Origin of the sequence: Nostoc sp., assembly GCF_036917375.1 — a bacterium.
In the GTDB taxonomy this organism is placed as follows: domain Bacteria; phylum Cyanobacteriota; class Cyanobacteriia; order Cyanobacteriales; family Nostocaceae; genus Nostoc.
This window is the reverse complement of the sequence record NZ_JBALDN010000079.1, coordinates 1-57,671: the sequence shown is the minus strand read 5'-3', so window position 1 is coordinate 57,671 and position 57,671 is coordinate 1. Positions and strand designations below refer to the sequence as shown.

Below are 57,671 nucleotides of genomic sequence, written 5' to 3'. Positions count from 1 at the left end.
AATATCTGCACCAGCATTAACAAGTCACGACGACTCCAGCGATCGGACAATACGCCCGAAAAGGGAATCACTAATAACGTCGGTAAAAATTGCACAAACCCTGCAATTCCCAACAACCAAGCCGATTGAGTTAATTCGTATACCAGCCAAGGAATAGTTAACTGCTGGGTCATAAATGTCCCAGACATTGATAGTAACTGTCCCCCAAAAAACAGCCGAAAGTTACGCCAGCGAAAGGCAGGTAAATACTGGTAAATGACATTACTTACGCGATCGCCTAGTTGTCTATTCCAAATTTTCATCAGGAAAGTTCTATTGTGTTTTGCTAAGTATTAGATAGCCTAATACTTAGTTTGCCTAATAATTATAGGATAATTGCGTAGTTTACCGCCGCAGGCATTGCGTCTGTTTTTGTAGCAAGCTTGCTGATTCAAAGGTTAAGCCTTATTCCTAACGGCATCTGGTGTAATCGCTGCATACTGCTGGGCAGTTAAGGTTGCTCCTTTAACATCAACTTGTTTTGGTACAACTTTCAGTTCATACAGAAGATCCGCAACCTTTTGTTGAGCGCTAATTACTTCCTCAGTAATTGGTCTCATGTCATATTTTCTTCTCGTCAGCGCCAACTCCATAGTATCGACATCAGTTTTGACCTTCGGTGCGAGGATTTCGGCAGCAGCCCGCCTGTTTTTATTTGCCCACTGCCCAACTTGGTAGTACTCTGACAAAATTGCTTTCAAGAGTTCAGCATTATTAATCGCAAAATCTCGTGAAGCCAGGTAATAACCTCCTGGCGTCTTAATTCCTTGGGCGTCTCGTAAGACCCGAATAGTGCCTTCCCGTTGCAGCTCGATCAGACTAGGATCGCCTTCTACAAAGGCATCAACCGTCTTGTTCAAAAACGCTGCTCTTCCATCTGCAATGGGTAGATTCACTGATTCAATATCACTGATTTTTAACCCTATCTCTTCAAACGCTTTCACTACAAAAAAGGTCTGAGCCGTCCCTCTAGAATAAGCAACTTTTTTACCTTTAAGACCTGCCAATGTTTGGATTGGGGAATCCTTTAGCACAACAATTGCGGAACCTTCTCCAGTATCTGGGTGAGTGCGAACTAAAGGATGGGTAGCAACTCGTTCACCGGGTTCAACGGAACGACCGGCTGCATAGCTAGGTTCAGGATACTCATCCCGATACTTGCCATAGAAATTAAAATGGCGTAACTGCAAGCCAGCAATCTGTTTTTTAGTAGCATCATCTAGTTCTTCGTAAGCCTGAATCAAATTCACCCAATAGGTATCAGGGCCATTCTCAGGCAGTTCTACCCCATATAAAAATGAACCGCTAGATGGTGTAGGCAACCAGTCATGATCGATATGGGGTAAAAGTTTACGATAGTTAGGTGCAACATTGACGGAACTTTCTTCAGAGGCAGCATTTGCAAGGGTAAGAACAAGAGGCGGCAGGTACGGCTCGGTTTCTCCTTTACGGATATAGGCAGGCTGTTGGAGAATGTCGCCAAAGTAATTCGCAAACGCTAATAATTGGTCGTCAGTCAATTGTTGATTTTTGAAGATGAGGATGTGATGATCGCGCCACGCCTGCTTAAGTTGCAAGATTACTTCTGGTTCTGCTGCAATACTGGCGTCAACACCAGTAACAACTGCTCCTAAAGCTGCTCCACTAGGCGTAATCTCAATTCGTGTTGCAGTAAATGTCATAAAAATTTCTCCTTATACTTTGTAGTTGGTAAGGAAGCGATGGTAGTTTTCAACAAAATACACTAAATCGATAGATTTACAGTAGTATGCAGTGATTATATTTTTAGATTGCTGGAATCAAAGCAGAAATACTCGGTAAAATCAATATTTTTGGTTAAGGGGGAAAGGGAAAGGGTTTTAATTTACCTTTTCCCACAATGTTAAGAAGTCTAATATTTATTGAAGAGATATACGAACTACGCCAATGGTTAATGCTTGACCATTTTGACTGGTAAAAAGTAAACCAATGTTTACAGCAATATGCGGCTGGAGTATTTCTGTACCTCACAACTTTGAAATCTGCTATATATCCCCAACTATGAAGAACGTTGGCGAAATGGTGAAGCTATTGCAACTGAGTTTGTGGAATCAACGGTTAGCAGTTTGTCAAAAAACAGCTGAGGTAGATCGTGTTTGCGATCGCGTTCCGTCTACTATAGGCGATCGCACATTGCAGAACCTGAGTAATTTTCCTTTCCTGACTCAAAGAAGTCCTGCTGATTCATATAATCTTTTGAGCATTGCTGAAATCTTCGTACCATAATCCAAATCTGCTGACCACCGCCCTGATAGCTGATCGATTAATGGCGCAATCCCGCGTGTGACAAAGCGAAATCTGGGATCTACTACTTCTTGTACCAAAGGTTCTAAACTGGCGTAAGCTTTCAAATGTTGGATGTGCGCCCTAACTCCAATTCTGGCACTTGGAAAAGACGCAGCTTCCGAACCGCCACCAATCGCACCTAAGCCTGCAAAGTTATTTTGCTCAGGTCTAATATCGCCACCAAACCGTAAAAATCCGGTTTCTACACACATTTGGCAAAAGGCAATATCATAGTTCACTCCCTCTATACCTGCTTCTTCCCGATACAGTTTTGGGATGTCAGGAAACTTTCCCAAAGCATTTTCATTATTGTTTCTCAGAAATAATTGTAACTGGACTTCGGAAGTATTACCGTTCGACATTAACCGCGAAAATTGACCAGGGCAAACCACCAAATTCGAGCGCAAGCTAACAGTACGCGTCGCAGCATCCCAATTAACTGCAACATTAAAATCTCGCAGTTCAATTGCTTTGACATAAACTACTTTGTGATAGGTAATTCGATTGACATTAGCTGCTTTTGAAAGGTCAATTCGGAGAAGGTCTACTAAATCAATGGGGATGTAAGCATTCCCATTAACTAGTACTCCTTGTTCCGAGTAACTTTGCCCATTAATATTGATATTAATTGGCGGATAATTTGCTTCTGTGGGAGTTCCCGGAGTAGGATCAATTACACGACTCCAAGTCACTAATCCATCGGCAATTCCCAAAGCAAAATCGCGGCGACGAGTTTGCAGCAAAGCCCGATCCTCTGGATTGCTGAGAAACCCCACTTGCATTACCAAAGCTGGCAGCGTTGTCTGACGACAGAATGCTAAACTACCCAATCCACTATCTGTATCTGGTTTGACTCCCCGATTCGGTAATTGGGGTACGCGGCGCAACAATCCCACTAGTAACTGTTCGGCATTGCTCTTGCGATCGCTATTATTAGCAATGTAGAAAACGCTAGCCCCACGCACAGAAGGGCTGTTAGCCGCATTAGCTGCAATTTCTAGAGCGACATCACCCCGGCGGCCGCGGGAATTGATCCAGGAGATAGTTTGGGCGGCGCTCAAGTCATCAGGAACCGCTAAAATTTCCCAACTCCGCGCCCTTAGTTCCGTGACAATCAAATCCCGCAGCAAAATCATTTCTTTTGCTTCACTTGTACCACCTGCGATCGCACCTTGATCTATTCCTCCCGCTTCTTTGCCTCCATGAGCTGCTGATATAAAAATACGCCCCATTTTCAGTATTTCCTCTGATAAAATTAAGTCTAAGCAATTGTATACATCATTCTTGGTCTGGCAACAAGAATATAATAGCTATCAGAAGTCTAAAGTCATTTGTCCTTTGGTATTTCTCCAAAGTTTATGACCAATGACCAATGACCAATACTTCCGCTTCTCTTCTCCTTCGGAGACGCTAACGCGAACGAGATGCTACGCGTAGCTTGCTTCCCCGGAGGGGTACACTCAGTACAAGTGACTAATGACAAAACCATGCAAATCCCCCGCTTGCACCCAGACACAATTGAGGAAGTTAAACTACGGGCTGATATTGTAGATGTCGTCTCGGAATACGTAGTTTTACGCAAACGCGGGAAAGATTTCGTCGGTTTGTGTCCCTTCCATGATGAGAAATCTCCCAGTTTCACTGTCAGCCAAACCAAGCAAATGTACTATTGCTTTGGCTGTCAAGCTGGAGGAAATGCCATTAAGTTTGTTATGGAGTTGGGAAAGCGTTCTTTTGCTGATGTGGTACTGGATTTAGCACGGCGTTACCAAGTACCCGTGCAAACTCTCGAACCCGAACAACGCCAAGAATTACAGCGTCAGCTATCTTTGCGCGAGCAGTTATATGAAGTTCTGGCTTCTTCAGCACAGTTTTATCAACACGCCTTGAGACAATCTCAAGGGCAAAAAGCACTTCAATATTTGCAATCTAACCGCCAACTTAAAGAAGAAACTATACAGCAATTTGGTTTAGGTTATGCTCCCGCAGGTTGGGAAACTCTCTATCGTTATTTAGTGGACGATAAACATTACCCAGTGCAAATACTGGAAAAAGCGGGATTGATTAAGCCACGCCGGGAAGGGGGCGGGTATTATGATGTATTTCGCGATCGCTTGATGATTCCCATCCGCGATGTGCAAGGGCGCGTTATTGCCTTTGGTGGGAGAACTCTGACTGATGAACAGCCTAAATATCTGAATTCACCCGAAACCGAACTTTTTAGTAAAGGTAAAACATTATTCGCCCTCGATCAAGCCAAAGGTGGGATTTCCCAACTCGATCGAGCCGTGGTGGTAGAGGGATATTTTGATGCGATCGCTCTCCACGCTGCTGGTATTAATAACGCCGTCGCCTCACTCGGTACAGCTTTAAGCTTAGAACAAGTCCGGTTAATATTACGCTACACCGAATCGAAACAATTAGTACTCAACTTTGATGCTGATAAAGCTGGAACCAATGCCACCGAACGGGCGATTGGTGAAATTGCCGAATTAGCATACAAGGGCGAAGTTCAGCTAAAAATTCTCAATTTACCCGATGGCAAAGATGCTGATGAATATTTGCATAGTCACACTCCAGAAGATTATGGAGAACTGCTAAAAAATGCGCCACTTTGGCTAGACTGGCAGATTCAGCAAATTATTCAAGACCGAGATTTGAAACAGGCTACCGATTTTCAGCAAGTCTCCCAACAGGTAGTAAAGTTACTGAAAAATATTAATAATATTGATACACGCGACTATTACATTGACCAGTGTGCTGAAATACTCAGTTTTGGAGATGATAGACTTAAACCCCTACGAGTAGAAAATCTTTTAACTCAGATTGCGCCAGTTGCCACTTACCGTAAGTCAATGTCTTTGCGCAAGCAGCAACCTATAAACGTCAATCAAAGAAATGCTCCTGCTGAAGGCAGTCTTTTAGAACTGGCAGAGGCTTTATTGCTGCGGATTTACCTACATTGTGCCGAACAGCGTCAAGCGATTATTGACAAACTAGAAGAGCGAAATTTAGAATTTAGCCTTTCTCATCACCGATTTTTATGGCAACAGATTTTAGAGTTCAAGGTGGAGCAGATAAATTTAATATCGAGTCTGCAAGACAGATATCTAGAATTAGTAGAGGAATTGGAATTAGTTTCCCATTTGTTTCATCTAAATGAGAAAAGCAAGAAAGAAATACTGCGTACCTCCCACGTAGTTCAAGCTGCGATCGCTTGTATGGAACTGGTGATGAGTGAAAAGCGCTACCGTCACTTTGAGGAACAATGGAAACAAACTGATGAGAAAGCTGAACCGGAGCGATATGAATACTATGGTAAGGCTTTTCCAGCCGAAAAACGGCGGTATCTGGAGTTAAACGGACAGCGGAATTTTTCCATAGACGAAGTACTAAGATTTAGTGATTAAGGTTGTTCTGCATCTTAGTTATCTCAGCCAAATCATTTGCTAGTTGCGTACTTTCCATGTAGTTCAAGCTGCGATCGCTTGTATGGATTTAGTGATGCTTGAAAAACGCTATCATCACTTTTTAGAACTATGGCAACAAACCGATCCAGAAGCTGAACCAGAGCGGTATCAATATTATTATCAGGCTTTCTACACTGAAAAAATCAAGCTTCAACAAATAGACCGACAACGCTTATTTTCCATCACAGAGCTGTTGTAGGCTTGGCAACTGGCGCGGCACTGAGAAAAGAAAGAAATGCTTAACTGAACTGTATTGGGACATAACATTAGACTTCTTGCATAAGTCGGGAAAAGGGGAAAGGGGAAAGGGAAAAGGTTCTGCAAAAGTCCCTTTCCCCTTTAACCTTTACCCTTTTCCCCTCTTGCAAAAAGCACAAATGCCAAGAGGTCTAATGATTAGCTCGATTTTTCGACTCGCAAACCAAAGTATGTCAAAACAAGTTCGGTTGAGCCACTATTGACAACTTCGTGTACTTCTCCCGGTTCGATGGCTACGCAGTTTCCCGGAAGCAAGGGGTATTCTGTACCATCAATGTGAATTACTCCTGAACCGGCTTCCACAAAGAATACCTCGCACATATCTTGATGCGCGTGTGCTGGTGCGGTTTGTCCAGGAGCAAAACGTGCTTGAGAAAAGTTAGTTAGGTGAGGTAAATCACCGAAGCGTAACATCACCTTTTTCTTGATTTCGGCATTGTGAGAAACAGACTCTTCAGGCAAGTCTTTCAGGGAAGTAGTAATCATTCGGGTCTTAAATCGTTAGATAATTCCACAATACCCCTAGACCCATCAATCCTGACTCGTTGACCATCTTGCAAAAGCCATGTAGCACCGCGAACATCCATCACTGCGGGAATTCCATACTCACGAGCAACGATCGCACCGTGAGAAAGTCTTCCTCCAGCTTCGGCAATTAATCCTCCAGCCCTTAATAACAATGGGGCCCAGCCGGAATCTGTATAAGGCACTACCAGAATCGTATCTCGATCGATGTCTGGAATGTCTTGTAAATTTCGCAACACTTTTACCCTACCTTCGGCTTGCCCATGACTGGCTCCAATACCTTGTAAAATTTGGTCAGAGTAGAGTTCAGAGGGAGCTAAGGGGTGAGGAGGTGTATTGCCGTAGACTAAAAGAGGTATTTGAATAATCTCGCTATCTTGCAGGAATTGCGATCGCCTAAATTCTACTAACTTATCTAACTGCTCTATTAAGCTAGAATCTTCATCTCCAATTAGACGCCGCACTTCATCAAAGTTGAGAAAAAAGATATCGCCTGTTTGCCTGAGTAAACCAGACTTTAACCAAATTTTCTCTAAAGCTACAAAACTCCAACGCAATTCAGCCAAAAGTCGGGAATAAACTTCGGTAACTCGTCCTTTGATATCTACACGCCGTTGCACAAAAGAGCGTTTGCGCTTACTGGCAAAGATACTATTAATTGCGTCTTTAGCACCTGCTTGTGGTTCGTTCCCTTGCATTAACTGCACAAACATCTGCTGAATCATCTGGGGATTTTCCCGCCAAGTGGGAACGGAGATGTCGGTTCCTACTTCACTTAAGTAGCCGTAATCTTGCAGCAATTCGTTAAATGCTTGGAGGATTTTCTCTCCTTCGGGGGTTTGTTTTAATTGTTCAAATACTTGCTGTGGCTCAAACTCAACCAATACCTGCTTGGCATCTGTAGCGATCGCACTGAGCGATCGCAATGCCGCTACCTCTGGGGTGACGCTATGATCGATTTGCCCATCTTTTACCCGAAAAATCGCCTGTCTCAGAGCAGCACTCAAGGGAGCTAAAATGCTGTAATACGTTCCATGACGCAGCAACTCCAGAATAAAATCAATTCTTGCCAACAACGCGGGTGGTTCCAAATTATCTATATCTTCCTGCGCCAACTGCGACAACCCAGGAATGAATCGGTTGTGATAATCTTCCTTAAAGTCCTTTTCTAAACTTAATTCCCGCTTCAGTAACTTTCCCAGTCCTGGCAAGTTTTCCCAAGTTGACTGCAAGGAAGGTTTACTTAATTTAGCTCCTCTGGTTAAAAATTCTAGACTTTCCGGCGGCAGTCCCATGCGGAGAAAAATATCTCCTAAGAGGGACGCATTAAAGTAAGCTCTGGAATAGTGTAGAGTTGCTGTTTTGGCAAAATCTAACCCCAAAGCGCGATCGCCTAAAACTAAAGTAAAAAAGTCTCCCCAAACTCCACAAGTTAAGGGACGATTAATTGACCATGTTAAGGGGTGAATTACTCCGGGAATCACTTCAGCAGCGATTTTGCGTGTCCAGATGGGCAACAGAGTGGTGATTGGTCGAGATTGCAACACCCAAAGCGTTTGCCCATCATAACTCCACTCGATATCTTGAGGAGTGCCATGATAGCGTTTTTCGAGTCGGTAAGTAAGGTAAGCAACTTGTTTGATTAATGATTGCGGGACTCGTCCTTGACCCTCTAATTGTACAGAGTAGGAATTTTCTGTTTCAACGACAAAAGCGCGATATTGTTCTGGTGTAACTTTTCCCGAAACGACTTGCGTCGCGCTGCCTGGAAGGGCTTCAATAATGATCGCATCGCCTTGCTGAGTAATGGGATCGCGGCTGAAAGCAACACCAGAATATACACTCTGGACTTGTTGCTGAATCAACACAGCCATTGCTGTATCATTTAAGCCGCGATCGCGCCGATATTGGACAGCTGAGGGATGATTGTAGGAAGCTTGAACTTGAGCGATCGCTTCTTTTAATGCCTCTTGGCTGGTAACATTTACAACTGTTTCATACTGTCCAGCAGCAGAAGCGTGTTCTGAGTCTTCTCCAATAGCGGAGGAACGCACCACCAAGGGGGATAATTCTGATGGTTGGAGAAATTCTGTTAACCCTTCTGGATTGTCGATGGGTGCTAGTACCCATCCCTTCGGCACTGGATAGCCCCAGCGCTTAATTTGAGATAATGTTGCCGCCTTTTCTCCGACTATGGCAGCATTCAACTCTTCATCTAAAGAAACCATTGTGCGTTGGCGTAGCCCGTCGTAGACATCGCCGCGTAAAAACTCCAACATCGCTTGCGATTCTGTTTGTGCCTCTTGGGCTGGCAGGTTCATATCATCAGGAATTTTGGTGTAAATCCAGCCCATTAAACCAGCTAAGGCCACAGCAGCAAATATTCTGGGAATATCGCTAAAGTGCAGAAGTGCCACAAACAATGGAAAAAGTAGCAAAACCCCAAATTTGACTAACTTTTTTGATTGCAGAATTGTAAAAGCAATACCTGCAAAGAAAGATACAAATATCGCAACCAGTGGATCGTGTACGACAAATCCCCAGACAACATTTGTCGTACCTGCTCCTCTGCCTATCCAATATCTACCGATTACCAGAGCGATTAGGGCAAGCAATTCCCAAGACGAGCCATCTGGGAAGAAAATGCGGCTGAGTAAGACTGCCGCAATTCCTTTAAAAGCTTCTGACAAGACTGCCAGAATTCCGACAATTTTACCGCCATGATAAAAGGCAGCTGATACACTAATATTTCCTGTACCAACTTGTGATAACTGCTTCCGCTTCAGGGCGTAAGTTATCCATGCAATCAGGGGTAATCCGCCCAAAAGGGGGCAGACAATTAAAATAACTAAGATACCCCAAGGTTCAAACATTCTGGATTTTGGATTTTAGATTTAAATTTTCCATCTAAAACCTCAAATCTAAAATCTAAAATTTTACTGAAATTTTTGATGGTTATTAGGGGAGTTTTATTTATTAGTTGCTAAATGGACACTTGGCTAAGACGGAAACCGTTTAAGACAAGTGTCCTTCTAGACTACTAATGGTTTTAGTTTAGCGCATAGGCAGCTTGCAGCGCCCAGATTACGAGAGCAGCGATCGATCCCAGAAGCAACACGGTAGAGATAGTGACTACTTTTGGGGAATCTGCTCCCTTAAATTTCATAATTCCGCGATTTAAGTCGGACACAGCTTTGTAATCCTCTGTTGTTGAAGCATGAAACATTTGTCCGTTTTGATTGTAGTCCTTCTATTTGCGGATGACGTTAAATTCACTTTAAAAATTTAGGACTGGGGGACAAGGAGACAAGCGGATAAAAAAACTCCTAACTCAGCACTCAGCACTCCTAACTCAGCACTCCTAACGCCCAATCCCCTACTATCATTGAAAAGCAACTCAGTATAAGAGGGTGTGAGTAGGTGAAAATAGCACTGAGCGTAATTTTGGCGGTGGTTGTGGGATTGTTTCTGGTAATCGAGGTTGGATTGCGATCGCTGTTTGGTTTTGGTAATCCTCTGATTTATATTGGCGATGAGCAAATTGGTTATTTGTTGGCTCCTAACCAACGTACCCGTCGTTTTGGGAATCGCATTGAAATTAATGAATATTCTATGCGAGGTAGTCCGATAAAAAAGATACCTGCACCTTCTGGGCTGCGAATTCTCCTCTTAGGTGATTCTATTGCTAATGGTGGCTGGTGGACAGATCAGACTAATACAATATCTAGTTTGATGATGCGTTCTCTAGCATCATCCACTAATAGTAATTATCAGGAAGTAGAAGTGCTAAATGCTTCAGCAAACTCTTGGGGGCCAAGAAATGAATTAGCTTATTTAGAGAAGTTTGGCAATTTTAACGCGCAAGCAGTGGTGTTATTAATTAATACCGATGATTTGTTTGCTACTCCTCCTACTTCATTACCAGTAGGACGCGATCGCAATTATCCCGATCGTAAACCTCCCTTGGCATTAGTGGAAGTGTGGCAACGTTATATCGTCAAGCAAAAGCCAATACCAGAACTGCAAGCGGTGCAAAATGAATCAGGCGATCGCGTGGGGATTAATCTGGAGGCGATCGCTAAAATTCAAGCCTTGACTCGCCAATCCAACAGCAAATTTCTGCTGGTGATGACTCCCTTACTACGAGAAATTGGTGAACCAGGCCCCCGCGATTACGAAATTAAAGCACGTCAGCGCTTGAGCGATTTTACTAAAGCACAGCAAATTCACTATATAGACTTTTTACCGAATTTCAATTCAACTACCAAGCCGCAAAGTTTGTTTCACGACCACATTCACCTCAACTTGCAAGGTAATAAATTTGTCAGTGAAGTTATGGAGCGATCGCTTTTGGAAATACTGGGGCAGGCATCACTTCGTCACTAATATTCGTGTTTTAGCTAGATTTCTGAGTATCTCTAACCAAATTATTTAACTCTTCCTGCATTTGACTTTGAACTATTTCATAACAAGCATTCACATAGTTACGATCTCTAGCTGCATCTCGACCATATCTTTCAAAAGTAATTGGATGACAGACACGAGTGTGAATCTGCACAGGTAGAGGAATATTTGACAGAGGGCCAATAGACACGCCCCAAGGCAAACCTAAGTAAATTGGGAAAACTCCAGGGTCAATTTGATATAACCACGGCAATCCCCACTGATGCAATTGTTTGACGAAATCATAGCAATCGCATAAAACTATCAAGCTATCATGAGCGCCTATCGAGATTACAGGAATAATCGGAACTTCTTGTTTTAAAGCCAGCTTGACAAACCCCTGATGACCGGCAAAATGAATTTTATAACGTTGGCTATGAGGACGAAACATATCATATTGTCCTCCAGGATATACCAGAACGCTAGCACCTCGATCGAAAGCCGCACTAGCCATTTTGGGATGTGCAATAATTGCTCCGAATTTCTGGGCTAATCCTGCTATTTCTGGACTCACTTTCCAAGCGGAAGGGTGCATTAGACCATACACCAAACGCTCAGTTCCAAATCTCGAAAACCAATCGTACATCATCATTATTAAATCTGGAGAAGCCATTCCCCCATTGTGAGAGCCAACCAGTAGTACTTTCCCTGTTGTTGGTATATGGTGCCATCCACCAGTTTTTACTTGAAAGTAATAACGGTAAAACCATTCCCATATAGGCATCAATGATTCAATAAACTGAGCATCTCGCTGTGTTAATGAGTGATGAATATTTTTCGAGAATTCTGATGTTAAAGTATTATCAGCGCTGACAGAAATTTTCTCTACCTGTTTTGGAAATTCCATAATTAATCGCCCATCTACCCTCACTCTTGCAAGTATCTCTGCAAATGCTCTAAATTTCAATACGCCAAAGATTTTTTCACTTTTTCAACAAGATTGATATAAGTCTTGGTGGTTTATTTTGATCTTTTTCATGCCACCACTCTTTGAAGTCTTCAAGCAGAAAGCCATGAACTTTCGCTGTGTTCAAAAAATCTGATAAATGATGCACAAATGCCGGAATTTCAACGTTCTCTTGCTGTCTTTGAAAATTAGCTTTTATTCCTTGATATTGCTTGAATGGATGAAGCTCACAGATAAAAAAGTATCCTCCTTTGACTAATACACGAAATGCTTCTGAAAATATCAAGCTGAGGTCTTCAATGTGTTCTAAAACCAGATTACAAGTGACTAAATCGGCAGACTCATTATGACAAGTCCATTGCTTAGTAATGTCTTCTGTAATAAACACTACATTAGCAGACCTCACTTTCTCCTTCGCCTTTTCAATCATCTGTGCTGAAAAATCGATCGCACAAACTTTCAGAGCAATTTGTGAAAGCAAAAGCGTATTTTTACCTGTACCACAGCCAATTTCAACGACTGATTTACACCTCAAACCCATCAAAGTTTCTCTGGTGACGATTCGATCGAGATCGCGCGTCAGATTTTCGTCAGCATCGTATGTGGCTGACCAATTATCGTATGCTGCTTGAATACTCATATAGCTTCATTTTACCGAGATACGTATTCATCATTCCTATTTCACCGTGCGATCGCACAGTCCGAGTATAAGTGCTGCCGCCAGTGCTGCTATTGTCCGAACGTGGTTCCAGAACGTCCAGTTGGTAAGATATCTAGCCCATAGATTCGCACCTTCAGTGCTATCCGGTTTGGCGATCGCTAAGGCATCATTTAGTGGCACATTGAAGGCGATCGTCACTAAAACGGTGCCAATGAGATAGAGTAAGCTACCGATAAGCAAATAGGCAGCACCAGGTTGATGCCACTTTAACACCGAGGAAATCGCTAGAAAGATGCAAGCCATAGCAGTTCCGAAGAGTGCCAACATGAATAACGGATTGATCGCGGTGATATTGATGGATTGCATAGCGATAATGCCCTCCTTTGGCTGGAGTCGTGCAAGGGCATTCATCACAAAAGTTGAGAAAGCAAAAAAGACGCCAGCCACCAGCCCGCAACCGAGTGCTGTGAAAAGCGTCAAAGGGAAGCGTAAATTGTCAACAATTACCATAAAGCCTCCTGTTAATTACTGCCCAACGCCTTATTCGCAGATAGCATTATGTCACAATCCGCTTGGGTTAAGGGTTATTGGTGTAAATGATTGGTCTTTCAAGACGCGATTTATCGCGTCTCTACAATCTGGGTTTTAGACTGATTCGATCAGACATCATATTATTTTATTTGCTGTTGCTCCCACAACTACTCTTGTTACTTTGTGGCGACGGAAGCAGTTTGTTTTACGAGCGATCGCACTGCTTGCGACAATGTATTTACGATCTTTTGAAACCTACGATCCACAGACTATATTACTGTGAATCTGAAACAAATATCTTAGCTGTATAGCTTGGTAAGTCAGTAACTAAACCATCCTCACCAGATTTCACTTCTTGATTGCTAACCCAATCTCGCCAATACTCAGCAGTTGGGAAGTCTGAAATTTTATATTGATTTAGATTTTGATCGGAGAAATTTACTACGACGACAACATGAGAATTCTGCTCATGCCAACGGGTATAAGCCAGCACTTTCTCATATGTATTTTCGTAGAAAAACTTAATATTGTCACTTTGCAAAGCTGGATTTTGCTGGCGTAGAGCAATCAACTTTTGATAGTACTCAAATAAATCATGATTCTGCTCGCTTGACAATAAAGACCAATTAATCTTGCGCGGCTTAGTCACATCTTCGCTTTTTTGCTGATATTCGCCAAACTCTTCTCCCATCCACAGCATCGGTATACCCATCGCTGTCATTAACACAGCAGCAGCTAACTTAGCTCGTTCAAATGCGGCTGCCTCAAAGATGCCGCAATTGCCTAATTCTCGTAATACACGTTCGCGATCGTGGGTTGCCAAATAATTAATTACATTGGTTGCGATCGCATAACCCTGCTGTTTGGGATCTAAAATCTGCTTGAGTTGTTCTAATTCAAATGATTTCCCACAAATATATGGAACTAGAAAGTACCGAAAACTCTCATGCCAACAAGCATCTAATGGCCCATCTGGCTTGACTACAGTATTTGTATCGGGAATGTGTTCAGCAATGTTGTAAAACTGTTTGGGCGCAGCATGGTTTTTCGCTTCCTTAGTCAGCCAGTTGAAAAATTCAAAGTTAGCCAATTGCCGCACTGCATCAAAGCGAATTCCATCAATGTGATACTCCTTAATCCAAAATTTTACCACATCACCGATGTATTCCCATGCAGGCTTAATATTTAAGTTTTTGTCGTAAAAATCATAATTAAACTCTGGCCCCCAGTAATTATCTGGGTCTTTAGGATAATGTTTATGTTCGTAGTACCAGTAATTTCGGTCAATTAGTATTAAAGGGCATTCTTCATCTGTGTGATTATAAATTCCATCCATAAAGACGCGAATGCCTCTACCATGACACTCATCAATCAACCGCTTTAAATCTTCTGTTGAACCGTAACTAGATTCTGTAGCAAAGAAATGGCGAATTTTATAGCCCCAGTTATAATCACCAGGGTACTCATTAACTGGCATTAATTCAATTGCATTAATTCCCAATTCGCAAAGATAATCTAACTTTGCAATTATCCCTAAATATTTGCCTCGCTCGTGAGAGTCAACTTCATCACCAGTAAAATCGGAAACGTGCATTTCATATATAACTAATTCCCGGTTATCAGGCAACGGTATCTCATCGTTTTGCCAAAGGTAATTATCAACAATGCGTTGGCCATCTTGAATGCGTACTACGCCGTATTTTTCTGTTTCGTTAACATCTGTCGCTTTGGGATCAATGATATCTATCCATTCATCAAGTGCAAAATTTGGGCTTTTGGTTTGAATGCGAAATTTATATTGATAAACGCCGTCTTCCAGTTTGATTTTAGTGCGAAAATAACCATCTTTACCTTTTGACATTGGAATTTCTTTACAATCTGAAAAAGACCCAATTAAAGATGCTCCTTTGTTACGAGGAGCAAATAATGTAAATTCAGTTAGATTTTCCATTTTCACACTTTTAAATTTTAGCTAGTTACAGTCACTAAAATTATTGTGTTATATAAAATAATTTGTAGCTTCTTTCTTAAGTATTATCAATATTTTTCTAGTTTCCTGGACTTCAGACGGATATTGCGATCGCTATGATTATAGGGGTGCAATGACTATCTAAATCATAACTAATTATGCGGACATGATATGATAGCTTTGCTCAATTGTCTCTAGGGTTTGTTTCTCAAATCTCATTCCATACCTTCTGGGATTAAATGTCTATTTAAAGACAGTAAGTGCGATGGCTTTTCCTAGCATCACATTACTTTATCCACTGGCCGATTTTAAAATACCTATCCTTTAAAGATGGCGAGTATGGGAAATAAGGGGACAAGCCTCTCCCTTGTCTCCCCCTTCTATCTTGTCTCTTCTCCATGCCCAATCCCCAATGCCCAACCAATGACTATTTACCAATATCTTCATTCCAAAGTTCGGGGTTAGTTTCAATAAACTCACTCATCATTTGTTCGCATTGGTCAAGATTAAGATCGATAACGTCCACACCGTGAGATACCATAAATTCTTTAGCACCAGGAAAAGTTCTAGATTCTCCAGCGATGACTTTTTTAATGCCAAATTGTACCACTGCCCCAGCGCAAAGGTAACACGGCATTAAAGTTGAATAGAGTGTTGTACCTCTATAACTACCAACTCTCCCAGCATTGCGAAGACAATCGATTTCGGCGTGGGTAACAGGATCGCCGTCTTGCACGCGTTTATTGTGTCCTCTGCCAAGAATTTTGCCATCCTTGACAAGAACCGAACCAATGGGAATTCCACCTTCTTGTCTGCCTTGTTTTGCTTCTTGAATTGCAGCTTCCATAAACTCATCCATATAATTCTCCTTTTATGACAAAACAACTAGTATTAATGGATCACGATGGCGGTGTAGATGATTATCTGGCAACTATGCTGCTATTGACGATGGATCGTATTGAACTCCTTGGTGTTGTCGTCACTCCAGCAGATTGCTACGTTCAACCGGCTGTTAGCGCCACACGTAAAATTATAGATTTGATGGGATTTTCTCATATCCCGGTAGCAGAAAGCACTGTGCGCGGTATCAATCCATTTCCTACTCTCTATCGCCGTGATTCGTTTATTGTTGACCATCTCCCTATTCTCAATCAAAGGGAAACCATCACTACGCCATTGGTTGCTGAAACAGGTCAAGATTTCATGATACAGGTGTTACGCGACGCATCAAGCCCCGTAACGTTGATGGTAACTGGCCCTTTGACGACGGTAGCCGCAGCTTTAGACAAAGCACCAGAAATTGAAGCCAAGATTCACCAAATTGTGTGGATGGGGGGAGCGTTAAATGTTGGTGGCAATGTAGAAAAAAGTCTAGAAGCGGGACAAGATGGTTCCGCCGAATGGAATGTATATTGGGACGCAATTTCAGCCGCGCGGGTATGGCAAACCCAAATTGAAATTATTATGTGTCCTTTGGATTTAACTAACAATGTCCCAGTTACATCGGAGTTAGTATACAAAATGGCACGACAACGACACTATCCTATCTCTGATTTAGCTGGACAATGTTATGCACTAGTTATTCCCCAAGATTATTATTTTTGGGATGTGTTGGCAACAGCTTATTTGGGACATCCAGAATTTTATCAATTGCGCGAATGGGAAACAGAAATTATCACCACTGGTCTGAGTCAGGGACGTACTAAAGTAGTTCCTGGTGGTCGGAAGATTTATGCGATGGATAAGGTAGATAAAGAGGCTTTTTATGATTATATTTTGCAGCAATGGGCAAGATAAAAAACTAAAAAATTAGCTGACGTGCATACTCAAACTCGCTACCGAAAACTAATGACAAAGCTCACCGATTGCAGACAACTTCTGCAACTCAACCGACCATATTCGAGCATTCTGGTGCAAAGATTTTTTGAGTAAGATACCATTTAAGACTGAAAATTAATCATAGCGTGCCTTTTTAGATTTAATCACCTCAATTACATCATCGTGTTTTTGCCCCTCGATAATATCCTTGAGATGAATTTGCCCATTAATGTATTGAACATGGATGCGCCAACCTGAGACTTTATCGATATCAGCACGATAAACTGCCTGCTTCACACCTTTTACTTTGTGCAGCCTCGTTTTTGGAAATTTTCTTGTTCTGTGACACTCATTATCTTCAAGTTCTGCCAAAGCTTCAAGAAAAGCAATCTTTAGCTCGTCATCTGGCAAAATTTTCATAGCTTGATAAATAATGCCGTATTCATCACACAGAATAAGGGTTTGTGCCATAAACCAACTTACGAGAACCGGGCAGTTTCTCGATTGTGATGGAGTAATCCTTGATACAAAGACTCTGCCACACTTTTATACGCTTTATCAAGATCATCGTGTTTAACTACTCGAAAAAGAGTAAAAATAACTTGCCCAAAAATTGGATCTTCGTCTACTGTCAAAATCACCCTTAGTTTCTGCGAAACCCTTAGGGTGTAGAGCGAAGATTCATAGCCATTAATATCTAACGGTAGTGCAAGACGATGCAACTTATGATAAATTTCAGCTTTTTTAGTTGGAAAGAGACTGGCGCAATCATTAATTTTTTTTATCGCTACGGCTTTCTCATCTTCACTCAGCCTGCCAAGATCCTTTTCAAAGCTCTTTGTTGACTCAATTAGAACATCCACGTTACGAACTGCCAATCTGAATTTAGCTATTTGCCCTCTGTCCTTAGCATAATAACAGTTATGTACAGAAAAATTCTGTATATCCTTCTTATAAGGACGTTATATGGAAACTTAATATTATTTTCTGCCAAAACTTTAACAATTTTCTGTAAAAGCTCTAGTATACAATTCGTCTAAAGCATTAATTTTTACAAAACATAAAAGAGATACAACGATGATTAATATTTAATAAAATTTAAACCTAAGAAGAGAGCCGCAATAGTTCCTGCCACAGAAACTTCGCCTTGGGCAATTTTATCTAAAACTGATTCTACAGGAATTAATACCACTTCAATCTCTTCAGTAATATCTAGTTGCTGCTCTCCAACTTTACTCACATTCTCTGCTAAAAATAAATGTATTTTATTAGTATCTTTACTCGGCTTATCGTATAAAGTTCCAATTGTTTTAAATTCTTGGGGAATATAACCAGTCTCTTCTCTCAATTCTCTAATTGCTGCTACTTCTGCACTCTCTTTTGTGGGGTCAAAATTTCCTGCCGGCAGTTCTAAGAAAAATTCACCTACGGCGTGTCTATATTGCCGGACAAAAATAATTTCTCTATTACTGGTGATAGGTAAAACCATCGCAACGTCAGGCTTAATACTGACAAAATAATCATCTATAATTTTACCATTTGGTAATTCTATTTCATCTTGCCTCACCTGACACCAAGGATTATCTAAAACCATTTTTGATTTTAAAATCTTCCATTTTTTTAAGTTGTTCATAAACTAAGTAAAAATAAAATGTATGTATAAAATCTTTGTAATGAATGTAAAAAAGTATAACAGATGCATTCGATAATCTAAACTTTGAACTTACACTGACTTTGGCAGTATCATAATATGTATAAAAAGTATGCAAATAAATGTAAATTTATTTACAGTAAACAAGAGATTTCCGTTGACTATTAGTCGAGGTACAACGGCACAGACAACGAATATATGGGTGAGAATTTCACACGATCGCATCGAAGGCTGGGGGGAAGCATCGCCATTTGGTGTGGGTAATCATCGGCAATCAACTGATGCAATCAAAGATGCCCTACAGCAAGTTGTGCCTCTGTTACAAACATTCAGCCCTTTACAACGTCAGGAAATTGAGCAAGTTTTAACCCAAAACCAGGTTCCTTCTGCTGCAAGGGCTGCCCTAGATATGGCAATGCACGACTGGTTGGGTAAGCACGTAGGTTTACCCTTGTGGCAACTTTGGGGACTCGATCGCAATCAAATAGTCCCGACTTCTGTCACAATTGGGATTAATTCACCTGAAGGCGCTAGGGCAAGAGCGCAAGACTGGTTAAAGTTTACAGATGTCCGTCTTTTTAAGGTGAAGCTAGGTAGCCCAGATGGCATAGATGCAGATCAAAAAATGCTCTTAGCGGTGCGAGAAGAAGCGCCCGAACTAGAATTTTTTGTGGATGCCAACGGCGGTTGGAGTTTAGAAGATGCGATCGCCATGTGCAATTGGCTAGTAGATTTGGGTATAAAGTATGTAGAACAGCCATTACCACGGGGAGAAGAACCAAGTTTAGTAAAACTCAAAGAACACTCTCCCCTCCCCATCTTTGTCGATGAAAGTTGTTTCACCAGCGCCGATATTCCCGATTTGGCAAACTGCGTAGATGGTATTAATATCAAACTGATGAAATCAGGGGGACTAACAGAGGCAATGCGAATGGTACATACAGCACGAGCATATCGGTTGCAAGTAATGTTCGGTTGCTATTCTGACAGTTCGCTAGCTAATACAGCCGCATTACAGCTAGCACCACTAGCTGATTATTTAGATTTAGATAGTCACCTGAATTTAATTGATGACCCTTTTGCGGGTGCATTGCTAAAAGAAGGAAGAGTTTTGCCAAACGATTTACCAGGCTTGGGAGTACAACACAGTGCGTCTATCACTTAATCAACGAGTAGCTATCTTGCTTCATGAAGGGACTATTGGGACTCATGGCAAAACAGGGCTAGCAATTTTACGTTACAGTGAAGCCCCAATTGTAGCCGTAATCGATCGCGAGTGTGCTGGTAAATCCCTACCAGAATTAACAGGTATCAAACGTGATGTGCCGATTGTGGCATCGGTAGCCGCAGCCCTAGAGTACAAGCCGGAAGTTTTAGTAATTGGTATTGCTCCAGGAGGTGGTGCTGTACCAGATGATTACTGGCTGGAAATCAAAGACGCTTTAGAAGCGGGAATGTCTTTGGTGAATGGTTTACATACACCAATGGCAAGTATCCCAGAATTAAATGCACTGCTCAAACCAGGGCAACTAATTTGGGATGTCCGAAAAGAACCATCTAATATCAGTGTTGCTAGTGGAATGGCACGTACCCTTCCCTGTCGACGGGTGTTGACAGTGGGAACTGACATGGCGATCGGTAAAATGTCAACTAGTCTAGAGTTACATTGGGCGTCAAAACTGCGGGGCTGGCGTTCTAAATTCCTCGCCACGGGGCAAACTGGGGTGATGTTAGAAGGAGACGGCGTGGCTTTAGATGCCGTGCGCGTAGATTTTGCCGCCGGTGCTGTGGAACAGATTGTTATGCGCTATGGCAAAAACTACGACATCTTGCATATTGAAGGACAAGGTTCGCTGCTACACCCTGGTTCAACGGCAACTCTACCCCTCATCCGTGGTTCGCAACCAACCCAACTGGTGTTAGTACATCGGGCAGGACAAGTTCATGTACGCAATCATCCCCATGTCATCATTCCACCTTTACCAGAGGTGATTCGGCTATATGAAGCTGTTGCTAATGCCGGTGGTGCTTTTGCAAGTGTTTCTGTAGCCGGTATAGCGCTAAACACAGCCCATTTAGATGAGTCTGCGGCTCAGGAAAGCATCGCTCAAACAATAGCTGAAACGGGGCTACCTTGCACTGATGTAGTCCGCTTTGATGCCAATGTGCTTTTGGATGCGGTGATGAATAATTAGGTGCTGTGGAATGCTTTAACCCTGACCAGTTTTGAATTTTAAATTTCCTGAACGCGAACAGCGTCTCTAAGAGTTGGGCTGACTGCTACGCTAAACTTATAGCAATAAGTGTCTTATTGCTATGTCTGTCGCCCAAGATTTAGAATCCCCAGAAAATGTTATATTTCCCCCAGGGGATTTATATAGTGACGAACCGCCTTTGGAAACTGACTTGCATCGGTTGCAAATGACACTGCTCATCCAATGTTTGGAGTGGCTGTGGCAAAATCGCAAAGATTTTTATGCATCGGGTAATCTCACCATCTACTACAGTCCACGCCAGCGCAAATCAGAAAATTTTCGGGGGCCAGATTTTTTTGTCGTATTGGGGACTGAACGCAAACCCCGTAAAAGTTGGGTTGTCTGGGAAGAAGATGGTAAATATCCCAATGTAATTATAGAAATTATCTCGGATAGCACAGGCGACACTGATAAAGGTTTAAAAAAACAAATTTACCAAGATATATTTCGCACACCAGATTACTTCTGGTTTGACCCAGAAACCTTAGAATTTTCAGGGTTCCATTTGCTGGATGGTAAATATCAGCCGCTAGAACAAAATCCCCAAGGCTGGTTATGGAGTCAACAGCTAGGTTTATATTTAGGGGTTGTTCAAGAAAAATTACGCTTTTACACTCGTGAAGGAGAACTGATTCCCACACCGGAAGAAGTGGCACAACACCAGAAACAACGTAGCGATCGCTTGGCAGCAAAACTGCGAGAATTAAATATAGATCCAGATAACATTTAACTTCCACGCTGTCTTGCTTGTGCCTGTTAGCTCAAATGCTATGGATCTTCAGGAAAAACCCATTTTGGCGGTTCTGCCATTTTTTTCCGCAGACGTTCTTGTGCCAACTCCAGCATTTTCTCTAAGGGAGTCTCCTCAATAAATTTTGCGGCTGACTCTCTAAACTCGATATTGGGGCATTTATCCCCTAAAACACACCCGTTAACACAGGCTACAGCGCAGTTAATCTTTTGCTCCACAGTACATTCCTCTCTCTAAAAGTTATGAGTTATAAGTTGTGAGTCATGATTTTCATCTTTAACTCTTCACTTTTAACTCTTTACTATCAGGCATGACCTACAGATAAATTTTACCTTGCCAGTTGGTATCTCATTAGTCTAAATACTCACCATTTAGAAACTTATGAGTTATGAGTTATGATTTTTACTCCTCACTCTTAATAAAGGGCGCTCATGTCAGAACTGTTTGCTACTACTGGAACTATAGCCGCGATCGCCACTGCTGTTGTCCCCCAACAGGGTAGTGTTGGGATTGTGCGGGTGTCTGGTTCTCAAGCAATGGCAATCGCCCAAAGTCTCTTTCATGCACCAGGGCGACAAGTTTGGGAAAGTCACCGGATTCTCTACGGTTACATTCGCCATCCCCAGACGCAACAAATAGTAGATGAAGCCTTGTTGCTGATTATGAAAGCACCCCGTTCTTACACCCGTGAAGATGTAGTGGAATTCCATTGCCACGGGGGAATTATGGCAGTGCAGCAGGTGTTGCAACTGTGTTTGGAAAATGGAAGCAGACTAGCGCAACCGGGAGAATTTACTCTCCGCGCCTTTTTGAATGGACGGTTGGATTTAACTCAAGCCGAAGGTATTGCTGATTTAGTGGGAGCCAAATCGCCTCAAGCGGCTCAAAGTGCTTTAGCTGGTTTACAAGGAAAATTAGCTCATCCGATTCGGCAGTTACGCGCTAACTGTTTGGATATCTTGGCAGAAATTGAAGCCCGAATTGATTTTGAGGAAGACCTTCCACCGTTGGATGATAAAGCCATTGTATCAGAAATCGATAAAATTGCCGCAGAAATAACTAGGTTATTGGAAACTAAAGATAAAGGTGAGTTGCTACGTACTGGTTTAAAAGTGGCAATTGTCGGGCGTCCGAATGTGGGTAAGTCGAGTTTATTGAACGCTTGGAGCCGGAGCGATCGCGCCATTGTGACTGATTTACCTGGTACAACCCGCGATGTTGTCGAATCTCAGTTAGTTGTCGGGGGAATTCCCGTACAAGTGCTAGATACAGCAGGGATTCGGGAAACAACAGACCAAGTGGAAAAAATTGGCGTCGAGCGATCGCATCTTGCTGCCAATGCAGCTGATTTAGTTTTGCTTACCATCGATGCTTCCGCAGGTTGGACAGAAGGTGATGAAGAAATTTATGAAAAAGTACAACACCGTCCGTTGATTCTAGTGATTAACAAAATCGATTTATTAGAAGAAAGCAAAAGAACAACTCTTCAATCCCAAATTCCAAATTCCAAATCTAAAATTTTCACAGCCGCAGCCCAAAATCAAGGTATCGACGCTTTAGAAACAGCAATTTTAGAAATAGTTCAATCGGGGAAAGTCCAAGCGGCTGATATGGATTTAGCCATTAACCAAAGGCAGGCAGCAGCCTTAACTCAAGCTAAAATATCTTTGGAACAAGTACAAGCAACAATTACCGAGCAGTTACCGCTTGATTTTTGGACAATTGACTTACGGGGTGCAATTCAAGCTTTAGGAGAAATTACTGGAGAAGAAGTCACTGAATCAGTTTTGGAGAGGATTTTTAGCAGGTTTTGTATTGGCAAATGACTTTATATAGAACCCAAAGTTTTCCTTTGTTAATTTCATACAAAAGCAGATAAATATTATGCCACTTTTTAGAAAAGATGTTGATTTCTTCTTTGAAGAATTTATCAAAGTTAGTATTGGAGGAGGTGGGGATGCTAGTGTCTGGGCAGTCGGCAGTTATCAGGGAGAATTCATTTTAACTGTCATTGAGAAAAAAATAGATTCTTTAACTATAAATGACATAGTTGATAAACCAGCTTTTTTTCTGTTACAAGACCTCATGAAATTTTCTCCTTGTTGGGAATACGATGCGGCAGCACTTGCCATAGCAAATAAATTAGCAGTAGGAGTTAAAAGTTATGAGTGATGAGTTATGAATTTTTAACTCATCACTTATAACTCATTACTCATAACTCATTTTCTGTAGCGATCGCTCTTGGCATATTACCAGCAGTTGCCAGTTGCACTGTAAAAGTAGAACCTTCAGATAATTTACTTTTTACAGAAATAGATCCACCACAGCGCAGCAGCAATTGCTGTATTATCGTTAACCCTAACCCAGCACCACCATAATCTTCGGTTGCTGCTGTACGCACCCGATAAAAGCGATCGAAGATTTTGGGAATTTCGTTTTCGGCGATACCGATACCTGTGTCGCGGAATTCTAATTGGACATAATCGCCTTGATTACGGGCACGCACCCATACTTGACCTCCATTAGGGGTAAACTTAAGACTGTTGTGCAACAGATTAATTACAATTTGTCTGAGTTTACCAGTCACGCACCAAACAGATGGGAGTTCAGTCGGTACAGTGTAGGCTAGCATAATTCCTTTTTCTTGGGCTACAGGTTGGTAAGTACTGACTACTCCAGGTACTATTTCTGAGAGACGCACCAACTCCAAAGTCGTCCCGTCCAAATTCTGTTCTAGCTGCACCAGTTCCAAGAAACCAGTAATCAGGGAGTTTTGCTGATCGCACTGGGTATTTAACATCTGTAAATAACGTTGTCGTTGCGGGGGTTTAAGATTAGGAGAATTTAATAATGAAAGTGCTGTTTTCATGTGCGTCAAAGGTATACGCAGTTCCTGACAGACATTTTTCAGGTATTCATCTTTGAGTTGCTCTTTGTTGTGCAGTTCTTGATTTTGTTGCTCCAACTTATTAGTGCGTACTGTGATGATTTGACGATTAATTTCATCTTGTCGGAGGAGTTGTTTTGCCAACAGTTGATTCATAAGTGCGGCTTGAGGCACGGCTGGACAAATAAAACTAGCAGGTAAAATTGAGGATGATTCTGGTGCAATCGCTTCTTGAATACTATTTAATACTTGCTGAATTACTCTCCCCTCAACAGTAGTTATAATCAGCAACGGCTGGTTTTTATTAGTATTTACCTTCCCCAATGTCTGATTTTTACGTTTTTTAAGTGGTCGATGAGCCAAAATTAAACTGCAAAACTGAGGCGATAACACCATCAGAAAGTTTTCCCGTCGCATTTGGCTATCTGGTGGTAGATGAACGGGAACATAATTAGATGATGGGGATGAGGGAGATGAGGAGATATTTAATCTTTCCTCTTCCTTGTCTTCCCCTGCTTCCCCTTTCCTACTCTCGTCAATCTGGCAACTATAAATGAGACTAGACGCACCTACCGAGGATTGATAACGCGCTAATTCTGATTGCCAAATTTTATCTGGTGGTAGCTTCACCCAGAGAGTGGCTGCAATTTGCTGCTCAATGAGTAAGTCAATTTGCGCTCTCACCAGTGATAGCAGAGTAGCAGGACTGAGGGACAATGGTTTCGGAGGCGCTTGCACTCCCATAACCAGTTGATAAACAGACAGATCCTTAGCCAGAGAAACATTCATGAGTCAAGCACAACTTGGATGAAGCAAGAAATAATTCTGTCTTCGATTTTCACCTTTATGTGTGCATTTTTTACAAAATCACCACGGAAAGAAATATTAACTATACAAAAATCTACCGATAAGGGGATTGGGAATGAAGAAGGGAATAGGTTACAGGTTACAGGGTACAGATTATTCCCTGTCACCTGTCACCTCTCCCCTAATTCCAATGCCCAATGCGCAAATTAAGCTTGTACGTTAAGTCTTTGCTGTAAAGCGTCACGGGCGTGTTCTCGGTCGTCAAAATGGATTTTTTCAGTACCGAGAATTTGGTAGTCTTCGTGACCTTTACCAGCAAGCAATACTCCATCACCGGGTTGTGCTTGTAAAATAGCGGTACGAATTGCGATCGCCCGATCGCAAATTACTGTTGGCTGCACTGTATCAGCAATTCCCGCCAAAATATCTTGCAAAATCCTTTCTGGGTCTTCAGTTCGAGGATTATCTGATGTCACCACTGCCACATCAGCTAACTCAGCGGCGATTTTACCCATTTTTGGGCGCTTGGTGCGATCGCGATCGCCTCCACAACCAAATACACAAATCACTTTCCCAGGTATAAACGGACGCGCAGCTTTTAATAAATTTTCCAAGCTATCGGGCGTGTGGGCATAATCCACAATCACACTAATATCTTGCTCACTATTAATTTGTACGCGTTCCATCCGTCCGGGAACTCCGGGAAACTCAGGTATCACAGCTGCCACTAACTGCAAATCTAGCCCTAAGTGCAAAACTGCTCCTACGGCTGCTAAAAGATTTTCTAAATTATATTGTCCGACTAGGGGCGATCGAAAAGCCACGTCACCTTTTGGTGTATGTAATGTCCCACTAACACCATTTGGCTGGTAACTTAAATCGCTCATCCATAAATCAGCGCTGTTGTCGTTGACGCTGTAACTCCAAACCCGTTCGGAATCCAATGACGCAATTAACCGCTTCCCGTAAGAATCATCAGCATTAATTATTGCCCGTCCCTTGAGATAATTAGGGCTAAATAACAACGCTTTGGCGGCAAAGTAATCTTCCATGTCGCTGTGATAGTCGAGATGGTCTTGAGTAAGATTACTAAATACCGCCGCCTCAAATTCACAACCCAACACTCTACCTTGAGCCAAAGCGTGAGAACTTACTTCCATCACCCCGAACTCACTCCCAGCCTTTACCGCCTCTGCTAGCTGCTGTTGCAGTTCCACTGCAAAAGGGGTAGTGTGGGCAGCAGTTTGCTCAAAACCTGCCCAACGAGTGTAGAGAGTTCCCATCAAAGCTGTAGCTAAATTAGCTTTGTTGAGGATAAATTCAATTAGATGAGTAGTTGTAGTTTTGCCATTTGTACCAGTTACGCCTACCAACTTGAGTTTTCGCCCTGGATAACCGTAAAAAGCACTAGCTATCTGCGCACAAGCTTGAGTGATGTTACTGGCACTAATGACCACAGCCTGATTTGTGGGAGGATTTTTTTGGGCAGCTTCGGGAGAAACGATCGCAGCTACAGCCCCCGATGCGATCGCACTTTGCCAAAATTCCCCACCATCAACTCGCGTTCCTGGCATCCCAATAAACAAATCACCCACACGACAAGCATGAGAATTCGTCTTTAAACCCCTAACTTCCACATCCTCCAAAGTTGGATAACTAGGCAATTGCTCAACACTGTCTACCGCTGTTAGTAATTCCCGCAATTTCATTTTGTGAACCTCGTCACATTCTTGATCTTGCGCTTATTCTGCATTATTTTTTTCTAATTGGCTAAATATTTACGCAACATTTGCTCCAACTGCTGCACGCTAGCACGAGGAGAAGGACGCGGCAATGGTTTCTCACTTCCCTCCTCATCCTCTGCGCCTCTGTGGTTCGATAAATAAAGCACCGGCACTTCATACTCATACGCAGCAAACCAATCTTCACGAGTCGTAATATCCCTAACTTCCAACTCGAAACTGAGATTTTGGATTTGTTCTAGCTTCTCTTGCAAGCCTTCGCATAAATGACAGCCGGGTTTACTGTATAAAATTAATCGCATTCTTGATATGAGTTGGCGCAAGAAGTTATACCATTTTGGATTTTAGATTTTAGACTTTCCTGCGGAACGCTACGCGTAGCTTGCTTCCCTGGAAGGGTACGGCTGCACTCAGTCGAACGATTTTGGATTGTGAAACATCCATTGGATAAATGTTTCAGTTTTCCATCTGTCGCAATCATTTTTCAAATTGGTATTATTAAGTTTAGAATAACCTACACGCTTTGGGTTGTCGCAGGCTACCGCAGAGGGCACGGAGGAGAAGGGTAGTCAATTATCAAAGTCCCTCTCCCAAGCTTGGGAGAGGGATTTAGGGTGAAAGCTCTTTGATTCATGAAAGAAGTCTAATGACCAAATTCTGTGACAATGATTAACAACCAACCAGAATACTGTATTTAAGCTACTCATGAGCCAAAGTTCTCAAAACAGCCCTTTACCAGGCAAACCAGTTCTATCATATTTCCAGTGGTTATACGCCTTCTGGAAATTCTCTCGCCCTCACACAATTATTGGTACAAGTCTGAGTGTTTTGGGTTTATATTTAATTGCCATTGCTATAAGTAGAGACGCGATTAATCATATCTCTACAGACGCGATGAATCGCGTCTCTACAAATGCTATTCATGGCGTCTCTACGTATTCCCTACTTCCTGTTTTTGGTGCATGGATTGGTTGTCTGTGCGGCAATGTTTATATTGTGGGGCTGAATCAATTAGAAGATGTAGAAATTGACAAGATTAATAAGCCTCATTTACCCTTAGCGTCTGGTGAGTTTTCCCAGCAAACTGGGCAATTAATTGTCGCTTCTACTGGGATTTTGGCGCTGGTTGTGGCGTGGCTAACTGGCCCGTTTTTATTGGGCATGGTAGCAATTAGTTTGGCTATTGGTACTGCTTATTCTTTACCGCCAATTCGCTTGAAACAGTTTCCCATTTGGGCGGCGCTGTGTATTTTTTCGGTGCGCGGTACGATTGTGAACTTAGGGCTATATCTGCATTACAGTTGGGCGTTGCAACAAAGCCAAACAATTCCCCCTGTAGTGTGGGTGCTGACGTTATTTATTTTGGTGTTTACCTTTGCGATCGCTATCTTTAAAGATATCCCCGATATGGAAGGCGATCGCCTCTACAATATTACTACTTTCACCATCAAACTTGGGCCCCAAGCTGTGTTCAATCTGTCTCTTTGGGTAATAACTGCCTGTTATCTGGGAATAATTCTGGTTGGAGTGCTAAACGTCGCCTCAGTTAACGCTATATTCCTGGTAGTTACTCATTTGGGGCTGTTGGCTTGGCTGTGGTTGCGGAGTTTGACGGTAGACTTACAAGAGAAAAGTGCGATCGCTCAATTCTACCAATTTATCTGGAAACTCTTTTTTATGGAATATCTGATTTTTCCTATCGCCTGTCTTTTGGCTTAGACAATGCTAGAAACCTTTCCCACTAGTTCGATTATCGCTGCTGTTGTAGTTGTTCTGAGTCTTTCAATCCTTGGCTATTTCGCTTGGAAAACTTTGATAACTTCAGACTTGTTTCAAAAAGGTATTAATCTTGCCCAAGCAAAAGATTACCAAGGTGCAGAAGCGGCCTTTCGCAAAGTGATTTCCATCAACTCGACTAATGATGTTGTGCGCTTGTTTTTGGGAGATGTTTTAAACCAGCAAGGACAAGTAGAAGAAGCAACAGAATTATTTCGGGAAGTAATTCGCCGCAGTCCGAAAAATCCTGATGCTTACTTGCGTCTGGCGAATATCCTCATGCAGCAAGAGCGAGAAGAAGAAGCTAAAACTAACCTCCTACAAGCTAAAGATTTATTACAAAAACAGCGCCAACCTGAAAAAGCTAAAAAAATCACTCAACTGTTAGATAAAATGAGTGCTAAGTCAAGCGAATCTTAACTTTAATCAGAATTGCAGAGATTAAAATTTCCTGTTGTGTCTCCTAATTTTTGACCATTCTCATCATCATGGTGAGAATGGTTTTTATTTGGTAATTTACTGTTGTATACCATAATTATGTCCGCAATTTCCGCAAGTTTGACCGCTCTTTTCATAGCCCTTACAATTGCAATCGGATGCGCTTCAAGGTCCATAGCCATAATTAATTCATTTAGGCTTTAGAAGAGAAAATATTAGGAATTTTAAATGATTTATTTTTACAAAACAGTCATGATACTAACAGTCTTTTTGTTTTGTAAAAAAATATTATAGTTTCCTTAAGCAGTACAGAGATTAGACACACTGTATCAGCAATATTTTAGTACTAGAATATTATTAAGCAAGGGTAGAAATTTAGTAGTAGATTTTATAGATTGAACAATCCAGTCTTTATGTCAAATATTATATCAGAATTGTGGACTAACTTTTTTACATCAGAATCATTTATTCCACATGGACACTGCTATCTATGGCAAACGAATTTAGTTTGGTTACACATATTATCTGACGCATTCATTGCACTAGCTTATTACTCAATTCCAGCTACACTCTTCTACTTTGTCCGCAAGCGACAAGATTTGCCCTTTGATTGGATTTTTTTGCTGTTTAGTGGATTTATCGTAGCTTGCGGCACTACTCATTTAATGGAGATTTGGACACTTTGGCATCCAACCTATTGGGTGTCGGGGTTTCTCAAAGCAGTAACTGCAACAATATCTGTAATTACAGCCTTAGAGCTTGTGCCTTTAGTTCCACAAGCACTGGCACTTCCTAGCCCTACTCAATTAGAACAAGCAAATCAAGAACTTCAAACCCAAATAGCCGAACGCTTATTGGTAGAGGAGGAATTGCGAAAATACCAAAATCATCTTGAAGAAATGGTTGCTGTTCGCACCAATGAAATTACTCAGACTAACGAGCAATTACAACAAGAAATACTTGAACGCCAACGAATCTTAGAAATTCTCCGACAAAGCGAAGAACGCTACCGTTACTTGGCTGAGGCAATTCCTCAACTTGTATGGACAACTAAACCTAACGGTGAATGCGATTATTTTAATCAAAATTGGTGCGAATACACTGGGCTAACATTGGAGCAATCTTTGGGTTCTGGTTGGTTGGCTGCATTGCATCCAGATGATGTTCAAAGAGCTGATAAAGTGTGGTCTGATGCTGTCAAAAATAGCACTATGTATAACAATGAATATCGCTTTAAACGAGCTGCTGATGGCTCATATCGTTGGCAGCTAGCGCGAGGTTTACCACTCAAAGATGAGCAAGGTTTTGTAGTCAAGTGGTTTGGAACCTGTACAGATATTCACGAACAAAAACAAATACTTGAAGAACGAGCGCACCTGCTGGAATTAGAACAAGTAGCACGAGCGAAAGCAGAAACAGCCAATAGAATTAAAGATGAATTTTTAGCCGTCCTCTCTCACGAACTACGCACTCCACTCAACGCAATTCTCGGCTGGTCAAAGTTGTTGCAAACCCGCAGGTTAGATCAAAAAAAGACATCTGAAGCACTAGCCACAATCGAGCGAAATGCTACCTTACAAGTTCAACTGATTGAGGACTTGCTGGATATTTCCAGAATTTTACAAGGCAAACTGACGCTGAATATCACGAAGATTAATCTCAAGTCTACGGTATTGTCGGCACTGGAGACAATGCAGTTAGCAGCAGAAACAAAGTTGATTGAGGTGAATACAGTATTTGAACCGGGTTTGGGACAAATTATGGGCGACTCGACTCGTTTGCAGCAAGTCGTCTGGAATCTCCTTTCTAACGCAATCAAATTTACACCCAGAGGAGGAAAGGTAGAAGTGCGACTCCAGGAAACTGATGGCTATGCTCAAATAATCGTTAGCGATACGGGTAAGGGAATTAGCGCTGACTTTTTGCCATTCGTGTTTGATTATTTCCGCCAAGCAGATAGCACCTCTACGAGAAATTTTGGTGGATTAGGACTGGGATTAGCAATTGTACGTAATATCATCGAAATGCATGGCGGCATTGTCAAAGCAGATAGCCACGGTGAGGGTCAAGGGGCAATATTTACTGTTAGCTTACCGCTTTTACCAGATGAAAGTCCAAAGCTGACGGAGGGACAAAATTACCCTGCATTCTTAGCTACTAACTCCTTACCTCTGAATGGCATCAGAGTTTTAGTTGTCGATGATGATACTGATTCGCGAGATTTTGTTGCTTTTGTATTAGAGCAAGATGGGGCTTTTGTGATGGCAGTATCTTCTGCTGAAGAAGCATTACAAGCCTTAGCAGAGGTCAAGCTAGATGTGTTGGTAAGCGATATTAGTATGCCCGATATGGATGGCTATATGTTAATACATGAAGTGAGAACTCGGGCACCAGAACAAGGTGGACAAATTCCAGCAATTGCCTTAACTGCCTTTGCGAGAAACAATGACCATGAAAAAGCCCTAAAGGCTGGGTTTCAGATGCATTTATCCAAACCTCTTAATCCAGAAAAATTAATTGCAGCGATTGTTAAATTGATGGAAACAAAAGTTTCAGTCATTACCTAAAAATGACTTTTTACTTTTAATAAATTATCATCTATTAACCCAAGTTGCGGGTTATCGACTGATATGAACTTGTGATCGCTCAATTGATGCGATGCCTGCGGCGGGCTACGCCTACGCGTATAAGAAAGTGGGGTTGGTGGGTAGCGCCAACCTGCCATGCCGTTGTAGCCAGCATTCAGATACTGAAATAATTTTAAGTTATATAAATTACTTATTTAATAAAAGCTTGTTGAAGAGTAAAAGAAAAAATGAATGCTTGTAGCTTAAGTAAAAACCCTTCATAAGTGACTGCATGTATTGATTTTGGGAAAACACAAGTGATACTACTAAATACAGTTTCGATATAATGCCGAGTATGTTGTTTAATATATTGATTCCAAGGCTGATCCTGAGGCTGGGAGTTCTTTTTTCGCATGACTTGTAAAAAAATTTGACTTGTTTGTTCCAAGTCATCTTCAATGGTGTAATCCGTGTAAGCTGAGTCACCATAAAGTTTACTACCAGCTGGGAGATTTAAAGGTAAGGCATTTAAAGCACGTATATCGTTAGCACTACCAGGCATAAACACAAATTCTACGGGAATACCATTTTTGGTTGTTAATAACTGAACTCGAACGCCCTAAAAATATCGTTTTTTGGATGCGATGTAACCCGGAGGCGGAGCATCTCCGACTCCGCTCTATACTGCTCAGACTGGATTATTCTTACATTAAAGATCCGGATGTTGTCACAGATGGGCACTGGAAAAGAGTCTAAAAGATATTCAGTGGAATCACTAATTTCTTTCAGTATCATTCCCACTTGATGAAACAAGTCGTTGATTAACATTGAGACACTGTGTAATCTCCGATTAAATCGTGACTTTTCTAACATATTAGATATCAAATTATGGTCTAACATAATAGCTACAAGCCTTGCTATGATTACCATTAAAGAACATCGCCGCGCAGATGGCAGTTGTAATGATTTCTGCGTCATTTATCTCTCGGCGACAGTCTTCACTATGCCTAATCGCCTTTAACAAATCATCGATCATAGCATAGACAGTAATTATTTCGTTTAACATATTCCCCTCCGTTTTTCATCTCTGGAGGGGATTTTATTGCACAAAGCGATCGCCTGAATCAATAACTAGCAACTTGGGTTATTAGGGATTGAAACCCACAATCTTGTTTTGGTGGAATATCTCCTTGTGATTGCAATTTATCAAAATCCCTATTAGGGATTGAAACGGCTCTAGTAGGGCAATGTCCGCGTTGAGAGCGAGATTGCAATTTATCAAAATCCCTATTAGGGATTGAAACATGGCTATTCAGCGTAACGTAGAAAAATATATACATTGCAATTTATCAAAATCCCTATTAGGGATTAAACATTTACTTATAAGTGTTCGTTATTTACTGAACACCTGAAGAATTTAGTTAAGCTTCAGCAATATCTTTGTTAAGCCATCGCCTAACCGCTCAATAGATTCTTGCTGTTTCGGATCTTTTAACGTGCCATCAGCATTAAAGGCTTCATAAGCTTTGGGTACTGCTACTTGGTCGGGAAGTACCAAAACTTTGATGTTCCCCAAAATAGACCGCAGGTGAACTAACCCCCGCAAACCACCAAGAGCGCCTGGGGAAGCGCTCATAATACTAGCAACCTTCCCTGCAAAAGCAGCCAATGGTGCTTCATTTGGGGCTGGACGAGATGCCCAGTCAATGGCGTTCTTCAAAACTGCTGTGAGTGAACTGTTATATTCCGGCGAAGCAATCAGCAATCCTTGATGAGAAATCATCAAGTCCTTAAACGTGCGGGCGTTGGCAGGTAGTCCTTCTTGAGCTTCCAAGTCTTCATCATACAGAGGTAAGGGCAAATCGCGGAGGTCTATATAAGTCACTTCTGCGCCTGCTGCCTTAGCACCAGCTGCCGCGATTTTTACCAGTTTTTTGTTGTAAGAATCTATCCGGGTGCTGCCAGCAAAGGCGAGGATTTTCGGTGTAGATGCCATAATTCTAGGTTGAATGGGAAGGATTAACCTGTTCAGCTGCATTATCCTGTTTTCAGGCGATCGCTATTTGCTACCTTTAGATTTTCTTTAGAAACCACTCAACTGAGAACCGCGCTAAACGAATCTGGAAACAATACGGTAGTATCTGAATAATCTAAGTTTTTGTTGAGCAAAGGCGGATTCATGTTCCAAGAGATTGCTGCTCAAATTACTTTTTCTGACTCATTTCTATATTTAGTTACAGCCTTAGGCATTACTAGCACAGCGGGAATATTTGGTTGGCGGTGGTGGAAACAAAAGAACACTTACAAATCTCTACAGTCCTTTCCCTCTCCTAAAAGACACTGGCTATTAGGAAATATTCCTCAAGTATTAGCAGCAGTCAAAGAGAAGAAATTCTTTCAATTATTGTTTGATTGGAGCCAGCAGCTAGGCCCAATGTATGTTTACTGGACTGGCTATCCAGTTCTCGTTTTGAGTAAACCAAAACTTATCGAAGACACTATTGTTAATGGGATGAGAGACGGTAGCCTAATTAGGTCACAGCGAGCTAGCAAAGCTTGGAACGACATTGGTGGGCCCATTCTTTTAGGTCAAAACGGAAGTGAGTGGCAGTACAGACGCAAGGCTTGGAACCCTGAATTTAGTTCTAGCGGTCTCTCCAAATATGTGGAAATTATTAGCCAAGCTTGCGAACAAACAATTGAGAAAATTCAGTCAGCTGCTTCACCAGAAGTTCAGGTAGATCCTCTGTTTGTAGAACTAACAATGAGGGTTATTTCCTCTCTTGTACTGGGCATTCCTGTGGATAAAAACGTTGCTACTCATGAAGGACAACCCCTTGATGTTCTCAAGGTGTACGAGGCGATGTCTATTGTTGGCTATCGGTTCCTACGGGTAGCTACTGGCGAGAAGATATGGATGAAATATCTGCCAACTAAGAATTCACGAGATTATTGGGCAGCAAGGCGATATTTAGAGGAGTTTATTACTCCCCGTGTAGACTTAGCTTTACAGATGAGAGAACAAAATCAGACGGATTTAACACAGGTAAGTCCTTTGTTCCAAGAATCAATGTTGGTAAAAATAGCTGCCAAAGAACCAAAATACAATCGGGAAACACTAGTAGCAGAAGTTATTGAACTTTTAATCGCTGGTACTGATACCACGGCCCATACTTTATCCTTTGCAATAGGAGAGTTGGCCTTAAATCCAAGAGTTTTTCAGCAGGCACAAGCGGTTGTTGACCAAGCTTGGGAAAGTCAAGGCAGTATTAATGGAGAAAGCCTCAAGGAATTGAATTACATCCGCGCTATTCTCAAGGAAACTTTGCGCCTTTATTCAGTCGCTTTAGGCTCGACTTCATTGGAGGCTGAACGTGACACCGTTATTGAGGGTAAGATTATTCCTCGTGGCACGAAAATATACTGGTCAATGCTTGCTGCTGGACGAGATCCAGAAGTCTATTCGCATCCCGATGAATTTCTGCCGGAGCGTTGGTTAGACAAGAGTAAGGAAAATAGTCAACTGCCAATGATAGACTTTGGCTCAGGTTCTCATCGTTGCTTGGGAGAGCATTTGTCAATGCTGGAAGGAACGATGATGCTGGCACTACTGCTTTACTACTTTGACTGGGAGTTAGTCAACGGCCGATCATCTCTGGAACAGTTACAGCAGAACCTTTTGATTTATCCGCCTGATAGAATGCCGGTGCGTTTTCGGTTGAGAAAGTAGGGATAATACCGTTTCAGAGGAACGCATTAACAGTGCAAGCCGATGCATTCATTGCCATTACAGGGTATTGCCAAATTTGATTGGCGATCGCAACTTCAGTGAGTGCGCGTTTACTAGAGTGATGGAAACCTAAAATCACCCTGCCGATAGTAATTGATTTGGCTGATTTACCTGCGCTAATGCCAAACGATCGCCCCGTTTTAGAAAAGTTTCAAGAATACAAAAAAAGCAGCAAATTCCTGATGTTCTAAAGCATTTTTTCTAAAAATTGCTTGGCGCGATCGCACTGAGGATTTTGGAAAAACTCGTTAGGAGTAGTGTCTTCTGCTAAACTTCCCTGGTCGAGGAACATAATCCGATTGGCAACTTCTCTGGCAAAGCCCATTTCATGGGTAACGATAGCCATTGTCATCCCAGATAGTGCTAAATCTTTCATCACTTCCAGCACATCCTTAACCATTTCTGGATCTAGTGCAGAGGTGGGTTCATCAAACAAAATCATCTCTGGTTCCATTGCTAATGCACGGGCGATCGCAACTCGCTGTTTCTGTCCCCCAGATAGTTTGGATGGGTACACAGATACTTTTGACTCTAAACCTACCTTAGCAAGCAATTCTAAGCCATGTTCTTCTGCTTTTTGCTTGTTTATTCCTTTCACCTTTATGGGTGCGTAGGTGACATTTTCCAGCACATTCATGTGGGGAAACAAATTAAAATGTTGAAATACCATCACCAAATGCTGGCGCACCTTAGCAATGTTTGTTTTAGGCTTGGTGATTTCTCGATCGTGAAAGTAGATTCTGCCTCTGGTGGGTTTTTCCAACAAGTTTATGCATCGTAAAAAGGTAGACTTCCCTGAACCAGAAGGGCCTAGTATAGCAACCACTTCTCCCTGATAAAACTCAGTGGAAATATCTTTGAGTACGTCAAGTTTGCCAAAGGATTTACATAAGAATTCCGTGCGAATTACTACATTACTCACTTTCCCGTAACCTCCTTTCTAAAGCGGATGCACCCAAGGTCATACCCATTACCAAAACATAGTAGATTAACCCTGCAAATAACAGTGGTTCAAAATAAATATATTTGTTTGCACCAACAATTTGGGCGCTGCGTAATATTTCCACCACTCCAATCGTTGACACCAGCGCAGAATCTTTAAGCAATCCGATAGTTTCATTTACCAATGCTGGGAGAATGTTCTTCAATGCTTGGGGCAAAATCACATCCCACATCATCAACCAATAGGGAACACCCATAGACATCGCCGCTTCACTTTGTCCTTTATCCACTGCTTGAATCCCACCCCTGATGGTTTCCGACATATAAGCGCCAGAATTCAGGGTAAAAGTTAGCACCCCAGCCTGCAATGCGGAAATGTCATAGCCTGTAAGCTGGGGTGTTGCGTAGTAAACTAATGCCAACTGTAATAGCAAAGGTGTACCTCGAAAAACAGAGGTGTAGGCATTAGCAACCCAGGTAAGCGGCTTGATGCCGAGAATTTTTAATAGAGACAGGATTGTTCCCCAGATTAACCCCAAGGTTACAGATAATAGGGTAAACAACAAAGTTAATGGGATTCCCCGCAGAATAAAGGGAATGTCTGGAAGAATTCTGGTGAAGTCGAGATTCAATCCGCCTTTAGCAGGAGTTGAAGATGCAGAATTGGCGGCGGTATTCTGTGAAAACCACTTGGTTACTAGTTTAGCCAATGTGCCATCGTCCTTCATTTGTTGAAGGACTTTGTTAAACGGTTCTACAAAAGAAGAACCTTTGGGAAAAGCGATCGCCGATCCACTTGCCTCTTCTGACGGAATAGTATTAAATTCTAAATCTGGGTTAGCTTGGGCGAATCCCTTAGCGACGGTATCCTCAACAATTGCAGCATCAATTCGCCCAGATTTGATTTCCTGGACTACTTCCGGCACTTTATTGAGTTGCTTTAGCTGAATACCCGCAACTTTTTTAGCAATTTTTTGGGCATTTTGTTCTTGTATGGTTCCTAGTTGTACCCCAAGCTTTTTTCCTGATAAGTCTTGGGGTTGTTTCAGGTTGCTACCTTTAGGAGCGACAATGGTATCTTTGGCTTCGTAATAAATAATTGAAAAGTCAATATTTTTCTGACGTTCTGGAGTCGGAGTCATCCCAGCCATGACAAAATCAGCGCGATTTGCTTGGAGTGCAGGGATTAATCCATTAAAATCAGATTCCATTATTTGAAGTTTAAACCCAAGTTTTTCAGCAAGGGTTTTGGCAATATCTATATCAAAGCCAACTATTTGGCGATCGCCTCCTTTCGTATCATAAAACTCATAAGGAGGATAATCTGGGGAAGTAATCATCGTCAGCGTGTCTTTACCTAGAGGTGAAGCGGCTTTGAGAGAATTGCTATGTCCTGTGATGATGCTGATTCCTACTACTGCTACAACCAGTATCGTTAATAGCCATCCTTTTTTTTTCTTCATAAAACATTCTGCACCTTAAACTGCTACATTAATCGAGCAAATAATACCTGTGATATCATGTCCGCTAAATGGCTATGGTGTACACACAAGTCTTTTAAATATTTCCCCACATCTTGCCCTGCAATGCCATTGCATCGACTTGTTATGCCATTGCATCGGCTTGTTATGCCATTGCATCGACTTGTTATGCCATTGCATCGGCTTGTTATGCCATTGCATCGACTTGTTATGCCATTGCATCGACTTGTTATGCCATTGCATTGGCTTGTTATGCCATTGCATCGGCTTGTTATGCCATTGCATCGGCTTGTTATGCCATTGCATCGGCTTGTTATGCCATGTCCGCTTGATTGCTTATTAAACCCGAAGAACCCCACCCCCGCCAAAGCTACGCTTTGTCTCCCCTCCCCGCAAGCCTACGGTGTACACACAAGTTATGGAATCACTACTAGTCCTTGAATTACCCCACCCTAACCCTCCCCTTGTAAAGGGGAGGGAACGAGATTCTCTTGTTTCCCCCCTTGACAAGATTGCTATCGGCACGCTATCTGATGCTAGAGTACCGCGAGGGAACGAGATTCTCTTGTTTCCCCCCTTGACAAGGGGGGATTAAGGGGGGTAATTCGACTTGTGTGTACACCGTAGCCCCGCAAGCGGGGAGGGGATTAAGGGGTGGGGTGCAATGACTGTGGTTAGCATAACTAATTATGCGGACATGATATTATGCCATTGCATCGGCTTGCAAGCCCTAATTAATGCATGGTAAAGTCTCTGCTTAAGGAACTCTAATAAATAAATTATTCAATCTTGTGGGGTGCGCAACATGAGCGCCCAATTCACAGGACGGGCAAGATGCCTATCCCACAAGAAATATTGTGATATTTTATTACTTGGAAATCCCTTAATCCCATGAAAACTTCGGGACTGTCAAATTCTGACTTTAGTCGCTTCCAGCAGCTTAACGCTGGCATAAATCGCATCAATATAAGGTGTGGGAATTTGAGTAAGTTTTCCCAATTCTGCCACCGCGCCAACAATAGCATCTATCTCCGTAGCGCGTCTGGCTTCAATATCTTGCAACATTGAGGTTTTGTGTGCGCCAACATTTTCTGCCCCATTAATTCGCTGTTCTAAAGTGATGCCAAATTTTATACCTAAATTTTCTGCGATCGCTTGAGTTTCACTCATCATTCGCCCTGCTAGTTCGCGGGTGAGGGGATAGCGGCAAATATCCTCTAAAGTCGCACCAGTCAAGGCACTGATGGGATTAAATGCCACATTTCCCCACAACTTGATCCAAATTTCCGTGCGAATTTGGTTGCGGATTGGTGCTTTGAATCCTGCTTGTTTTAAAGTTTGTGCCAATAATTGGATGCGTTCGGTTTTACTACCGTTGATTTCACCCAGAGTAAAGCGATCGCCTTCAATATGTTTGATTACACCCGGTTCAATTATCTCAGTTGCCGGGTAAATCACACAACCGATGGCGCGTTCAGCACCGATACTAGCTTCAATAATCCCATCTGGATCGACAGATTGAATCCGCGTACCTTCAAACTCACCGCCATGCTTGCGAAAGTACCACCAAGGAACGCCATTTTGGGCTGTCACCACCATCGTGTGAGGATTGTAAAGTGCAGGGAGAAAGGGTGCGAGCGCAGGAACACTGTGAGCCTTCACAGTTAAAATTACTACATCCTGTGGCCCAGCTTCTTGAATATCGTTAGTTGCCAAAGCCGGAGTAGCAATTTGGCTAGAACCATCTGCCATGAGCAACTTCAGCCCATTTTTTTGAATTGCCTCCAAATGAGAACCACGCGCGATTAATGTCACCTCTTCACCTACCAGTGCCAATTTCGCCCCTAAATATCCACCAATCGCACCCGCGCCAACAATACAGATTTTCATTTAGCCAAAAAATATGATTTGTGAAAAACGGTATCCAATTCAGTTCCCAGTAGTGAATTCTCCAGCTTAGAGTGGAAAGATTCACAACTACTACTCACTACTCATTACTCATTACTCATTACTCATTACTCATTACTCACCACTCATTACTCCTAAAGCTTCCCATCGCTTCTAATAAATCTTGATGAACAGATTTTGAGGCAGCGACGATCAATCCAGGCATACTATAGTTTTGACAAGTATGCAGTGGCGGTAAAGTCGAACCGTCTAAAGTAGTTACAATCCAGCCAGCCTCTTTTGCAATAAAAGCGAGTGCAGCACTATCAAGAAATTTGCCCGATTTAATGATTGCTCCACTCAAATCGCCACTGAGAATACCATTGAGATTGGGAATTTGAATATCACTAGAGTAATCATTCGCTATATCGATTACTTTATATCGATCTTTTAATAAATGTGCGATGGAATTCATTCCCCATCCCAATAAAATAGAAGGTTTGGCAGATGTTATATCTAATGGGGCACAGGCTTCTAAGTTCATGTCTAGCGTGCCTTTAAAAGCACCTTCACCTCGAAGGGCGTAAAAATAAATGTTTTGGGCAGGAGAAATGGCAATTACTGCTTCAAAGTCATCCGTATTTAGAATACTGAGAATAATTTGGTAATTAGAATGTCCATCCATATAAAACTTTGTGCCATCAATCGGATCAAGTGTTACTAAGTAATCACCTTTTGAACCGAGTTCGGTAGCGCGAAAATATTTGGTATTATTAGAACTTTCATATTCTTCACCATAAAAGCGAATATCTGGAAAAGTGCCTAATAATACTACTTCTACCAGATTTTGAATAGCCACATCTGCATCAGTAAGGGCGGCACTAAAAAAGTTGTTTGCTTGTTCTTTGACAGGAAGTGCAGCAATTTTTGGTTGTAGAAAATGGGCATAGGCTGCTGCTACTTTGAGATGGGGGAGTAAAGTCTCTAAAATTAATCGAGTAGTTGGTGTTGTGGACATTGCAGCAAACTCCTTTTAGAAATAATCTACCGTCATCTGGGCGATAGAATTCTATATCTAGACAAAATTACGGTATCATTTGGATGCAATGATACCACCGTTGCTATATTACTTTAATCTGTATGTTTCAATGAACCATAGAAAAATCGCAATTTTTCTAGTAAATTTAAGGGTTTAAGACCGAATGTCAACACTTAGGACAATATTTCATTAATTCATCGCAAATTAAATTTGACCATACCCTACAATGCTAATGCGTCGGCTTGTATTGTTAATGCGGCGGCTTGTGTTGTTAATGCGTTCCCCTACATTAAAAACGCTACGCTTTTACGCAAAACTGTACTTAGCTAAAGTTATACCATTTTGAAAAATGATTGCGACAGATGGATTCACATCAAGCCAGACGCACCACAAGGCAATTCCCAATCCAAAATCCAAAATCTAAAATGGTATTACCCTACAAAAAGCAAGCTACAATCGGGCTTTAAATTCCTATCTGCAAATCTCTTTTCTACAAGACGCTACGCGTAGCTTGCTTCCCTGTAAGGCTATAATTTTGAATTTTTATTAATGGTTTTAGGAAACTTTTTCGAGTTTCTTCTGAGTAAATTTGGATAGATTGTGGCGTTTGAGTAATGAGGGTGCGCCAACAAGAGTACCAAGAATGAGCAGGCTATGGATATAAGTGGGTTCAGGAACAGTGACTATGGTTGCAGAAAAACTAATAGGTAACTCACTATCTTCTAATCCTAAATTTTCAAAACCTGGTATGATGGGCGGCGCAGAAAATACCTCTAAATAACCTGGTGTCGGCAAAAAACTCGCGAAAAATGGACTAGAATAGTTTCCTGCCGAAGTGGAATATGCAAAACCCTTATCCGTTAACTGCTGAGTATTAAGGCTAATTAAATTATCAATATCAAAAGGTTCGTTTCCTGGTATTGGAGTCCCGGCGGGTTGCAAACCAGTAATTGTTTCACCATTTCGCGTACCAGTAATTCCAGTAATCAGGTAAAAACCCAAATCGTTAGGGGTGTCATTAGTAGTGAAAGTACCATTTGCCGCAATGCCAGTACCAGAATAATTCCAATTCCAACTTAAAGCAGAAGCTGCTGGCATTGTCCCGAAAACTAATCCAGATGTGGTGGCGAGGGTTATGGCAGATAGAACTAGATTTTTCATGGAAGTCGTAACTGCGATCGTTCCCGTGTATTATACGGAAATTAGGAAAGATCGTATTATCAATTTTGCCTATATTATTTAGCAGCGATGCCTACGGTGGTCACTGAGCTTTGTCGAAGTGCGGGCTACGCGGGAGCATAACCACGCCAAAGCAGCATCAACATTATTAACCTGCTCTCCTGGCGGTACAGCTGGACGATTGACCATCACAACCTTTACGCCCAGTTCTCGCGCTGCAATTATCTTGGGCTTTGTGGCATCGCCACCGCTATTTTTGCTGATGATGGTATCAATGTTATTCTCAATCAGAATTTGTCTCTCATTATTGAGGGTAAAAGGGCCGCGATCGCACAATACCATTCCCGGTGGTACTAAAGCATCTTTGCCAGGAGGGTCAATCATCCGCATCAAAAACCAAATTTTCTCCAGATGAGCAAAAGCGGCCAGTTCTTGTCTACCAACTGTCAAAAATACTCGCTGTGACTGATTTTGCAGGGTTGTTGCTGCGGCTGCAACACTATCAACTTCAATCCAGCGATCGCCACTTACTTTTTCCCAAGGCGGACGGATTAACATCAGACGGGGTACTCCAACTTCCGTTGCCGCATCTGCCGCATTGAAGGAAATCTGACTAGCAAAAGGATGGGTTGCATCAATTAACAAGTCGATTTCCATGACTCGCAAATAGCTAGCCAATCCAGCCACACCGCCGAAGCCTCCAACCCGCAAATCGCCTAGCGGTACTGACGGTTCGCGGGTGCGGCCAGCTAGAGAGTTGATTACTTCTAACCCTTGGATAGTCGTAACTTTGGCAGCTAGTTCTGCTGCATCACCCGTCCCACCTAAAATCAAAACGCGCATCATTTAGATAGATAACGGTGGAATCTTTGCTAAAATCCCCTTTTTCAGAGCTTCTGGACGCTCTGACCAAGGTAGTAAACCATCTGCTTTAGCATAGTATTGACTAGCACATTCCAGTACCGCAGAGGCACTACCATCAACGGCTAAATCACCAAATAAATATGTTAATTTGCCTTTGGCACTAAAGGCAACTACACAAGAACGATTACAAGCACTCATGCATTCAACTTCCTGAATCGGGAATCGATCTCGTAACTCCCAATCTTGTGCAAGCTGCTGAAGTTGGTGTAAAAGTTTTTCACCACCACTTTCACCTAAGCGTTTTCCATTTTGCCAAACACTGGCACAGGTTTTGCAAACAAATAAAGTATGTTCAGCAACTTCCATTGGAGTAGTTGGGGAAATATTTACAGTCGTAGTCATCTGTACCTCGCAGATATGTGAAACTAATCAATCTATGTCGGCGGGCATCCTGACTCACTCAATTTGAGATTTTCGATCTAGTTCTTTAATCTCACATTGGTTCACAGTTGCGGGACAGCGCCGGATTTGCACCGAACTTTCCCCGTTACCTCTGGTAGCTGACTCCCACCAGAACCGAATCACCTTATCGATCGTACACTAGGGTTATCGGAAAATACGAAACAATAGGTTTTTTGTCAACCATCAAACTGGACGACAAACAGACAAAATACTGTGCATATTTACTACCTGTCCAATAACTGCGATCGCAGGCGCACTAAATCCAGTTTCTTCTACCTGTGTGACTATTGTTTCCAATGTCCCAATTAATTCTTCTTGTTCTGGGCGCGTACCCCAGCGTACCAAAGCAATTGGCGTTTCTAAATTCAACCCAGCTGTAATTAATTCTTCCACAATATAAGGCAGATTGTGAATTCCCATATAAATTACAATGGTTTCGGAACCGCGAGCGATCGCACTCCAATTTACTTGCGGTCTATACTTACCCGCAGCTTCATGACCAGTTACAAATGTCACTGACGAACTATACAGCCGATGCGTCAAAGGAATACCTGAGTATGCTGCTGCTGCAATTCCCGATGTGATACCTGGCACAACTTCCGTTGATATTCCAGCTTGAACTAATTCTTCCATCTCTTCGCCACCGCGACCAAAAATAAAGGGATCGCCACCCTTGAGCCGCACTACAATTGCATTATCCTGCGCTTTATCAATCAGCAATTGAGTTGTTTCTGACTGCAATAACGAATGTCTCCCCGCACGTTTTCCAGCATTAATTTGCTCGGCTTGAGGATTAATCATTGCCAGAATTGCCGGACTGACCAAGGCATCATAGATCACTACATCTGCACATTCCAGCAATCCTTTCGCCTTCAGGGTAACTAATCCTGGATCTCCTGGCCCCGCACCTACTAAATAAACCTTTCCCAAATACTTGTTCTCCTGCTTTTCTGTGCGGTTCATCTCTCTGTTAAATCCCAAATTAGCTCGGCTAATTCTGCACTTGCTCCCAGTGGCTTGGCCAGTTGGAAATTCACCGCAGAAAATTGTAATTTTAGCTCTTCTATTGAGGTGGCGATCGCATCGGTTATTCCACCAGCGAATAAAAAGTATGGCAAGATTGCAATTTCTCGATAACCAGCATCTACCAATTCTTTCACCCGTGATTCTAAACTAGGAAGCCCAGCCCAATAAGCAGCAACTGCTCCTAAACTCGCCGCCATTGCTTCCACAGTTTTTTGCGAACCTGGACGACGGCTACCATGAGCTAATAGAATCCATGCTTCTGCTTTTATAGCAGCTATTTGTTTTGCCAGCAATTTCTCTAAATTGGGGTGAGAGCCTAAATATGGTTCCAACTCAATGATGATATCTTGACCAGCAGCCTGTTGTGCGAGTGCTACTTCGGCAGGAATATCTGTCATCACATGCACTCCCGGCAGCAGAAATAGCGGTACAATTTTGAGGCGATTTTCATTTTGAGACAGTGGGCAATCGCCAAAAGCGCTTTTAGCAAATTGTTGAATCTGCTCGTGTAAAGGCTGAGGACTCATTTCTAAAGCAGCGATGCCAACCAAATGTTCGCTTGACAATTTCTGACATATCAGCCTAGCTAGTTGCTGCATAGCAATTTCTGGGCGCGGGTCGCGGCTTCCGTGAGATAGTAGTAGATAGGCAGATGACATCGGTAAAGCTTGAATTCTTAGTTACTACTCTTATTTAAGATTAAGCTGGGGATAATAAGTACTTTGGTAATTATTGAAACTATTATTAATTACTAAATAGAAGTATACTTAATCACTTTTATATTCTCCCCATACTTTTTAACTTATTGTTCTTCGGCAGTGTAAGTATAAAATTGATCGAAAGCTCCTACCGTTTCAAATTTGTACGAAGGTATCCAAGAGTTTATTTTTAAATCTGTACGGTAAATGCTAAAAATCAGGAAATCTTGCCTTTCTGTGGTCTTGGCAATAATTTCTTGGATTTGTGGGTTAGCCGAGTCAACTAACTTATCACAATTAAAACGGATTAAATTTTCAATAATATTCGTAGTTTTTTTACATACATCGGTCTTTAAGTATTTTGTCAGCCGTTGAACTGCATATTCTTCATATTCAACCTGACTGGGATTGGTTTTCGCCATTGTCACACCCAAGGCGGCGAGTCCTACTGCTGCTCCAGTATACGCGATGATGGTCAATGGTTTCATATTTGCCAAGTAAAATTCATTGTAATTGTTAGATTTCAGAGACTCTAAATCAACTAAGTCCGTTCCTTGAACAAAAACTCTTGATCGCTTGCCAAATTGTTGCTATAATTCAAATTGTTGAATGGCGAGCGTAGCCAAGTGGTTAAGGCAGTGGTTTGTGGTACCACCATTCGTGGGTTCGATTCCCATCGTTCGCCCTACATAATTTCATATTAATATCTACACTCCTGTAGAAGGTGGGTTAGATGGTGTAAATCCTTCTAATCATAACTTTAACAAGGATAAAGATATGCGATCTGTAGCTTTATAGACTTACGGACTGGCGATTGCAATCCTAAAGTCGTGACCAAGTTCATCCTTAAATAGTCTGAGTATTCTAAAACGGACATTAACATCTAAGAAGCAGCACGGCAAGATACAGGATTCTGCCATGAACCATGAGGTTTGGTGAGTGCATTCGCTGTAAGTTCCAACTCCCCTTTTGCATTCATCACCCACCCAGTAGCTTCTACAATGGGTTTTGGCGTAGCAGTAGTAGGTTTGATGGTAACAGGTAGACTCTTGCGGTTTCTGGTGCTGGGATTGAGCGTGACCCAATCTACCAGAACTGCATTAGGTGAAAGAAAGTTATAGGGATTGCGGGGTAAACCGCCACGTCCAGTGATGAGAAATGAACTAGCTTGTTGCTTGCTTCTAGAGTTACAGCTAGTATCAAGTAGCTGGGAAGTATCAACCAGATTTGTGGGTAGCATATCTACTAATCTTGGGCTAATACCAAGTGTATTAATAGTTTTTATACCGCTTGCAAAGGGATTTTGCTCCGAAAACGCCGTAACATCATTTGTAGGCAGCATAGATGAGGAGATATATATATTATATGGTTTGCCATCGTTGACGAATACATCACCTATTAGTGAAGGTTCTGAGGATATTACGTCTTTTCGATTAGGTACATTTAAGCCAAAAATGCCAGTGGCGGTGATGGTTATCTTCCCACCGTTCCCGTAGAATACATTGGCATCAATATCGCTATTATTACTGGCAACAAAAAAGCCGTGTGGTGCATTAATTCTGATGTTGCCGCCCTTATCTTTATAGTTATAAACGTCTATGTTACTGAAATTACGCATCAGTATTAAATCTTTTACCTGCAACACAATATCATCGCCATCAAGCCATCCTTGATCCAAATTAATCTGGTTCGCTTTTACTGTAAGTAAGCCTCTTGCTGTTGCATCTCTTCTTCTCGCCATGATTCCAGACCCATTATTTAAAGAAACAGAGCGTGCTTGGATATGAACATTTTCAGCAGTAATATTATTTGTCTTTGTTATGTATGTGTTGTCTTCTATACGAAAAACAGAGTAATTATCTCTTGTAATAGAAACAGAGTCACTAGCTTGCACCAACAAATTTCTACCTGCCTGTACCGTGCTATCTTTTAAAAAAACAGAGCCACTAACCTGTATCGATATGTTTCCAATGTTTCCATCAGCCCAGATAAGGCTATCTTTATCAATTAAAAGTGTTTTAGCATTAATATTAATGTCATTACCATAAACTAGAGCATTAATAAGGGAAACATCAGATTGCGCTACACTATTGGGAAAACTCAACTGTAGTCTGTTACCATCTAAACTTAATCCTAGCGTTCCCTCTGTGGCTAAACCTCCTAACTCGACTAGCTTATTAGGAGCAAACATTATCCCACCATCAAAACTCACATCACCACCCACTAACGCCAAAGTGTTACCTGGTTGCAGTTCTAAATCCTGAGATTGATAAAGGATACTCCCTGGATTTGATCCATATCGCAAGCCAATAGGAATACTTACAGTCAGGAGGGGCCTTGTTTGCGATGCAGTTGCAGTGAACTCAAAGCCATCTGCAAATGTCAGGCTACTTGCCGTACCTGCCAAGAAAGAGCCGCCAATGGTAAGCCTTGCATTTTTACCAAATATAATCCCATTCGGGTTTATTAGAAAGAAGTTAGCGCTACCATTAGCGCGAATCAACCCATCAATGTTAGAGACTGACCTACCCGTTACTCTAGTGATGATATTTTGAATATCTATAGCATTATTAAAGGAAGCAGCACCGTTAGTAGGAACAGAGAACTCGCTAAAGCTGTGAAACAAATTACTTCCTGCTTGCGTTCCCCCTGTGATATTGAGGGTGTTGCCATCTAGTGTAACGATGGAATTATTAGGCAGAGTACTATCTGAGCTAATTTGAGCAGAAGCACAATTTGCACCCAAAGCGATCGCACCTCCCATCGCAATTCCCAAACACCAATGAGTAGTCATCCCAAACATCCTACCCCCTAAGCTTTGTAACAGATGAACTCTTTTTTGAGTTAACCACAATTAGTGTTCGTCAGGTTAATACCTTCAGTTCTGGTTCATATTGAAGATGGCGAAATAATACGTGCAAAGAAATCCGACTTGTTCTATTTAGAATGAAGCACGCCGATGTTATGACCTAATAGTTTTGGACGGGGCAACGCATTCGACGCAAACCACCCTAGAAATTGCCCGTGCCTGCGATCGCATCCCCAGATGGTCTATATATGGGGTTTCAATAGACGGTATTTGTTTGCTCATTTGCAAATGCCATCAATACTTTTATTCACTTAGACTTGAAAATACCACCACTTGACATTCAACCTGAGAGTGTAGGTTCAAACAACCTCTAACTAAAGCTCTTTCATATTAAAATTCCCGAAATTTTAGAAAATTCGGGAATCTAGCCTTAGAACTTTTTGAACGCACATTTGAATTTTAAAAAATGCCTATAAGAACGATCAAAGTCAGCCCACAGAAAGCAAGTAAAGACATAATCAAAATGTTGCCTATACTGTGGTCAGAAGCTGTTATTTTATCCGTATTGGTAGCCATATAAATCGACCAAACTTAAACAACTTTTGTCCAAATTATAACTATATCCAATAAATATTAGTCTGTTATTGAACAAAAATTTATTTTAATTTATTTAAGTTTAAATAAATAGTTAAAGTTTCAGCAAATCATTAACTTTTGTTACTATCATTTTACAATTAATTATAGCAATAATATCAATTATTTCCAAATTAACACAATATAGGAATCATATTTTATTTTTGAAATTATTTACCTTGTATCCAGCAGATTTCAAGTTGGTGAACTATACAGGCTAAGTCTCAAAGCCTATTTTACTTCTATTAGTTAGTGCAGCCTATTCTGACCAAAGCAACAGAAACGTCTCCGGCTCTCGAATGAAGAATTCTCCTGTATGTGCTGATAATCAAAATATACGCAAATAAATGATATAGTAAAGATTACATTAAGCAATTAAGGGCGTGATAATTTGTGCCCAAAATATTATTATGCAGTTATTTAGTAACCTCTATCAAAAGAAATAAAAATTGTATTCCTTTAGTGAGATCCAAAAATACTGAGTCATAGATACTTTAAGTAAAGTAGAACATGATTTAAGTGCCTGCTGAAAAGTTGATACTTGTAGGTACACAGGTAAATATAATTTATCTGTGTTGTTTCGTGTTTATATATGTCTAACAAAAGGTGGAGGCTTATTTGTCTTGCCTAGAAAGTTAACAATGCAAACATCGTCATTTAGTGGAGTTGCTATGTCTGAATTGCTTCAAGCAGTCTTAGATAGTGAAGAAAGAAGTGATTTACGTTCCTTTCTTAGTGAATTACGCCAACAAGAAAAGAAGTACTTGCTGCGGAACGACATACTCAATGTATATAGTGAGTATTGCTCCAAGTCCCAAAAACCTGAAGCCTTTTACACTTCCTCGGAGTTAAGCAAACTCATTTACTATACTCAGGAAATTATTCAGGAAGACTCAAACTTCTGTTTCATCATCCGTTCTAAGATTGCCAGCCAAGAAGTTTATTGGTTGACATCAGACTTAAGCATTGAGCCGATGACGGTGCAGGATTTGTTGGATCTGCGCGATCGCTTGGTAAACAAATATCATCCCAACGAAGGCGACCTGCTAGAATTGGACTTCGGCCCGTTTTATGACTACACCCCAGTCATCCGCGACCCCAAAAATATTGGTAAAGGGGTACAATTTCTTAATCGCTATTTATCCAGCAAAATATTTCAAGACTCCAAACAATTGCTGGACAGCTTATTGAATTTCTTGCGCCTGCACCACTACAACGGCGTGCAACTGCTGCTTAACGATCGCATTCAATCACAGCAGCAACTTTCCGAGCAAGTTAAGAAAGCGATCGGTTTTGTTAATAATCGCCCCGAAGATGAACCCTACGAACAATTCCGCTTCCAATTGCAGTCAATGGGTTTTGAGCCGGGTTGGGGTAACACCGCAGCGCGAGTGCGGGAAACTTTAAGTATTCTCGATGAATTGATTGATTCTGCCGATCCTCAGACCCTAGAAGCCTTCATTTCTCGTGTCCCGATGATTTTTAGAATCGTCCTGGTGTCAGCTCACGGTTGGTTTGGGCAAGAGGGAGTTTTAGGGCGTCCCGATACCGGCGGTCAGGTAGTTTACGTCCTTGACCAGGCAAAGAGCCTAGAGAAGCAGTTACAAGAAGATGTCTTGCTTGCGGGTTTAGAGAAATTAAATGTCGAGCCAAAGGTAATTATTCTCACCCGCTTGATTCCCAATAGTGATGGCACTCTTTGTAATCAACGGCTAGAAAAAGTCCTCGGTACCGAAAATGCCTGGATTTTGCGAGTCCCTTTACGGGATTTTAATCCTAACATGACTCAAAACTGGATTTCTCGGTTTGAGTTCTGGCCTTATCTAGAAACTTTCGCCATTGATTCCGAAAGAGAACTACGGGCAGAATTTCACGGCACACCTGACTTAATAGTTGGAAACTATACTGATGGGAATTTAATAGCATTCTTGTTGGCACGACGGCTGAAAGTTACTCAATGCAATGTTGCCCATGCTTTGGAAAAATCTAAATACTTATTCAGTAACCTTTACTGGCAAGAATTAGAGGAGAAATATCATTTTTCCTTGCAATTCACAGCTGATTTGATTGCCATGAATGCTGCCAATTTTGTGATTAGCAGCACCTACCAAGAAATTGTCGGGACACCGGATAGTGTGGGACAGTACGAGTCTTATAAGTGCTTCACTATGCCGGAGTTGTATCATGTTACCAATGGCATTGAATTATTTAGTCCCAAATTTAATGTCGTACCACCGGGAGTAAATGAAAATAATTACTTCCCTTACACCCGAAATAAAGACCGGGTAGAGAGCGATCGCCAACGCCTTGCAGAAACACTCTTTACTCTGGAAGACCCCACGCAAATCTTTGGCAAACTCGACGATCCCAACAAGCGCCCTCTTTTCTCAATGGCGCGTCTCGACCACATCAAAAACCTCACAGGTTTAGCTGAATGTTATGGTCAAAGTAAAGAACTACAAGAGCATTGCAACTTAATTTTGGTAGCCGGCAAATTACGCGTCGAAGAATCAGGCGACAACGAAGAACGCGACGAAATTATCAAACTCTACCAAATAATTGACCAGTACAATCTCCACGGTAAAATTCGTTGGTTGGGTGTGCGCCTCTCCAAAACCGATTCCGGTGAAATTTACCGAGTCATTGCCGATCATCAGGGAATTTTTGTACAACCAGCTTTATTTGAAGCTTTTGGTTTGACAATTCTAGAAGCAATGGTTTCAGGATTACCGACTTTTGCTACACAGTTTGGCGGGCCATTAGAGATTATTCAAGATAAGGTGAATGGCTTTTTAATTAACCCAACGAATTTAGAAGAGACAGCCAATAAAATTGTGGATTTCATCACAAAATGCGAACAAAACCCTAACTATTGGAGTGAAATTTCCCAACGAGGGATTGACAGAGTTTACAGCACCTATACTTGGAAAATTCACACTAGCAAGCTGTTATCACTAGCACGGATTTATGGCTTCTGGAACTTTACCTCAAAGGAAAATCGGGAAGATTTATTGCGCTATATTGAGGCTTTGTTCTATTTAATTTACAAGCCAAGAGCGCAACAGCTATTAGAGCAGCATCAGTACCGTTAGTTTGTCATTTGTGAGCCACTGCGGCCTTGGGGTCTCCCCAAGTTCAGCACGTGGCGTCATTTGTCATTAGCTAAAGACTAAAGACAAATGACTAAGGACAATCAACAAATAACTAAATTGTCAACGCACTCCAAGTTCGTTGACCAACTACTCCATCTACACCTAAATTTTGCTGGTTTTGAAAGGCTTTGACAGCAGTCTCTGTTAGTGCGCCAAAAATTCCATCTACTCTCACAGCATAACCGTTAGACACTAATAACTGTTGTAAGGCTCTGACAGCAATACCAGAACTACCGAAATAAAGAGTCGGTAGAGGTTGGCTACTAAACTTCTGAAACCGTCCTGTAGCCTTTGTACGGACTTTAGCTTCAGACTGAAAAGATTTCTTAGGCTTACCTAAGTTAGAAGAAACTAGTCCCAGATTCTTTTTGCTAATTTTTTGAAGTATGTGTTCTTTTTCTAATTTCAGCGCTGGAAGAGAAGCTTGGGAAATCTCATCTGTCTGCATAAATTCAGGTGGCGTAACTTTAGCAGCTATCTCTAACTGACTCTGTTTTGACTGGTTTACGTCATTTTCCATCTGAAATAATTGCTGCTGTGGCAAATTAGTCCCAGATACATGTCTTATTGTTAACACGCCCGTCATCATCAGGCCAATTTCATTCATTTTCGTTTATTTTACTTCAACCAATATTTCTTTTAATCAACAGTTACTGTCCGGGATAGTACATACTGACCAAATAAAAAAGTTATGTACTAATTTTTCCAGATAATATTTTCATGTTCATATTTGCTCACCCCCGATTCCATTTAATCAGATTAATATCATTAATCAAGCCATCAAGTTATCAGACATACTATCTAAATCAATGGTTTAGACAATAACATACTATACGATCGCCAGGGAATGCCATCAAACAAATTTACCTAGTTATATTTAGCTCATGCTTGGGATGCTGATGTTGCTTTTATCATGTTTCTACTGCCAGTAAAAATACTACTGAATTCATCAAGGCAGTTTTTTAACTATTGATTAAAAGCTCTTAATTTCAAATACTTTTTTCTATTTTACAGGGAGTGATAAACTTTTTATCAATTGCAACTTATGTCGCTTTTTCAAGCTATTCTCGAAAAGCGCACACTTTTACCTCAAAAGAATGAAACCGCACAACCTTGTTGCACGGTATGGAATTTGAGTTAAAGTTTAGATACTAGATGAAAAAATTACACAGAAGCACTTAACATAATATTTGTGCAATTCTCTTGTCTAATCTGTGTTAATTTTTATATCATTTTGAAACTTTGAGAAAGAATGCACCTTACTCAGAAAGTGTGTAGGCGTAGGCCGCCCTTAGATATCGCTTACTACTCTCAGTTGTGGATATTGAAAAACTTTTTATCTTTTTTCATCTCGCCACAGAGCAATACCACCTAATAAACCAGTGATATTGGGGATGAGTTTAACATTTAACGGTAGCTGTAAATTCACTTTCACAGCTTCACCACCACCAATGTAAAGGTAATCATAATTAAACAGATGTTGCAAGGATGCGATCGCTTTTTCTAAACGCCTATTCCATCTTTTCTCACCAATTTTTTCTAACTCTGCACGCCCCAACTGCTCCTCAAAAGTCTCTCCTTTGCGAAACGGATGATGCCCCATTTCCATATTTGGCACCAGCTTACCATCCACAAATAAAGCCGAACCAAACCCCGTACCCAGAGTAATCACTAATTCGACACCTTTACCTGCGATCGCACCAAATCCCTGCATATCTGCATCATTAATCACCCGTACAGGCTTATTTAAGTGTTTTAATAATGCTGTTTCCAAATCAAATCCGATCCAATCTGGATGTAAGTTTACCGCTGTTTCCGTGACTCCACATCGTACCACACCGGGAAAACCGACCGAAACGCGATGAAATTCACCTTGAGCCGCAGCTAACACTACAATTGCATTAATTACAACCTCCGGTGTTGCAGGTTGAGGTGTATCTAAACGCGCTCTTTCTGTTAAAGGATGCCCCGTAATATCCAAAACCATAGCCTTAACGCCACTACCGCCAATATCAACTGATAGGGTACGAATCGATCCATTTTCTTCAACCATTGAGTTACATCCTTGTTAATGCTTGTTATTTCGTTATTAATTATGCTCTGCTGCATTTGATAATATCTTGGATGTTTGGAGAGTCTTTATATTGGTGGGGAGTGTGCAGATGCAGTAAATTTTTCCCTCTGCCCCCCTGCCCCTCTGCCTCTTTACCCTATGCCCAAAGTTAAAAATCCCATACATTCGATGCCGGACAGCATCTAGATTTGTTAATCTAAGAATAATGGAAATAGTACTAGCGTAGCTGCTTAAAATCTATCGGGCAGCAAATTTCTATTAAAAGTAATATAAGAGAAAGAATTATGACGGCGTTTGAACCTCAAAGCATCCGCTCGTATAGCCAAGAAGATGTCCAACAAATTCTGCACTTAGCGATCGCTCGTCAAGCAGATGATAAAGACACTGAATTTTCTTATGAGCATATATTAGAAATTGCTGCTGAGTTAGAAATTTCACCTGAGTCTTTAAAATTAGCAGAACGCGATTGGGTAGCACAACAGGGGCAACTCCAACAACGAAAAGCTTTTGACGCCTACCGCATCAGAAGATTTCAGAAACGCCTAAGCAAATATGCAATTTTCAATGGCTTTTTGATACTACTTGATTTAATCACAGGTGGCGGAATTTCTTGGTCGCTGTACATTTTACTATTCTGCGGATTACCTGTAGCGCTTGATGTCTGGAATACCTTTCAAATCAAAGGTGAAGAGTATGAAATGGCATTCCAAAAATGGAGCCGCAACCATCAGATTAAGAAAACCATCAGCACAGTTTTGAATAAGTGGTTTAAGGTATTACAGGCTTAATCAAAATTTTCCCTAACCCATCTCTACTTAATTCCCCCCAGAAACGGCTACGGTGTACAGACAAGTCTGAAATAGCTGAAAAACCCAAGGTTTTACCCCACCCTAACCCTCCCCTTATAAAGGGGAGGGAACTGGATTTCTCGTTTCCCCCCTTTATAAGGGGGGATTAAGGGGGGTAATTTGACTTGTGTGTACACCATAGCCAGAAACGGGGGGGAATATTTTGCGATCGAACTTAACTAGATACTGAATTAGCCGCCTCGGAAACCTTCTCGGCTGGTGGAAAGCCACCCATACGAATCTCAGAAGTGAAGGAAGTAATACTAAATCCGCCTAAACTTTTGAGGACGTTTACCCGCATTCGCAAATTAGGGCTAGCAAACCACAGCCGTTCTTCTGAGAAGATGGTTTCATCCTCTGTAGTTAGGATTAAAGCACCATCACTGTCAAATTTATAGCGTCCGGGAACTGGAGTTTTATTGGCATCAACTATTTCTCGGAGTAACCTGCCTTGGGCTGGATTATCCGCATCGGGTACCGAAACTAACACAGTTGAACCAGTGTGTTTTGCTTGATCCTTATCCATTGTGCCGTTCCAGGTAATTTTGGTAGCACAGGAAGCAGAACTTGGATTAATGTTGTAACTTTGACACAGCTTGATAACTTCTGGACGATCTAATGCCAGCGCCTCAATGATGATATCTGACTTGCTATGTTCCGATTGGTTAAAAGCCAAATGTTGACTAGTACGATGAGAAAACCATTTACCAGTACTTAACTGAAAAAACTCTTCAATATTCATGAATGAAATTACCCTGCATCAAAATGCTAAAATTCCCACTTAATTATTAAAAGGTAACAGGAGGCTTTAATATTAAGCTTGATTGCCTATTTCCTCAAGCTTCTTGAGGCCAATTCTGGCTGCCTCAGCAACGTTGAAATGATTGTCTTTTTCCAGGTATTTTAAAGCTGAGACACTCTTGGGAGTGGGAAGATTTCCCAAGGCTTCTGCCAAACGCTGCCTCACCAACCAATCATCTGATTGGGCAAAGCGCAGGATCTTATCTACAGACTCGATGTCTTGAATTTCTCCCAGTGCAGAGATTGCAGCTTGTTGCAATACTACTTCTTTGCTATCCAATGCCTGAATAAGAATTTGACGGGCACGGGGGTCTTTAATATTACCTAGAGAAACAGCTGCACTAAAACGTACTAGCCAGTCAGTATCTTCATAAAATGCCCGTGAAAGCACCTCAAAGGCTCTGGCATCACCCAAATATCCTAAAGCACCAGCGGCATCAGCACGCATACCATAATCGGGGTCATTTTCGAGAATTTTTACCAAAATAGAATAGCATTCTGGTGTTGGCTTGATTCCCAGGGCAAATATTGCCATCGATCGCAGTTGCAAAGATTCGTCGTCTAGTACCTTTTTAATCAAAGGTACTGCATCCTCAGCCGCAACGTGACGCAGATTAGCAAGGGCTACCATGCGATCGCGTAAATTCGGACTTTCTAACTGAGTAGAAATTTCTTGTAAGCTTAGAGCTGCCATTTAGTTCAAAGCGTTTTCTTTACTTATCTTAATTTACCCGATCTGTTCATCAGGCTGTCACCATCGTGAAGTAGGAGTTTGGCGACTTTACAAAATGGCTCAATTATGAATGAAGAATAAACAAATATTACTTACGTGAGAATATATATTGAATCTAGCAGTTCGCCAAGTGAACTTGGCAGGGTAAAGGGTAAGGGGTAAGGGGGAAGGGAAGATCAAGAGGGGAAAAGGTTAAAGGGCAAAGGGGAAAGGAAAAAGGAAAATCAAGAGGGGAAAGGGAAGAATTTAACCCTTTACCCTGCGCCGTTCGCACAGCGATCGCACCAGAAGGCGCTTACCCTTTCCCCTTTTCCCTGCCGCAGGCTTCCTTTCCCCTTTCCCCAGCCTGAAAAAGCGCATTTTTGGGTTGGCAGACTACTAGCAGTAATTAAGGAATAATCGATCATCTTCAAAGCTTCAGTAGCCAGTTTTTTGTTGAATAAACCTCTTGCAAAAGTGCTTTTTGCAAGAGAGGGGAAAAGGGTAAAGGTTAAAGGGGAAGGGGATAATACAGAACCTTTTCCCTTTTCCCGACTTATGCAAGAAGTCTAATGTAGATGTAGGGCGATCGCGCCTTCTCGCCAAAAATCGCACTTTTCCCTCAAACATAGCTTTGTGTCCACCCTCTTACGTTAAAGTTGCATAAGAAAGTGCATCTAAAGCCAGGAGGAAAGAGTTGTGAAAGCAGTCTTGATGACAGCAGCTGGCAGTCCCGAAGTTCTGCAAGTACAGGATGTGCCAAACCCTGGTGTTCCTGTAGGGAATACTGAACTTTTAGTGCGTTTGGTGGCGGCTGGCATTAACCCCATTGACACTAAACTTCGTAGTCGAGGCAGTTTCTACCCCGATCGCAGTCCGACAATTTTAGGATGTGATGGTGCGGGTATTGTTGAAGCAGTCGGTGCTGGTGTCCAGGGTTTTCGCGTAGGTGATGAAGTATATTTTTGCTATGGTGGCTTAGGCGCACACCAAGGAAATTACGCTGAATATACCGTTGTAGATGAACGGTTTGTGGCACGTAAACCCGCCTCTATCTCCTTTGCCGAAGCAGCAGCAGCGCCTTTAGTATTAATCACCGCCTGGGAAGCTTTATATGAACGAGGACGATTAGAACCTGGGGAACGGGTTTTGATTCATGCGGGTGCTGGTGGTGTTGGCCATGTAGCAATTCAATTGGCGAAACTCAAAGGTGCTACTGTTTCCACCACCGTGGGTTCTGAAGAAAAAGCTAATTTCGTTAAAGAACTCGGTGCCGATAATGTAATTTTTTACAAACAAACAGACTTTGTACAAGCGGTATTAGATTGGACTGGTGGCGAAGGCGTAGACTTGGCTTTTGATGTGCGAATCGTTGGCTAGAAACTAAAATCCATAAGGATTTGGAGGATTAGCCGCAAGGTACATAACCTTGACAACTGAATGACCATGTAGGT

The 57,671-nt window shown here is 41.7% G+C and carries 52 protein-coding genes, 1 tRNA gene, 2 pseudogenes and 1 riboswitch (1 of these 56 running past the window's edge); of the genes and pseudogenes, 19 read left to right on the top strand and 36 right to left on the bottom strand.

The genetic code is table 11. From position 1 onward, the window contains the following. Both V7K45_RS20920 and V7K45_RS20915 read right to left on the bottom strand, forming a co-directional pair. On the bottom strand, positions 1 to 302 hold the 5' end (the start) of the coding sequence (locus V7K45_RS20920; protein WP_335006786.1) for an MFS transporter. 970 nt of this gene lie to the left of the window's left edge; 302 of the gene's 1,272 nt are visible here — the first part of the coding sequence; it begins with the start codon at positions 300 to 302; the stop codon falls past the left edge of the window. A gap of 135 nt (positions 303 to 437) precedes the next feature. Continuing rightward, positions 438 to 1,721 (bottom strand): TauD/TfdA family dioxygenase, encoded by a 1,284-nt coding sequence (locus V7K45_RS20915; protein ID WP_335006784.1) that lies wholly within the window; start codon positions 1,719 to 1,721, stop codon positions 438 to 440. A gap of 286 nt (positions 1,722 to 2,007) precedes the next feature. On the opposite strand from V7K45_RS20915, the gene V7K45_RS20910 reads away from it, so the two are divergent. After that, positions 2,008 to 2,304: a hypothetical protein gene (locus tag V7K45_RS20910; RefSeq protein WP_335006782.1), complete on the top strand. Its 297-nt coding sequence runs from the start codon at positions 2,008 to 2,010 to the stop codon at positions 2,302 to 2,304. Here V7K45_RS20910 and tftA read toward each other — a convergent pair. Next, positions 2,244 to 3,596 carry a hormogonium tapered terminus morphoprotein TftA gene (gene tftA, locus V7K45_RS20905; protein ID WP_335006780.1) on the bottom strand — a complete coding sequence of 451 codons (1,353 nt, stop codon included), beginning with the start codon at positions 3,594 to 3,596 and terminating at the stop codon, positions 2,244 to 2,246. The genes V7K45_RS20910 and tftA overlap by 61 nt on opposite strands. 255 nt (positions 3,597 to 3,851) lie before the next feature. On the opposite strand from tftA, the gene dnaG reads away from it, so the two are divergent. Then, complete coding sequence (dnaG, locus tag V7K45_RS20900) at positions 3,852 to 5,774, top strand: DNA primase (RefSeq protein ID WP_335006888.1); 1,923 nt, start codon at positions 3,852 to 3,854, stop codon at positions 5,772 to 5,774. Positions 5,775 to 5,817: 43 nt separating this feature from the next. Next, a complete protein-coding gene (locus V7K45_RS20895; protein WP_442942020.1) occupies positions 5,818 to 6,033 on the top strand; it encodes a hypothetical protein in 216 nt (71 codons plus the stop codon). 197 nt (positions 6,034 to 6,230) lie between these two features. Here the strand turns inward: V7K45_RS20895 and V7K45_RS20890 are convergent, their stop codons facing one another. From V7K45_RS20890 to V7K45_RS20880, 3 genes are all read right to left on the bottom strand, one after another. Continuing rightward, the gene (locus V7K45_RS20890; protein ID WP_292867633.1) at positions 6,231 to 6,578 is read right to left on the bottom strand and encodes a cupin domain-containing protein; all 348 of its coding nucleotides are present in this window, start codon (positions 6,576 to 6,578) and stop codon (positions 6,231 to 6,233) included. Further along, the gene (locus V7K45_RS20885; protein WP_335006776.1) at positions 6,575 to 9,490 is read right to left on the bottom strand and encodes a glycerol-3-phosphate acyltransferase; all 2,916 of its coding nucleotides are present in this window, start codon (positions 9,488 to 9,490) and stop codon (positions 6,575 to 6,577) included. Before V7K45_RS20885 ends, V7K45_RS20890 begins: the two co-directional genes overlap by 4 nt. Positions 9,491 to 9,666: 176 nt before the next feature. After that, positions 9,667 to 9,843 carry a hypothetical protein gene (locus V7K45_RS20880; RefSeq protein ID WP_335006892.1) on the bottom strand — a complete coding sequence of 59 codons (177 nt, stop codon included), beginning with the start codon at positions 9,841 to 9,843 and terminating at the stop codon, positions 9,667 to 9,669. Positions 9,844 to 10,037: 194 nt separating this feature from the next. On the opposite strand from V7K45_RS20880, the gene V7K45_RS20875 reads away from it, so the two are divergent. Next, positions 10,038 to 11,003, top strand: a complete 966-nt coding sequence (locus V7K45_RS20875) for an SGNH/GDSL hydrolase family protein (protein ID WP_335006774.1) — start codon at positions 10,038 to 10,040, stop codon at positions 11,001 to 11,003. A gap of 10 nt (positions 11,004 to 11,013) precedes the next feature. Here the strand turns inward: V7K45_RS20875 and V7K45_RS20870 are convergent, their stop codons facing one another. The 5 genes from V7K45_RS20870 to V7K45_RS20850 form a co-directional block, all read right to left on the bottom strand. After that, positions 11,014 to 11,907 carry a lysophospholipid acyltransferase family protein gene (locus tag V7K45_RS20870; RefSeq protein ID WP_335006772.1) on the bottom strand — a complete coding sequence of 298 codons (894 nt, stop codon included), beginning with the start codon at positions 11,905 to 11,907 and terminating at the stop codon, positions 11,014 to 11,016. A gap of 76 nt (positions 11,908 to 11,983) precedes the next feature. Beyond that, the gene (locus V7K45_RS20865; RefSeq protein ID WP_335006770.1) at positions 11,984 to 12,607 is read right to left on the bottom strand and encodes a class I SAM-dependent methyltransferase; all 624 of its coding nucleotides are present in this window, start codon (positions 12,605 to 12,607) and stop codon (positions 11,984 to 11,986) included. 36 nt (positions 12,608 to 12,643) lie between these two features. Further along, a complete protein-coding gene (locus V7K45_RS20860; protein WP_335006768.1) occupies positions 12,644 to 13,138 on the bottom strand; it encodes an anthrone oxygenase family protein in 495 nt (164 codons plus the stop codon). 295 nt (positions 13,139 to 13,433) lie between these two features. Continuing rightward, positions 13,434 to 15,110, bottom strand: coding sequence for an alpha-amylase family glycosyl hydrolase (locus V7K45_RS20855; RefSeq protein ID WP_335006766.1), 1,677 nt, complete (start codon positions 15,108 to 15,110; stop codon positions 13,434 to 13,436). A 445-nt stretch (positions 15,111 to 15,555) separates the two neighbouring features. Continuing rightward, complete coding sequence (locus V7K45_RS20850; protein WP_335006764.1) at positions 15,556 to 15,987, bottom strand: nucleoside deaminase; 432 nt, start codon at positions 15,985 to 15,987, stop codon at positions 15,556 to 15,558. 14 nt (positions 15,988 to 16,001) lie between these two features. Here V7K45_RS20850 and V7K45_RS20845 point away from each other — a divergent pair, with 14 nt between their 5' ends. Beyond that, entirely contained in the window at positions 16,002 to 16,925 is a 924-nt protein-coding gene (locus tag V7K45_RS20845; RefSeq protein WP_335006762.1) for a nucleoside hydrolase, read from the top strand. A 156-nt stretch (positions 16,926 to 17,081) separates the two neighbouring features. Here the strand turns inward: V7K45_RS20845 and V7K45_RS20840 are convergent, their stop codons facing one another. The 3 genes from V7K45_RS20840 to V7K45_RS20830 form a co-directional block, all read right to left on the bottom strand. Next, positions 17,082 to 17,417, bottom strand: coding sequence for a hypothetical protein (locus V7K45_RS20840; RefSeq protein ID WP_335006760.1), 336 nt, complete (start codon positions 17,415 to 17,417; stop codon positions 17,082 to 17,084). Between the two features lie 8 nt (positions 17,418 to 17,425). Then, entirely contained in the window at positions 17,426 to 17,809 is a 384-nt protein-coding gene (locus V7K45_RS20835; RefSeq protein WP_335006758.1) for a hypothetical protein, read from the bottom strand. 218 nt (positions 17,810 to 18,027) lie between these two features. Beyond that, positions 18,028 to 18,579 carry an NUDIX hydrolase gene (locus V7K45_RS20830; protein WP_335006756.1) on the bottom strand — a complete coding sequence of 184 codons (552 nt, stop codon included), beginning with the start codon at positions 18,577 to 18,579 and terminating at the stop codon, positions 18,028 to 18,030. A gap of 130 nt (positions 18,580 to 18,709) precedes the next feature. Here V7K45_RS20830 and V7K45_RS20825 point away from each other — a divergent pair, with 130 nt between their 5' ends. From V7K45_RS20825 to V7K45_RS20815, 3 genes are all read left to right on the top strand, one after another. After that, positions 18,710 to 19,762 carry a dipeptide epimerase gene (locus V7K45_RS20825; protein WP_335006754.1) on the top strand — a complete coding sequence of 351 codons (1,053 nt, stop codon included), beginning with the start codon at positions 18,710 to 18,712 and terminating at the stop codon, positions 19,760 to 19,762. Next, positions 19,746 to 20,792 carry a DUF1611 domain-containing protein gene (locus V7K45_RS20820; RefSeq protein ID WP_335006752.1) on the top strand — a complete coding sequence of 349 codons (1,047 nt, stop codon included), beginning with the start codon at positions 19,746 to 19,748 and terminating at the stop codon, positions 20,790 to 20,792. Before V7K45_RS20825 ends, V7K45_RS20820 begins: the two co-directional genes overlap by 17 nt. A 121-nt stretch (positions 20,793 to 20,913) precedes the next feature. Then, complete coding sequence (locus V7K45_RS20815) at positions 20,914 to 21,582, top strand: Uma2 family endonuclease (protein WP_335006750.1); 669 nt, start codon at positions 20,914 to 20,916, stop codon at positions 21,580 to 21,582. Positions 21,583 to 21,620: 38 nt separating this feature from the next. Here V7K45_RS20815 and V7K45_RS20810 read toward each other — a convergent pair whose 3' ends face one another. Beyond that, a complete protein-coding gene (locus tag V7K45_RS20810) occupies positions 21,621 to 21,821 on the bottom strand; it encodes a hypothetical protein (RefSeq protein ID WP_335006748.1) in 201 nt (66 codons plus the stop codon). A gap of 213 nt (positions 21,822 to 22,034) precedes the next feature. Here V7K45_RS20810 and mnmE point away from each other — a divergent pair, with 213 nt between their 5' ends. After that, on the top strand, positions 22,035 to 23,429 hold the full coding sequence (gene mnmE / locus V7K45_RS20805) for a tRNA uridine-5-carboxymethylaminomethyl(34) synthesis GTPase MnmE (protein ID WP_335006746.1): 1,395 nt from the start codon (positions 22,035 to 22,037) through the stop codon (positions 23,427 to 23,429). 58 nt (positions 23,430 to 23,487) lie between these two features. Then, positions 23,488 to 23,775, top strand: coding sequence for a hypothetical protein (locus tag V7K45_RS20800; RefSeq protein WP_335006744.1), 288 nt, complete (start codon positions 23,488 to 23,490; stop codon positions 23,773 to 23,775). A gap of 40 nt (positions 23,776 to 23,815) precedes the next feature. On the opposite strand, the gene V7K45_RS20795 is transcribed toward V7K45_RS20800, so the two are convergent. From V7K45_RS20795 to V7K45_RS20785, 3 genes are all read right to left on the bottom strand, one after another. After that, complete coding sequence (locus V7K45_RS20795) at positions 23,816 to 25,279, bottom strand: DICT sensory domain-containing protein (protein WP_335006742.1); 1,464 nt, start codon at positions 25,277 to 25,279, stop codon at positions 23,816 to 23,818. A gap of 224 nt (positions 25,280 to 25,503) precedes the next feature. Then, complete coding sequence (locus V7K45_RS20790) at positions 25,504 to 27,006, bottom strand: UDP-N-acetylmuramoyl-L-alanyl-D-glutamate--2,6-diaminopimelate ligase (RefSeq protein WP_335006740.1); 1,503 nt, start codon at positions 27,004 to 27,006, stop codon at positions 25,504 to 25,506. A gap of 53 nt (positions 27,007 to 27,059) precedes the next feature. After that, positions 27,060 to 27,341, bottom strand: coding sequence for a glutaredoxin family protein (locus tag V7K45_RS20785; RefSeq protein WP_335006738.1), 282 nt, complete (start codon positions 27,339 to 27,341; stop codon positions 27,060 to 27,062). Positions 27,342 to 27,744: 403 nt separating this feature from the next. Here V7K45_RS20785 and V7K45_RS20780 point away from each other — a divergent pair, with 403 nt between their 5' ends. Both V7K45_RS20780 and V7K45_RS20775 read left to right on the top strand, forming a co-directional pair. Further along, complete coding sequence (locus V7K45_RS20780; RefSeq protein WP_335006736.1) at positions 27,745 to 28,758, top strand: homogentisate phytyltransferase; 1,014 nt, start codon at positions 27,745 to 27,747, stop codon at positions 28,756 to 28,758. A 3-nt stretch (positions 28,759 to 28,761) separates the two neighbouring features. Beyond that, complete coding sequence (locus V7K45_RS20775; RefSeq protein ID WP_335006734.1) at positions 28,762 to 29,235, top strand: tetratricopeptide repeat protein; 474 nt, start codon at positions 28,762 to 28,764, stop codon at positions 29,233 to 29,235. A 2-nt stretch (positions 29,236 to 29,237) separates the two neighbouring features. On the opposite strand, the gene V7K45_RS20770 is transcribed toward V7K45_RS20775, so the two are convergent. Further along, on the bottom strand, positions 29,238 to 29,435 hold the full coding sequence (locus V7K45_RS20770) for a hypothetical protein (protein ID WP_335006732.1): 198 nt from the start codon (positions 29,433 to 29,435) through the stop codon (positions 29,238 to 29,240). Positions 29,436 to 29,666: 231 nt separating this feature from the next. On the opposite strand from V7K45_RS20770, the gene V7K45_RS20765 reads away from it, so the two are divergent. Next, positions 29,667 to 31,820 (top strand): hybrid sensor histidine kinase/response regulator, encoded by a 2,154-nt coding sequence (locus V7K45_RS20765; protein ID WP_335006730.1) that lies wholly within the window; start codon positions 29,667 to 29,669, stop codon positions 31,818 to 31,820. 211 nt (positions 31,821 to 32,031) lie between these two features. Here the strand turns inward: V7K45_RS20765 and V7K45_RS33030 are convergent. Continuing rightward, positions 32,032 to 32,886 (bottom strand): annotated as a pseudogene (locus V7K45_RS33030) (IS982 family transposase). 351 nt (positions 32,887 to 33,237) lie between these two features. Then, complete coding sequence (locus tag V7K45_RS20755; RefSeq protein ID WP_335006728.1) at positions 33,238 to 33,816, bottom strand: NADPH-dependent FMN reductase; 579 nt, start codon at positions 33,814 to 33,816, stop codon at positions 33,238 to 33,240. Between the two features lie 183 nt (positions 33,817 to 33,999). Between V7K45_RS20755 and V7K45_RS20750 the strand changes: the two genes are divergently transcribed. Continuing rightward, positions 34,000 to 35,550, top strand: a complete 1,551-nt coding sequence (locus V7K45_RS20750) for a cytochrome P450 (RefSeq protein ID WP_335006726.1) — start codon at positions 34,000 to 34,002, stop codon at positions 35,548 to 35,550. 247 nt (positions 35,551 to 35,797) lie between these two features. On the opposite strand, the gene V7K45_RS20745 is transcribed toward V7K45_RS20750, so the two are convergent. Together V7K45_RS20745 and V7K45_RS20740 are read right to left on the bottom strand one after the other, a co-directional pair. Further along, positions 35,798 to 36,532: an amino acid ABC transporter ATP-binding protein gene (locus V7K45_RS20745; protein WP_335006724.1), complete on the bottom strand. Its 735-nt coding sequence runs from the start codon at positions 36,530 to 36,532 to the stop codon at positions 35,798 to 35,800. After that, positions 36,525 to 38,015 (bottom strand): ABC transporter permease subunit, encoded by a 1,491-nt coding sequence (locus V7K45_RS20740; protein WP_335006722.1) that lies wholly within the window; start codon positions 38,013 to 38,015, stop codon positions 36,525 to 36,527. Before V7K45_RS20740 ends, V7K45_RS20745 begins: the two co-directional genes overlap by 8 nt. A gap of 113 nt (positions 38,016 to 38,128) precedes the next feature. On the opposite strand from V7K45_RS20740, the gene V7K45_RS20735 reads away from it, so the two are divergent. Then, positions 38,129 to 38,365, top strand: coding sequence for a hypothetical protein (locus V7K45_RS20735; protein WP_335006720.1), 237 nt, complete (start codon positions 38,129 to 38,131; stop codon positions 38,363 to 38,365). Between the two features lie 577 nt (positions 38,366 to 38,942). Here the strand turns inward: V7K45_RS20735 and V7K45_RS20730 are convergent. The 8 genes from V7K45_RS20730 to V7K45_RS20695 form a co-directional block, all read right to left on the bottom strand. Next, positions 38,943 to 39,923 (bottom strand): 2-dehydropantoate 2-reductase, encoded by a 981-nt coding sequence (locus V7K45_RS20730; protein ID WP_335006718.1) that lies wholly within the window; start codon positions 39,921 to 39,923, stop codon positions 38,943 to 38,945. A gap of 136 nt (positions 39,924 to 40,059) precedes the next feature. Next, complete coding sequence (locus V7K45_RS20725) at positions 40,060 to 40,938, bottom strand: inositol monophosphatase family protein (protein WP_335006716.1); 879 nt, start codon at positions 40,936 to 40,938, stop codon at positions 40,060 to 40,062. Between the two features lie 576 nt (positions 40,939 to 41,514). Continuing rightward, positions 41,515 to 42,120 (bottom strand): PEP-CTERM sorting domain-containing protein, encoded by a 606-nt coding sequence (locus V7K45_RS20720; RefSeq protein ID WP_335006714.1) that lies wholly within the window; start codon positions 42,118 to 42,120, stop codon positions 41,515 to 41,517. 78 nt (positions 42,121 to 42,198) lie between these two features. Continuing rightward, positions 42,199 to 42,981: a cobalt-precorrin-6A reductase gene (locus V7K45_RS20715; RefSeq protein ID WP_335006886.1), complete on the bottom strand. Its 783-nt coding sequence runs from the start codon at positions 42,979 to 42,981 to the stop codon at positions 42,199 to 42,201. A 3-nt stretch (positions 42,982 to 42,984) separates the two neighbouring features. Continuing rightward, positions 42,985 to 43,404, bottom strand: a complete 420-nt coding sequence (locus tag V7K45_RS20710; RefSeq protein WP_335006712.1) for a DUF1636 domain-containing protein — start codon at positions 43,402 to 43,404, stop codon at positions 42,985 to 42,987. A 22-nt stretch (positions 43,405 to 43,426) separates the two neighbouring features. Beyond that, positions 43,427 to 43,598, bottom strand: a riboswitch (cobalamin riboswitch). A 49-nt stretch (positions 43,599 to 43,647) separates the two neighbouring features. Beyond that, positions 43,648 to 44,427 carry a uroporphyrinogen-III C-methyltransferase gene (gene cobA, locus V7K45_RS20705; RefSeq protein ID WP_335006708.1) on the bottom strand — a complete coding sequence of 260 codons (780 nt, stop codon included), beginning with the start codon at positions 44,425 to 44,427 and terminating at the stop codon, positions 43,648 to 43,650. Then, the gene (locus V7K45_RS20700; RefSeq protein WP_335006706.1) at positions 44,424 to 45,149 is read right to left on the bottom strand and encodes a sirohydrochlorin chelatase; all 726 of its coding nucleotides are present in this window, start codon (positions 45,147 to 45,149) and stop codon (positions 44,424 to 44,426) included. Before V7K45_RS20700 ends, cobA begins: the two co-directional genes overlap by 4 nt. Positions 45,150 to 45,292: 143 nt before the next feature. Continuing rightward, positions 45,293 to 45,676 carry a DUF4359 domain-containing protein gene (locus V7K45_RS20695; protein WP_335006704.1) on the bottom strand — a complete coding sequence of 128 codons (384 nt, stop codon included), beginning with the start codon at positions 45,674 to 45,676 and terminating at the stop codon, positions 45,293 to 45,295. Between the two features lie 124 nt (positions 45,677 to 45,800). Here V7K45_RS20695 and V7K45_RS20690 point away from each other — a divergent pair. Continuing rightward, positions 45,801 to 45,873: transfer RNA gene (locus V7K45_RS20690), tRNA-His, on the top strand. Positions 45,874 to 46,071: 198 nt separating this feature from the next. Here V7K45_RS20690 and V7K45_RS20685 read toward each other — a convergent pair. Continuing rightward, the gene (locus V7K45_RS20685; protein ID WP_335006702.1) at positions 46,072 to 47,982 is read right to left on the bottom strand and encodes a filamentous hemagglutinin N-terminal domain-containing protein; all 1,911 of its coding nucleotides are present in this window, start codon (positions 47,980 to 47,982) and stop codon (positions 46,072 to 46,074) included. 1,319 nt (positions 47,983 to 49,301) lie between these two features. On the opposite strand from V7K45_RS20685, the gene V7K45_RS20680 reads away from it, so the two are divergent. Then, on the top strand, positions 49,302 to 51,722 hold the full coding sequence (locus tag V7K45_RS20680; protein ID WP_335006700.1) for a sucrose synthase: 2,421 nt from the start codon (positions 49,302 to 49,304) through the stop codon (positions 51,720 to 51,722). A gap of 112 nt (positions 51,723 to 51,834) precedes the next feature. Here V7K45_RS20680 and V7K45_RS20675 read toward each other — a convergent pair whose 3' ends face one another. Next, on the bottom strand, positions 51,835 to 52,389 hold the full coding sequence (locus tag V7K45_RS20675; protein WP_335006698.1) for a peptidoglycan-binding domain-containing protein: 555 nt from the start codon (positions 52,387 to 52,389) through the stop codon (positions 51,835 to 51,837). Between the two features lie 729 nt (positions 52,390 to 53,118). Then, positions 53,119 to 53,835: an ROK family protein gene (locus V7K45_RS20670; RefSeq protein ID WP_335006696.1), complete on the bottom strand. Its 717-nt coding sequence runs from the start codon at positions 53,833 to 53,835 to the stop codon at positions 53,119 to 53,121. A 305-nt stretch (positions 53,836 to 54,140) separates the two neighbouring features. Between V7K45_RS20670 and V7K45_RS20665 the strand changes: the two genes are divergently transcribed. Continuing rightward, a complete protein-coding gene (locus V7K45_RS20665; RefSeq protein WP_335006694.1) occupies positions 54,141 to 54,644 on the top strand; it encodes a 2TM domain-containing protein in 504 nt (167 codons plus the stop codon). 235 nt (positions 54,645 to 54,879) lie between these two features. Here the strand turns inward: V7K45_RS20665 and V7K45_RS20660 are convergent, their stop codons facing one another. Together V7K45_RS20660 and V7K45_RS20655 are read right to left on the bottom strand one after the other, a co-directional pair. After that, positions 54,880 to 55,446: a phycobiliprotein lyase gene (locus V7K45_RS20660; protein ID WP_335006692.1), complete on the bottom strand. Its 567-nt coding sequence runs from the start codon at positions 55,444 to 55,446 to the stop codon at positions 54,880 to 54,882. Positions 55,447 to 55,518: 72 nt separating this feature from the next. Beyond that, complete coding sequence (locus V7K45_RS20655; protein WP_335006690.1) at positions 55,519 to 56,199, bottom strand: HEAT repeat domain-containing protein; 681 nt, start codon at positions 56,197 to 56,199, stop codon at positions 55,519 to 55,521. A 717-nt stretch (positions 56,200 to 56,916) separates the two neighbouring features. On the opposite strand from V7K45_RS20655, the pseudogene V7K45_RS20650 reads away from it, so the two are divergent. After that, positions 56,917 to 57,579, top strand: a pseudogene (locus V7K45_RS20650) (alcohol dehydrogenase catalytic domain-containing protein); the annotation flags it as partial. Positions 57,580 to 57,671: the final 92 nt, after the last annotated feature.

What these genes read in the sequence shown, in the direction of transcription:
- V7K45_RS20915 (WP_335006784.1), bottom strand. Translation starts at nt 1,721, where the DNA reads ATGACATTTACTGCAACACGAATTGAGATTACGCCTAGTGGAGCAGCT.
- V7K45_RS20910 (WP_335006782.1), top strand. Translation starts at nt 2,008, where the DNA reads ATGTTTACAGCAATATGCGGCTGGAGTATTTCTGTACCTCACAACTTT.
- tftA (WP_335006780.1), bottom strand. Translation starts at nt 3,596, where the DNA reads ATGGGGCGTATTTTTATATCAGCAGCTCATGGAGGCAAAGAAGCGGGA.
- dnaG (WP_335006888.1), top strand. Translation starts at nt 3,852, where the DNA reads ATGCAAATCCCCCGCTTGCACCCAGACACAATTGAGGAAGTTAAACTA.
- V7K45_RS20890 (WP_292867633.1), bottom strand. Translation starts at nt 6,578, where the DNA reads ATGATTACTACTTCCCTGAAAGACTTGCCTGAAGAGTCTGTTTCTCAC.
- V7K45_RS20885 (WP_335006776.1), bottom strand. Translation starts at nt 9,490, where the DNA reads ATGTTTGAACCTTGGGGTATCTTAGTTATTTTAATTGTCTGCCCCCTT.
- V7K45_RS20880 (WP_335006892.1), bottom strand. Translation starts at nt 9,843, where the DNA reads ATGTTTCATGCTTCAACAACAGAGGATTACAAAGCTGTGTCCGACTTA.
- V7K45_RS20870 (WP_335006772.1), bottom strand. Translation starts at nt 11,907, where the DNA reads ATGGAATTTCCAAAACAGGTAGAGAAAATTTCTGTCAGCGCTGATAAT.
- V7K45_RS20865 (WP_335006770.1), bottom strand. Translation starts at nt 12,607, where the DNA reads ATGAGTATTCAAGCAGCATACGATAATTGGTCAGCCACATACGATGCT.
- V7K45_RS20860 (WP_335006768.1), bottom strand. Translation starts at nt 13,138, where the DNA reads ATGGTAATTGTTGACAATTTACGCTTCCCTTTGACGCTTTTCACAGCA.
- V7K45_RS20855 (WP_335006766.1), bottom strand. Translation starts at nt 15,110, where the DNA reads ATGGAAAATCTAACTGAATTTACATTATTTGCTCCTCGTAACAAAGGA.
- V7K45_RS20850 (WP_335006764.1), bottom strand. Translation starts at nt 15,987, where the DNA reads ATGGATGAGTTTATGGAAGCTGCAATTCAAGAAGCAAAACAAGGCAGA.
- V7K45_RS20845 (WP_335006762.1), top strand. Translation starts at nt 16,002, where the DNA reads ATGACAAAACAACTAGTATTAATGGATCACGATGGCGGTGTAGATGAT.
- V7K45_RS20840 (WP_335006760.1), bottom strand. Translation starts at nt 17,417, where the DNA reads ATGGCACAAACCCTTATTCTGTGTGATGAATACGGCATTATTTATCAA.
- V7K45_RS20830 (WP_335006756.1), bottom strand. Translation starts at nt 18,579, where the DNA reads ATGAACAACTTAAAAAAATGGAAGATTTTAAAATCAAAAATGGTTTTA.
- V7K45_RS20825 (WP_335006754.1), top strand. Translation starts at nt 18,710, where the DNA reads ATGCAAATAAATGTAAATTTATTTACAGTAAACAAGAGATTTCCGTTG.
- V7K45_RS20815 (WP_335006750.1), top strand. Translation starts at nt 20,914, where the DNA reads ATGTCTGTCGCCCAAGATTTAGAATCCCCAGAAAATGTTATATTTCCC.
- mnmE (WP_335006746.1), top strand. Translation starts at nt 22,035, where the DNA reads ATGTCAGAACTGTTTGCTACTACTGGAACTATAGCCGCGATCGCCACT.
- V7K45_RS20800 (WP_335006744.1), top strand. Translation starts at nt 23,488, where the DNA reads ATGCCACTTTTTAGAAAAGATGTTGATTTCTTCTTTGAAGAATTTATC.
- V7K45_RS20795 (WP_335006742.1), bottom strand. Translation starts at nt 25,279, where the DNA reads ATGAATGTTTCTCTGGCTAAGGATCTGTCTGTTTATCAACTGGTTATG.
- V7K45_RS20790 (WP_335006740.1), bottom strand. Translation starts at nt 27,006, where the DNA reads ATGAAATTGCGGGAATTACTAACAGCGGTAGACAGTGTTGAGCAATTG.
- V7K45_RS20785 (WP_335006738.1), bottom strand. Translation starts at nt 27,341, where the DNA reads ATGCGATTAATTTTATACAGTAAACCCGGCTGTCATTTATGCGAAGGC.
- V7K45_RS20780 (WP_335006736.1), top strand. Translation starts at nt 27,745, where the DNA reads ATGAGCCAAAGTTCTCAAAACAGCCCTTTACCAGGCAAACCAGTTCTA.
- V7K45_RS20775 (WP_335006734.1), top strand. Translation starts at nt 28,762, where the DNA reads ATGCTAGAAACCTTTCCCACTAGTTCGATTATCGCTGCTGTTGTAGTT.
- V7K45_RS20770 (WP_335006732.1), bottom strand. Translation starts at nt 29,435, where the DNA reads ATGGCTATGGACCTTGAAGCGCATCCGATTGCAATTGTAAGGGCTATG.
- V7K45_RS20765 (WP_335006730.1), top strand. Translation starts at nt 29,667, where the DNA reads ATGTCAAATATTATATCAGAATTGTGGACTAACTTTTTTACATCAGAA.
- V7K45_RS20755 (WP_335006728.1), bottom strand. Translation starts at nt 33,816, where the DNA reads ATGGCATCTACACCGAAAATCCTCGCCTTTGCTGGCAGCACCCGGATA.
- V7K45_RS20750 (WP_335006726.1), top strand. Translation starts at nt 34,000, where the DNA reads ATGTTCCAAGAGATTGCTGCTCAAATTACTTTTTCTGACTCATTTCTA.
- V7K45_RS20740 (WP_335006722.1), bottom strand. Translation starts at nt 38,015, where the DNA reads ATGAAGAAAAAAAAAGGATGGCTATTAACGATACTGGTTGTAGCAGTA.
- V7K45_RS20730 (WP_335006718.1), bottom strand. Translation starts at nt 39,923, where the DNA reads ATGAAAATCTGTATTGTTGGCGCGGGTGCGATTGGTGGATATTTAGGG.
- V7K45_RS20725 (WP_335006716.1), bottom strand. Translation starts at nt 40,938, where the DNA reads ATGTCCACAACACCAACTACTCGATTAATTTTAGAGACTTTACTCCCC.
- V7K45_RS20720 (WP_335006714.1), bottom strand. Translation starts at nt 42,120, where the DNA reads ATGAAAAATCTAGTTCTATCTGCCATAACCCTCGCCACCACATCTGGA.
- V7K45_RS20715 (WP_335006886.1), bottom strand. Translation starts at nt 42,981, where the DNA reads ATGCGCGTTTTGATTTTAGGTGGGACGGGTGATGCAGCAGAACTAGCT.
- V7K45_RS20710 (WP_335006712.1), bottom strand. Translation starts at nt 43,404, where the DNA reads ATGACTACGACTGTAAATATTTCCCCAACTACTCCAATGGAAGTTGCT.
- cobA (WP_335006708.1), bottom strand. Translation starts at nt 44,427, where the DNA reads ATGAACCGCACAGAAAAGCAGGAGAACAAGTATTTGGGAAAGGTTTAT.
- V7K45_RS20700 (WP_335006706.1), bottom strand. Translation starts at nt 45,149, where the DNA reads ATGTCATCTGCCTATCTACTACTATCTCACGGAAGCCGCGACCCGCGC.
- V7K45_RS20695 (WP_335006704.1), bottom strand. Translation starts at nt 45,676, where the DNA reads ATGAAACCATTGACCATCATCGCGTATACTGGAGCAGCAGTAGGACTC.
- V7K45_RS20685 (WP_335006702.1), bottom strand. Translation starts at nt 47,982, where the DNA reads ATGACTACTCATTGGTGTTTGGGAATTGCGATGGGAGGTGCGATCGCT.
- V7K45_RS20680 (WP_335006700.1), top strand. Translation starts at nt 49,302, where the DNA reads ATGTCTGAATTGCTTCAAGCAGTCTTAGATAGTGAAGAAAGAAGTGAT.
- V7K45_RS20675 (WP_335006698.1), bottom strand. Translation starts at nt 52,389, where the DNA reads ATGAATGAAATTGGCCTGATGATGACGGGCGTGTTAACAATAAGACAT.
- V7K45_RS20670 (WP_335006696.1), bottom strand. Translation starts at nt 53,835, where the DNA reads ATGGTTGAAGAAAATGGATCGATTCGTACCCTATCAGTTGATATTGGC.
- V7K45_RS20665 (WP_335006694.1), top strand. Translation starts at nt 54,141, where the DNA reads ATGACGGCGTTTGAACCTCAAAGCATCCGCTCGTATAGCCAAGAAGAT.
- V7K45_RS20660 (WP_335006692.1), bottom strand. Translation starts at nt 55,446, where the DNA reads ATGAATATTGAAGAGTTTTTTCAGTTAAGTACTGGTAAATGGTTTTCT.
- V7K45_RS20655 (WP_335006690.1), bottom strand. Translation starts at nt 56,199, where the DNA reads ATGGCAGCTCTAAGCTTACAAGAAATTTCTACTCAGTTAGAAAGTCCG.